General features: G+C 35.1%; 35 protein-coding genes, 2 tRNA genes and 1 pseudogene. 12 read left to right on the top strand and 26 right to left on the bottom strand.

Going from position 1 to position 51,619, the window contains the following annotated elements:
* A partial coding sequence (gene tpx, locus BN2628_RS14210; protein ID WP_055100437.1) for a thiol peroxidase occupies positions 1–500 on the bottom strand: 500 nt, incomplete at its 3' end.
* A 22-nt stretch (positions 501–522) separates the two neighbouring features.
* On the bottom strand, positions 523–1,704 hold the full coding sequence (locus tag BN2628_RS14205; protein WP_044228312.1) for a peroxiredoxin family protein: 1,182 nt from the start codon (positions 1,702–1,704) through the stop codon (positions 523–525).
* 84 nt (positions 1,705–1,788) lie between these two features.
* Here BN2628_RS14205 and BN2628_RS14200 point away from each other — a divergent pair, with 84 nt between their 5' ends.
* Positions 1,789–3,273 carry a DUF6056 family protein gene (locus BN2628_RS14200; protein WP_044228315.1) on the top strand — a complete coding sequence of 495 codons (1,485 nt, stop codon included), beginning with the start codon at positions 1,789–1,791 and terminating at the stop codon, positions 3,271–3,273.
* Between the two features lie 289 nt (positions 3,274–3,562).
* Here the strand turns inward: BN2628_RS14200 and metH are convergent, their stop codons facing one another.
* The 3 genes from metH to BN2628_RS14185 are packed head-to-tail and all read right to left on the bottom strand — an operon-like array spanning position 3,563 to position 8,155.
* Positions 3,563–7,258, bottom strand: coding sequence for a methionine synthase (gene metH, locus BN2628_RS14195; RefSeq protein ID WP_044228318.1), 3,696 nt, complete (start codon positions 7,256–7,258; stop codon positions 3,563–3,565).
* 30 nt (positions 7,259–7,288) lie between these two features.
* Entirely contained in the window at positions 7,289–7,846 is a 558-nt protein-coding gene (gene ruvC, locus BN2628_RS14190) for a crossover junction endodeoxyribonuclease RuvC (RefSeq protein WP_044228321.1), read from the bottom strand.
* A 3-nt stretch (positions 7,847–7,849) separates the two neighbouring features.
* Positions 7,850–8,155, bottom strand: a complete 306-nt coding sequence (locus BN2628_RS14185; protein ID WP_021929692.1) for a DUF4286 family protein — start codon at positions 8,153–8,155, stop codon at positions 7,850–7,852.
* Between the two features lie 115 nt (positions 8,156–8,270).
* Here BN2628_RS14185 and BN2628_RS14180 point away from each other — a divergent pair.
* From BN2628_RS14180 to BN2628_RS14165, 5 genes are all read left to right on the top strand, one after another.
* Positions 8,271–8,344, top strand: a tRNA-Ala gene (locus tag BN2628_RS14180).
* Positions 8,345–8,785: 441 nt separating this feature from the next.
* A complete protein-coding gene (locus tag BN2628_RS14175) occupies positions 8,786–10,024 on the top strand; it encodes a two-component regulator propeller domain-containing protein (RefSeq protein WP_082002258.1) in 1,239 nt (412 codons plus the stop codon).
* A gap of 20 nt (positions 10,025–10,044) precedes the next feature.
* Entirely contained in the window at positions 10,045–10,848 is an 804-nt protein-coding gene (locus BN2628_RS14170) for a ligand-binding sensor domain-containing protein (RefSeq protein ID WP_154668480.1), read from the top strand.
* 34 nt (positions 10,849–10,882) lie between these two features.
* Entirely contained in the window at positions 10,883–11,062 is a 180-nt protein-coding gene (locus tag BN2628_RS17830) for a two-component regulator propeller domain-containing protein (RefSeq protein ID WP_082002267.1), read from the top strand.
* Between the two features lie 136 nt (positions 11,063–11,198).
* A complete protein-coding gene (locus tag BN2628_RS14165; RefSeq protein ID WP_044228329.1) occupies positions 11,199–11,672 on the top strand; it encodes a hypothetical protein in 474 nt (157 codons plus the stop codon).
* A gap of 166 nt (positions 11,673–11,838) precedes the next feature.
* On the opposite strand, the gene BN2628_RS14160 is transcribed toward BN2628_RS14165, so the two are convergent.
* Positions 11,839–11,914 (bottom strand) — tRNA-His (locus BN2628_RS14160).
* Between the two features lie 195 nt (positions 11,915–12,109).
* Here BN2628_RS14160 and BN2628_RS14155 point away from each other — a divergent pair.
* Positions 12,110–12,769 carry an HAD family hydrolase gene (locus BN2628_RS14155; RefSeq protein ID WP_055097884.1) on the top strand — a complete coding sequence of 220 codons (660 nt, stop codon included), beginning with the start codon at positions 12,110–12,112 and terminating at the stop codon, positions 12,767–12,769.
* A gap of 22 nt (positions 12,770–12,791) precedes the next feature.
* On the opposite strand, the gene eis is transcribed toward BN2628_RS14155, so the two are convergent.
* The gene (eis, locus tag BN2628_RS14150) at positions 12,792–13,823 is read right to left on the bottom strand and encodes a GNAT family N-acetyltransferase (RefSeq protein ID WP_044228333.1); all 1,032 of its coding nucleotides are present in this window, start codon (positions 13,821–13,823) and stop codon (positions 12,792–12,794) included.
* A gap of 31 nt (positions 13,824–13,854) precedes the next feature.
* Positions 13,855–14,757, bottom strand: a complete 903-nt coding sequence (locus BN2628_RS14145; protein ID WP_044228335.1) for a DUF2156 domain-containing protein — start codon at positions 14,755–14,757, stop codon at positions 13,855–13,857.
* A gap of 314 nt (positions 14,758–15,071) precedes the next feature.
* Here BN2628_RS14145 and BN2628_RS14140 point away from each other — a divergent pair, with 314 nt between their 5' ends.
* Positions 15,072–16,835, top strand: coding sequence for a bifunctional metallophosphatase/5'-nucleotidase (locus tag BN2628_RS14140; RefSeq protein ID WP_044228340.1), 1,764 nt, complete (start codon positions 15,072–15,074; stop codon positions 16,833–16,835).
* Here BN2628_RS14140 and BN2628_RS14135 read toward each other — a convergent pair whose 3' ends face one another.
* The 12 genes and pseudogenes from BN2628_RS14135 to yihA form a co-directional block, all read right to left on the bottom strand.
* Positions 16,836–17,363, bottom strand: a complete 528-nt coding sequence (locus tag BN2628_RS14135) for a GNAT family N-acetyltransferase (protein ID WP_257606498.1) — start codon at positions 17,361–17,363, stop codon at positions 16,836–16,838.
* 458 nt (positions 17,364–17,821) lie between these two features.
* Positions 17,822–19,846 (bottom strand): CotH kinase family protein, encoded by a 2,025-nt coding sequence (locus tag BN2628_RS14130; RefSeq protein ID WP_082002259.1) that lies wholly within the window; start codon positions 19,844–19,846, stop codon positions 17,822–17,824.
* A gap of 151 nt (positions 19,847–19,997) precedes the next feature.
* Positions 19,998–21,990, bottom strand: a pseudogene (locus BN2628_RS14125) (transketolase family protein).
* Between the two features lie 227 nt (positions 21,991–22,217).
* Entirely contained in the window at positions 22,218–22,913 is a 696-nt protein-coding gene (locus tag BN2628_RS14120; protein WP_021929644.1) for an NUDIX hydrolase, read from the bottom strand.
* 85 nt (positions 22,914–22,998) lie between these two features.
* A complete protein-coding gene (gene galK, locus BN2628_RS14115) occupies positions 22,999–24,144 on the bottom strand; it encodes a galactokinase (RefSeq protein ID WP_044228351.1) in 1,146 nt (381 codons plus the stop codon).
* 38 nt (positions 24,145–24,182) lie between these two features.
* The gene (locus BN2628_RS14110; RefSeq protein WP_044228353.1) at positions 24,183–25,493 is read right to left on the bottom strand and encodes an MFS transporter; all 1,311 of its coding nucleotides are present in this window, start codon (positions 25,491–25,493) and stop codon (positions 24,183–24,185) included.
* 51 nt (positions 25,494–25,544) lie between these two features.
* Positions 25,545–26,624 carry an aldose epimerase family protein gene (locus BN2628_RS14105; RefSeq protein WP_055097879.1) on the bottom strand — a complete coding sequence of 360 codons (1,080 nt, stop codon included), beginning with the start codon at positions 26,622–26,624 and terminating at the stop codon, positions 25,545–25,547.
* A 190-nt stretch (positions 26,625–26,814) separates the two neighbouring features.
* Positions 26,815–27,795 carry a dihydroorotate dehydrogenase-like protein gene (locus BN2628_RS14100; protein ID WP_044228360.1) on the bottom strand — a complete coding sequence of 327 codons (981 nt, stop codon included), beginning with the start codon at positions 27,793–27,795 and terminating at the stop codon, positions 26,815–26,817.
* Positions 27,796–27,818: 23 nt separating this feature from the next.
* On the bottom strand, positions 27,819–28,490 hold the full coding sequence (locus BN2628_RS14095; protein WP_044228364.1) for a YggS family pyridoxal phosphate-dependent enzyme: 672 nt from the start codon (positions 28,488–28,490) through the stop codon (positions 27,819–27,821).
* A gap of 5 nt (positions 28,491–28,495) precedes the next feature.
* Entirely contained in the window at positions 28,496–28,984 is a 489-nt protein-coding gene (locus BN2628_RS14090; RefSeq protein ID WP_044228366.1) for a DUF4494 domain-containing protein, read from the bottom strand.
* Between the two features lie 291 nt (positions 28,985–29,275).
* Positions 29,276–29,743, bottom strand: coding sequence for a nucleoside deaminase (locus tag BN2628_RS14085; protein WP_044228573.1), 468 nt, complete (start codon positions 29,741–29,743; stop codon positions 29,276–29,278).
* Positions 29,744–29,884: 141 nt separating this feature from the next.
* Complete coding sequence (gene yihA, locus BN2628_RS14080; protein WP_044228368.1) at positions 29,885–30,493, bottom strand: ribosome biogenesis GTP-binding protein YihA/YsxC; 609 nt, start codon at positions 30,491–30,493, stop codon at positions 29,885–29,887.
* Positions 30,494–30,597: 104 nt separating this feature from the next.
* On the opposite strand from yihA, the gene BN2628_RS14075 reads away from it, so the two are divergent.
* The 3 genes from BN2628_RS14075 to BN2628_RS14065 are packed head-to-tail and all read left to right on the top strand — an operon-like array spanning position 30,598 to position 33,808.
* Positions 30,598–32,589, top strand: a complete 1,992-nt coding sequence (locus tag BN2628_RS14075) for a fructose-bisphosphatase class III (protein WP_044228372.1) — start codon at positions 30,598–30,600, stop codon at positions 32,587–32,589.
* Between the two features lie 13 nt (positions 32,590–32,602).
* The gene (recR, locus tag BN2628_RS14070) at positions 32,603–33,226 is read left to right on the top strand and encodes a recombination mediator RecR (RefSeq protein ID WP_044228374.1); all 624 of its coding nucleotides are present in this window, start codon (positions 32,603–32,605) and stop codon (positions 33,224–33,226) included.
* Positions 33,227–33,250: 24 nt separating this feature from the next.
* Positions 33,251–33,808 carry a GNAT family N-acetyltransferase gene (locus tag BN2628_RS14065; protein ID WP_044228377.1) on the top strand — a complete coding sequence of 186 codons (558 nt, stop codon included), beginning with the start codon at positions 33,251–33,253 and terminating at the stop codon, positions 33,806–33,808.
* Here BN2628_RS14065 and BN2628_RS14060 read toward each other — a convergent pair.
* From BN2628_RS14060 to BN2628_RS14035, 6 genes are all read right to left on the bottom strand, one after another.
* Positions 33,786–34,382 carry a YqgE/AlgH family protein gene (locus BN2628_RS14060; protein WP_044228380.1) on the bottom strand — a complete coding sequence of 199 codons (597 nt, stop codon included), beginning with the start codon at positions 34,380–34,382 and terminating at the stop codon, positions 33,786–33,788. The two genes, BN2628_RS14065 and BN2628_RS14060, sit on opposite strands and share 23 nt — an antisense overlap.
* A 215-nt stretch (positions 34,383–34,597) precedes the next feature.
* Complete coding sequence (locus tag BN2628_RS14055; protein ID WP_044228383.1) at positions 34,598–37,813, bottom strand: glycoside hydrolase family 2 TIM barrel-domain containing protein; 3,216 nt, start codon at positions 37,811–37,813, stop codon at positions 34,598–34,600.
* A gap of 46 nt (positions 37,814–37,859) precedes the next feature.
* Positions 37,860–41,495: a DOMON domain-containing protein gene (locus BN2628_RS14050; protein WP_055100433.1), complete on the bottom strand. Its 3,636-nt coding sequence runs from the start codon at positions 41,493–41,495 to the stop codon at positions 37,860–37,862.
* Between the two features lie 4 nt (positions 41,496–41,499).
* Positions 41,500–43,341, bottom strand: a complete 1,842-nt coding sequence (locus BN2628_RS14045; protein ID WP_044228576.1) for a hypothetical protein — start codon at positions 43,339–43,341, stop codon at positions 41,500–41,502.
* Positions 43,342–43,346: 5 nt separating this feature from the next.
* On the bottom strand, positions 43,347–45,164 hold the full coding sequence (locus BN2628_RS14040) for a glycoside hydrolase family 88/105 protein (RefSeq protein ID WP_044228386.1): 1,818 nt from the start codon (positions 45,162–45,164) through the stop codon (positions 43,347–43,349).
* 459 nt (positions 45,165–45,623) lie between these two features.
* Positions 45,624–47,012 carry a hypothetical protein gene (locus BN2628_RS14035; protein ID WP_044228389.1) on the bottom strand — a complete coding sequence of 463 codons (1,389 nt, stop codon included), beginning with the start codon at positions 47,010–47,012 and terminating at the stop codon, positions 45,624–45,626.
* A 722-nt stretch (positions 47,013–47,734) separates the two neighbouring features.
* Here BN2628_RS14035 and BN2628_RS17660 point away from each other — a divergent pair.
* Positions 47,735–51,619: fibronectin type III domain-containing protein (locus BN2628_RS17660; protein WP_055097842.1), on the top strand; the 3,885-nt coding region annotated here is incomplete at its 3' end.

Genomic DNA, 51,619 nt, shown 5'->3' with positions numbered 1-51,619 from the left:
TTCTTCAACACTTCTATTACCGCATCATAATCAGGTTCCTGAGCAATTTCTGGAACAAGTTCTTCATAAATGATATTGAAATCTTCATCAATAACAACAACCGCACGGGCCAACAACCCGGCCAACGGACCATTAATCATTTCAACACCATACAATTGAGAAAAATTGGTAGCACGAAAAGCTGAAGCAGGAATCACATTTTCTATTCCTTCCGTCGTACAAAATCGACTTTGAGCAAAAGGCAAATCTTTAGAAACTGCTATGACCAATGTATTATCCATTTTCGATGCTAATTCATTAAATTTACGCACTGACGTTGCGCAAACCGATGTATCAAGACTAGGAAAGATATTCAATACCAAGCGTTTTCCTTTTAAATCACAACAGTTCAATTCGCTCAAATCAGATTTTACCAAATTAAAACATGGAGCTTTACTCCCTACTTTAGGCAAATCCCCATTGGTAGAAACAGGACTTCCTTTGAATGTTATTTTTGCCATACTTTAAATTTTATTAATTATATTATTGCATTATTGCCGATTCCAACTCATCTCTCAATTCAGGTGAATACCCTATATATATATCAGTAACTATTCCCACCTTATTCACAACAAAAACTGTCGGATACCCTACGACTCCATATCTCATTGCAACAGATGCTGCATTTGACACAACGATACCTGGACCGTTTAATTTTTCTCGTAAATCCTCATCTACCAACGATTCCCTATATAACGTCACCCAACATATATCAGTATCTTTTAATTTTTTGGCAATAGCCAATACATCATTACAAAAGCTACCTTCCGTATCCACAAATGCTAATACTACAGATTTCCCTTTGCAATTTTCCAAATCAAATCGACCATTACCAGACGCTAAAGGTAATGAAAAAAAAGGAGATTCTTTACCTTTTAAACTTTCTGCCCGATAATTACTATTTCGATACAATTGCATTATCTCAGATTTCTCTCTTAACAATCGTTCTTCAGAAAAAAAATCAGAAGGAAAATCTATATTTATCTGATTATCAAAATAGTGTGTTACCACTGTTTGTGAACCTATATGACCTGGATTATTTTCAATTTCTTTATTTATCGGCAACCCAGTATCAATATCAAATGTTATAAATAAAGAACGCATTAATTCTCCACTCCCCCATTCTTCTATCGCTAATGCATCTACTCTCCTTCCATCAACAATCGTATCTGGATATTCTGTAATTTTTGCAGTTGGATTAGATTTAAAGGTTTCCAACCGGAAAGCAAGCTCTTGGGGTAATTCTCCTGGAAATAATCCTGAACGATGTACTCCCGAAATCAAATGATTTCCTGAAAGGCGAGAAGTAAAAGGTACTGCATTTTCATCGACATGATATTCACGAAGACGACCATTGCCAAAACTGAAATAATTCCCATCAAAATAAGTCATAAAACTCCCGGAAAGTGTCGGATGTGTATCAGACTCTACTTCTATAAAATAGTCATATGGACATAATGTATCGTTTTCAGATACCCGACTTGACATATAAAGACGATAATGTACATCTTCATCAGTCATAGGCAAAGTCACATAAAAATCGGCTATTCCCCGATAATTTTTAATTTTATACAAATTGTTAATTATTTTATCAGTTAAACTTCCGGCAGCAAGAGAAACCGGAATCAACAGATATAGCACTATAAAAAGTTTCTTAATACCCATTATCCATTTCTTTAGATATTTATTATAACAAATTAAGATTTAAAAAGTTCTTTACCTATATTTGTTTTTTACTAATTTTGCTTTATGGAAACAAGGCAATCGGAAATATCAATTCCCAATAATAACATATCAACAAAAATAATTACTATAATTTGCTGGTTTATAGTATTATGTGCTATCATACCTTTATTTATGATTGCTCCGTACAATTACCCAGCTGCAGATGATTACAGTTTCAGTATCAACACTCACCAAGCTTGGGAAAAAACTCATTCCTTGATCCCGGTTCTACAAGAAGCCTGTGAAATGGTTAAAGAAAAATATTACCACTGGCAAGGGACATATAGTGCTATTTTCCTTATGGCTTTACAACCCTCCCTTTTCGGGGTACATGCATACACCTGGGTACCTTTCATTATTATAACCTCCTTAATACTATCTTATTTATGGTTTTTAAAGATACTAATTATGGATATCTGCAATGGATCTCGATATATATATCTTACAGTCTGTGCATGTCTGCTTATACCTACTCTTTTGTTCCCTGTCAATGGAGTAGAAGCTTTTTATTGGTACAACGGCAGCATTTTTTATGGATTTTATTTTGCATGCTCCCTTATTCTTTTAGGATGCATTTTAAAATCTTCTCTTGCAAATCACAAATTAATTTATAATATTATATGTATATTCTTATCTCTTTTTATCGGTGGAGGTAATTTTTCGACAGGCCTGACTCTTCCTTTAATAATTATTACGGCCTCTATATTTGCATTCATTCATAAAAAGAAGATTCCTACTGCTGCATATCTATCTGTTCTATTCCTTACAATAGGATTATGTATCAACATTATAGCTCCAGGCAATGAAATAAGGCAAGCCAATTATACCGATACACCAAACCCTATTATTGCAATCATTAAATCTATCTTTACAGGGGGAAAAAATCTAATACACTGGATAAAAATTCCCGAACTTATTGTTTTCTTAATATTATCACCTTTTGTATATCAAACAGCAAAAAAATCATCCTTTCAATTCAAATACCCCCTTCTCATTTCCATTATCTCTTTCGGAATTTATTGTGCTATGTATACTCCTCCCTTCTTCGCTATGAACAATGAAGGGCCTGGTCGTCTGGTCAATATTATAAAATACAGTTTTTTCTGGTTATTGCTAATCAACTTGTTTTATTATTGTGGCTACTTCTGTCGTAGAACCACAACATTTTGCAATAGTATTTGGATAAACAAAATGAAAGTATTCATTAATAAATATCCAGTACTAGCATATCTGACAATTACAATTGCATTGGGTTCTACACTTTTCCGTTCTGCATCATCAACTCATAATGCAGTAGAAATTCTACAAAATGGAGATGCCAAACAATATGGTAAAGAGATGAAAGAACGTTATCTTCTCTATCAAAATTCTGATAAAGAAATCATAGTAAAACCATTATCTGTAAAACCTCCCTTATTATTTATTACCGATATTACCAACGATAAAAATCATTGGATAAATCAAAATATCGCACTCTACTTTAATAAAGAATATATAATTTCTCAATAAAAAACAAAAAACAATATCATAAGAACTGTTATCTTTATTACATAACCTTTCATTCTTTACACTTCCAAACTCAACATTCAGAATAACCATATTTGAACTCAAAAATGGAGAAACTCATCAATATGCCAAAGAAACAAAAACAGAGAAATATTATATTTAAACAATCAAGGAATATCTTCGTAGATGAACTTACAATAAAATCAAGAATCTGTCTATATTAAAAAAATAACCAAGCTACCTTTATAAAAACAAATAAAAGGCTCTTATAACTCTATCCTCAAAACAAAATTTATACAGACAACCATTTGTAAGATTCCTCAACAGTCATGTTACGCAACCGACAATACCAAGCACGTTGTTCATCATCAATTTTCCCTATCAAAAAATAAGTCGATTGAGGATGAGCAATCATCAATCCTGAGATTGTAGAATTTGGCCTCATCGCTCCATTTTCAGTCAAAGAAATTCCTACTCTTTCAAAATCTACAAGATCTTTCAAAACAAAACTCAACGACTGATCCGGAAGTGAAGGATAGCCCACTGCCGGACGTATACCCTGATAATGTTCTTGCAATAAATCCTTCATCGATAAATTTTCTTCAGGGACATATCCCCAATATTCTTTTCTTACTCGATAATGTAGCAATTCTGTAGCAGCCTCTGCCAATCGGTCTGACAAAGATTGCAACAACAAAGCATTATAATTATCATCAATTTCTTGATAATGTCTAATCATCCTTTCTATAACTTGTCCAGACGTGACAGCAAATGCCCCTACATAGTCCATACGCATCTTATCTTCCGGCATTACAAAATCTGCCAATGAATAGTAAGGTGTATCCACATCTTTTTTCTCTATTTGCTGACGCAAGCATGGAATCTCAATAAGCTCATTTCCTTTGTGCAAGACAATTGCATTTTCCCGAGAATTAGCAGCAAAAACGCCAAATATAGCTTCTATCTTTACATCTCCTAAAGCTTCTAATTTATCAAGCATATCATTGGCTTCCTTATATAATTGCATAGCCTCTATAGCTCTTGGTCTCTCTTCTTCAGAAAACGATGACAACCATGTAGTCTTACAATGGCTACACTCATCGATAGCAGTTATTGAAGCATATTTCCCTCCAATTTTCCAAGTATTGAAAAAATAAATCCAATTAATATATCTCCGTACTTCCGCAATAGAAAAGTGACACTGTGTCAACTCCCCAGGACCGAATGGCTCCACGGGAATATAACTATCCCAATCAATATAGATACGACGTTCCTGAGATTTACATAACGATACTAAACTGACTTTTTCCCCTATCGACTGCCGCAAAGCTTCTTGTTCTTCCCACAGTTTCTCTAAATAAACATTCCGTGTTGTCTCTCCTGCCAATTGTGCTGCAACCAAAGGGTCTTGCGATGCATCTTTCACATGTATTACTGGTCCGCTATAACATGGAGCTATTTTTACCGCTGTATGCAATTTTGATGTGGTTGCACCACTTATCATCAACGGTATCTTTAGTCCAGCTTTCTCCATCTCCTCGGCTACATGGCACATTTCCTCAAGAGAGGGCGTTATCAATCCGCTCAAACCAATATAATCGACATCTTCCTCTATGGCTTTACGTACAATTTCTTCAGTAGGAACCATCACCCCCATATCTATAATTTCATAATTATTACAAGCAAGTACAACTCCAGCAATATTTTTACCTATATCATGCACATCACCTTTTACTGTCGCTAACAAAAATTTTCCAGCTTTTAAAGATTCCGTGTTCTTTCCTTTTTCTGCTTTTATATATGGTTGCAATATTGCAACAGCTTTTTTCATTGTTCGAGCCGTCTTTACAACTTGAGGCAAAAACATTTTACCAGAACCAAACAACACACCAACTTTGTCCATTCCACTCATCAAAGGACCATCTATCACTTTCACAGCTTTGCCATATACTTTTATAGCTTCTGCAAGATCAGCCTCCAACCCTTCAGATACACCTTTGATTAAAGCATATTCGAGCCGCTCATCTAAAGACATACCGGTACGTATATCAACTTTTTCCTCCTTCTTCCCTTCGTATTCCCCTTTTAACTTATCAGCCAACTCAATCAAACGTTCCGTCGCATCAGGAGTACGATTCAATACCACATCTTCGATTACAGTCAATACATCTTGTGCAATATCACTATAAGTAACAGTCGCAGCCGGATTTACAATTCCCATGTCCAATCCTCGACCAATAGCATGATAAAGAAAAACTGCATGCATAGCCTCTCGGATATAATTATTTCCACGAAATGCAAAAGACAAATTGCTGATACCTCCGCTCACTCGTGCACCCGGAAGATTTTTCTTAATCCACTCTGTGGCTTCAATAAAATCTACTGCATAATTTACATGTTCTTCTATTCCTGTTGCTATTGCCAAAACATTAGGATCAAAGATTATATCTTGTGGATTAAATCCAGCCACATCTACTAACAAACGATAAGCCCTTTCACAAACTTCGATTTTTCGAGCAAACGTATCAGCTTGTCCCTTTTCATCAAAAGCCATAACAACGACAGCTGCCCCTAACCGCCTAACTTGGCGGGCATGGGAAAGGAATACCTCTTCTCCCTCTTTCAAACTTATAGAATTAACTATAGACTTCCCCTGGACACATTTCAGTCCAGCTTCTATAACGTCCCACTTGGAAGAATCTATCATTAAAGGGACTTTCGAAATTTCAGGCTCTGATGCTATCAAATTCAAAAATGTAATCATTTCAGACTTTGCATCAAGCATAGCATCATCCATATTAATATCTATAATCTGAGCACCATTCTCCACTTGGGTACGTGCTATTTCAAGAGCCTCATCATATTTTTTTTCATTTATCAAACGTAAAAACTTACGTGATCCGGCAACATTGCACCGTTCTCCCACGTTTATAAAATTGTTTTCAGGACGTACTTCTAATCGTTCCAACCCCGACAACCATAAACAATCAGGAGATTTTACCGGACGACGTACCTCTGCTCCTGCAAGTAATGTACTATACTGTGCAATATGAGCTGGTGTCGTGCCACAACAACCACCGATAATATTCACCAAACGTTCATCAATAAACTCTTTCACTTGAGCTGCCATCATTTCCGGAGTCTCATCATATTCCCCAAATCGATTAGGCAAGCCTGCATTAGGATAAGCACTTACATAATAAGGAGCTATAGATGAAATCTGCTTCAAAAAAGGTTTCATATCATGGGCTCCAAACGAACAATTCAACCCGACCGATAATAAATTAGCATGTTGCACTGACGTTATAAAAGCCTCTAATGTCTGTCCTGAGAGCGTACGTCCTCCCACATCAGATAATGTAACTGACAACATTACAGGAACCTGCGTATCTGTCTGTTCCATCGCCAATTCTGCAGCATAAATAGCAGCTTTAGCATTTAATGTATCAAATATAGTTTCTATCAATAATGCATCAACTCCTCCCAAAAGAAGTGCAGTCATCTGTTCTTTATAAGCTGCTACCAGTTCATCATATGTCAATGCCCTAAACGCTGGATTATTTACATCTGGAGACATCGAACAAGTTTTATTGGTAGGACCCACCGAACCAGCTACAAAACGCGGCTTTTCCGGTTGGGCTTGAGTATATTCATCTGCAATCTCTCGTGCCAGTCGCGCTGCAGCCCAATTTATATCATAAACATACTTCTGCATGCCATAATCTGCCATAGAAACAGAAGTCGCATTAAATGTATTGGTTTCTATAATATCTGCCCCGGCATCCAGATACTCTCGATGTATCTCTTTGATCACCCCAGGCCGAGTAAGACACAGCAAATCATTATTTCCCTTCAGTTGTCCGGGAGTATCCATAAAAAGATCTCCGCGATAATCTTGTTCTGTTAGCCCATAACGCTGTATCATAGTGCCCATTGCACCATCCAGAATCAAAATCCGATCATTCAGTAATTCTGTTATACTTTTCATTCTCTAATAAATACTGACCAAAATTTTTACCTACTTTTTCACCTTTGACGGATTTTTCGCCATAAAATCTTTCCAACTAGTATATGTCTTTTCTGTCTGCGGACGGTTTGTTTGAAAAAAATGACATAAAGCTGCCGCTAATCCATCTGTTGCATCCAACTGTGGTAGCATATTCTCTTCTGAAATATGCAACATCCGTTTCAACATATCTGCGACTTGTTCTTTTGATGCACTACCATTACCGGTAATAGACATCTTTATCTTCAAAGGAGCATATTCTGCGATAGGGACATCACGAGAAAGAGCTGCTGCCATCGCCACCCCTTGAGCTCGTCCTAACTTCAACATCGACTGCACATTTTTCCCAAAAAATGGAGCTTCTATGGCCATCTCGTCAGGATGATACTGGTCAATAAGTCCCTGCACTCGCTCAAATATACGATGTAAACGCATATAATGATTCTCAAACTTACTCAACTGCAATACCCCCATAGCCATCAATTGAGGCTTATTATCCAAAACCTGTAATATGCCGTATCCCATTACATTCGTTCCCGGATCGATTCCTATTATAATTCTCTCTTTCATCTATCAGTCTATCACCTCGAGTAGTGTATTAAAACCCACAACCCTATCTCCAAAACGAGATACCAAAGCCTCTGTCAATTCCACTCCCATCTCTTTATACCACAAAGATAAAGCCTCTGTATCCTGTACATGGAACTGAAGAGAAAGGCTACTACCATCCTCTTCTCCCGTGGTCATTACTCGACACAATTGGGGTTCACTAAGTTCCTCCCTTCGTAGAGCCATCGGAATATAATTCTCTTTTAACCAAGCTATAAAAGAGGCCTCCAGCTCATCATCCACATGATATGTTGTATTAAATATAATCATACTTACAATCCTTCTTACAAGGCACAATATGTACCATACGACAAATGTAAAAAAAACTTCTCGATTTCGTTGCCTTTTACAAAAATCATTATATCTTTGCACTGCAAAAATATAAGGGGCATTAGCTCATCTGGCTAGAGCGCAACACTGGCAGTGTTGAGGTGAGCGGTTCGAGTCCGCTATGCTCCACAAAATAAAAGGAGAAATTTAAACTTTCTCCTTTTTTATTTCCATAAAACACAGAATACCAATTACACTTTTACTTATTATCTAAAAAACAAACTAAAAAAATAGTTTCAGCTATTCTTTTTTAATAAAAAATGTTATCTTTGTATTAACTTATAATCACTTTTCAAATACCTAATATCATGAGAAAATAACATTACAAACTCATTATTAAGTATTGACATTCGTCCAGAACCAAACAGTTTCGTAATCGTTGATATTTATGATTTAAATGGAAATAAAATAGCGACTATCTACAATGGAAGAACAACAAATTCCCAGGTAAATCAACAAGAATGGAATTATGAAAATATACAACCTGGAATATATCTCTTGTTCGTTACATAGTGAATAATCGGATAAATATCAAAAAAATTATTATTAAATAATAAAATCAGACTAGCCATGAGAACTTCAATGGTCCCCCTAAAAATTATAATAGTTTTAGTTTCAATGCTATTTCTATTTCCTGAAATTATTATTTCACAACGAAAGGCCTGTCAATTACTCAACGATGGAGAATTCCTTTGGCTAAGTATCAACGATCAGTTAAACAAATACAACAAAAATACAGGAGAATTACTAACTTATAATGCCCCAGGAGGTTCTTTAGGTAAAGACAAATCTGGGAAAATATGGATTATGAAAAAATATGGAGAAATCTATACATTTGATGGACAAAATGCAACTCCATACACAATAAAAGGGCTCAACCGGAAGGAAAAACACAGCTGGGTAAACAACTCATTTCTTGTAGGAAAAAATAACGGCAAATGGATGGGATTACTCTTTGAAACCAATAACGCCTTCTTAATCCAATTTGACGATTTAGGTTTCAATAAATGGAACTTCAATACAGTCGGAAGCTCCGTTTCCATTCTTTCCATGTTAGAAGACAAAGAGGGCATCACCTGGTTTAGTGGATATAATGAAATATCACCTCCTTGGAGATGGACTTTTGGGCGTTTTACGAAAACTGGAGGGATAATAACTTACAAAGAATTGCAATGGCTATCCATTACCGCAATAGATGAAGATTCTGAGGGAAACCTATGGATGTCCACTAACTACAACCAAAATCTCCTCTTAATAAAATTTGACCGTCAACATTTTTCCTATATTAAAGACTCTGGACCTGGAAACCATTATAGTTTAGTAATAGATACTTATAATCACAAATGGTTGGGTAATATCGACGGTACATTAACAAGATATGATGGAAAGCAATTTACCACTTATAGTCATCCTGAACTGACACAGACAATCCGTGATTTGGTCCCAGATGAAAATGGGTACATTTGGATATTGGCCGATAACAAGTTGTTTTGCTATAATCCGTCAATAGATAATATCCAAAAAATAGACTTTCTGTTATCGGGGGAAGAATATTTTACTACAAATTCAGAACATAAAATATACCCAAATCCCTCAACCCATCAAATCACAATAACTGGAGAAAATATACTTCAAGTTAAAGCTTATGACATGTCCGGTCAATTTTTAGGAAAACATATCGAAAACTTTGGAAAAAAATCTGTTACAATAGAACTATCTACATTAGGTATTACAACAAAAGGATATTATGTTCTCTGCATAGAAGAGAATACTTCAATTTACCATCATAAAATTCAAGTGAAAAAATAAGAAATTATAAAATAAATAAAATGAAAAGAAAAAGAATACTCCAACTCCTAATAACATTGATAAGTATGCACTTCTCAACATATCTTTCATCGCAATCAATTATTGTAGATGACCTATTGGATGATGGTGAATACTTATGGATTTCTTCCTCTACAGGACTTATTAAATATCAAAAACAAAATACAGCTACTATATTATATACAGAACAGGATAACGGTATACCTCCAGTATTGACCAATTTGTCTAAAGATGAAGAAGGAAATATATGGGGTATTTCGCCATTTCATGGAATTATCAAATTTAATGGAAAACAATGTTCGTTTTACAACAAAGATAATTCAGAATTACGTGATAACACGGTGTGCAACCATCTATATATCGGGAAAAATGGGGACATATGGGCCGGCCTCATAGGAGGGACTGACTTAGTTCAATTTGACGGGACAATCTGGAAACGATATAACTTGACTTCTACTTATATATATGCCTTTCTTAATACAATTTACATAGATAAAGACCAAACTTTATGGCTTGGTGGCTTTTGTGAAGAAAAAGATGTTAAAGGCACTTGGTCCTTAGCAAAATTGCCCTTATCAAACATAACAAAAGGAATCACTCCTGTAAATATTTCTAGCATCGGCATAAAGGATATAGAAATAGATAAACAAGGGATTTTTTGGATTATTTGTGAAAATTCATTTTCACTCGAAAGTTACAATCCGACAAATGGTGAATCTCTCGTATTTAAATTACCAGAGTCTGATTACCCAAATGTAGATTCTAACAATCAGATTATAATGTTTTCTGACATTGCTATAGAGTAAGTATAATAATAAATGGCTATGTACATATCAAAAAATTTATAAATATGACGGGAACAATTTTATTACTTATACACATAGCAAAATAGATGGATCAGTTCATTGCTTATCTTCCGATTCAAATGGAGACATATGGATAGGAACAGACTCCGGCTTATTTAAATACATTGCTGCCCAAGATAAAATTGAACCTGTTGAATTGAATCTAAACAAATAAGAATCATTTATTACAATAAACAAAAAGCATCAGATTTAAAATAAGATATATTTATTCCTTTAAAACTAAAAAAGCATAGAAAGTTTTTGCTATATTTGAGATAAATAATGATATAGATTTTTAATTCCATATAATTATGAAAAGATTAATTTTTATCACATTTATCTGCTTTGCTTCTTTAGGACTTACTAATGCACAAAAGAATGCAATAGGATTGCGGTTAGGTGCTGGTGCAGAATTGCTCTATCAAAGAGATTTAAGTGCAAAAAACTTTCTTCAATTTACTCTTGCTATACCTGACTATAACGGATTGTCTGTAACAGGCATCTATAATTGGCGCTGTTGTCAATGGAATTGGACTCCCAAAACTTGCGAATGGTATCTGAACGCGGGAGTCGGAGGAGCACTTGGTATTTATGATTTTGACGACTCAGGTGTATTAATTGGCATCGCGGGTTCATGTGCTTTCGGATGTCAATTTAAAAAAGTACCTATTTCCCTCGATATAAATTATCGTCCAGTTATCGGGGTTGTTACCAGTGGGCATAGTGAAGGCTTTTTTGACCCAGGATTCTGGAACTTTGGAATAGCCGCAGCTTACCATTTTTAAAATAAAACATCAGATTTTCCTATTTATACCCTATCTTTTATCTTTAAGGATAGGGTATTTATTATATTTGGAATCTATCCGTCTTCAAAATCAACTGACGCGATATAGGAATTTAATCAATAAAAAAGAGATTCACTCCAAGTAAATCTCTTTTAAAGGAAAGGGGGGGTGAAAGATGGGGCTCGAACCCACGACCTTCGGAACCACAATCCGACGTTCTAACCAACTGAACTACATTCACCATTTTTCAATTGCGATGCAAAGATATATTCATTTTTTGAATTATGCAATATGTTGCCATACTTTTTTGATTCTAAATAAAGGCTAAAAAAATAATCCATTAATTATATGATATTTACATGAAATTTATTTTATATACCTCTCAATAGAGGTAAAAAGAGAATTTAAAATAACTTTGCATTTTCAGATAAAAACTTATGAAAAAGCTATATTTATTTTTTGACTTAGACGGGACATTAACTGACCCAATGATAGGCATTACCCACTCTGTCCAATACGCTCTTGCATCATTTGGCATTGAAGAAAATGATCTTCATCAGTTGTGTACTTTTATCGGTCCTCCTCTAAAAGATTCTTTCCGTGAATTTTATGGCTTTTCTAATGAACAAGCAGAAATAGCATTAATAAAATATAGAGAATATTTTTCAAAAAGAGGTATTTTCGAAAATCAAGTATACGATGGCATACCTGCACTCTTAGCACAACAAAAAAAGTCCGGACGCAAATTGATGCTGGCAACCTCAAAACCTGAAATTTTTGCACGTCAAATATTAGACTATTTTAATCTGTCTCATTACTTTTCATTTATAGGAGGAGCCACCTTGGATGGAAAACGTTCGACTAAAACAGATGTGATACGATACGTCTTGAAATCCAACAAAATTGATAATCCTTCAGATGTAATCATGATTGGTGACCGCAAACATGATATAGAAGGCGCTCAAGCAAACAATATACAATCTATAGGTGTATTATACAGATATGGGTCTGAAAAAGAACTATATGAGGCAGGAGCCAATATTATCGTAGCTTCTGTCACACATCTTCAGAACATCCTAAATACTGTAATATGCTGATTTACTAATAAAAAGATTCAACTCATTCCAGCATCAAGCTCATATAGGGAATTAATCCCGAGTTTATCTCACCAGACTGACCGAATAACAAGTTAGCTAAATCAAATACATTTATCTCTTTGACAGAGTTATATGATAAAGCAGGTTGGTGTATACAAATACCATTATTTACCGTAAATAAACCATTATTTTCAGAAACAAACGCATCTTTTATTCGATAACAAAAAGATGCCTTCGGATGTGACGATGCATAAAAAGACAATAAGCTATATACATCTATAATACGCAACATCCCCATTACATACGATACGCTTGAATCCTTTGTTACAGGCGAAAAACAGTGTATCTCCATATTTGGGAAAATACCCCCCACAGTACATAATAGCTCAAGTTTTGCTTCTTCATCATCATAAATCCATTCCTTTACTATAACTCGTCCCGACCAAGGAACAGCAAACGCCATTCCTCGAATATCATTGTTCAAACCAGAAATGGATACAACCTTTCCTCCTGCCAATCTAAAATCCTCTAAAATCACTTTGAAATCATCAAACGAATGCTGTACACAGCAAGCTCTCTCCCTCATGTGAGTAGAAAAATAAGTAAACAGCTCATCTACCGTATGCTCTTCATATACAGGCAGAAATGCTGGTAAATCTGTATATATATCCTCTATTCTACGAAAAACTGAAACATATCCCATTCGCTGATAATATTCGTATAGCCAGTCTTCTGCAGGTATTAGAATAGAAAGTGGTATTTTTCTATTACGCATCACTTGAAAAGATTCTGACAGTAAAGTTTTCATCAACCCCCTCCCTCTATACTCGAGTCGTGTAGAAGCCCCAGAAATATAAGATGTCCGAACTTCTTTCCCCCAACATGTCATTGTATATGGTAACATTTGTAACGCAGATAAGACCAAGCCTCCTTCTACTTTTACCAATGTATTTTCATCACTATATTTAGTCGAAAAATACAGATTCATAAAATCTTCCGAATCATCAAAACAATTCTGCCATAAATCTCGGACCTTTTCTTTTATCGCATTCATTAACAATTTTATACATTAAATTTATATACACTCAGTCCTGTTTACACCGTATAGCTGCATTTTTTTCGAGCAAAATAGTCGGGTGGTATGATAACTTGGCTTTACGAAGCCCTGGAATACCCAAATCTTCTTCTCGATTTACATATAAATAATTATCAGGAATATGTCGAGCAAACTCCTGATTAATAACAGCATATATTCCATCTATTTCCGTATTCGCTTTCTCTACATGTACTCCAAATGTATCCGATGTTATAGGTGCACCAAATGTAAATGCTTCAATCTCATTGCCAATCCAAATAGCGCCTCCTAATATGCCTAACTCATCCATATGTTCAAGTGCAAATGTCATTGAACGACGTTCGTTCAGCAAATCCTCATTTTCGGCACAATCGTTATCTATGCACCATTTTGCTTCTAATTCCAAACATTGTGCAATCATATCCTGAGTTATCGAAGTATAACGATAATTATCATACTCCTGTCTGAATCTATTTATATGATTTCTCTTAGACTGGTACTTCTTCCCTACCAATCCAACGAGATTTTCTCTCAAATAAATATAATCATAATAATCTCTTTCCTGTATAAAACGAAATTCCCCGGGAAAAAGCTTCTCCAAATATAAAACAGCATCTGATGTAACTCCAAGTAAACACAAAGTATGCCCCATATCCTTTGCATCTTTTTCTAATAGTTTTATCGCTTCGGATAAATCTCCTTTTCCTAAAGGTAACATATAAGCCGGACGATTATCTTCCAACCAAAATCTTATCAGCAACATATTATTTATCATAACATATTCACTACCATACAAAAATTGCCAACTACACATATTAGCAAAGGAAAAATCACAATTGCGATACACTCCTTTCAGCGTAAAAGAAGTTATTATATCTCTGTCTTCTAATGAAATAGGTTTAAATTTTAGCATATATTATTTATGTAGTTTTGGGTTATAAAAGTAAAGCAAAATTAAATACTTCAAAAATAAATATTCTGCATAATCATAAATTTTCAATAATTTATAATCCAATCATATATATAAAATATTTATATTTGTACGAGCTTATTTTAAATTATTATTGTATGAAACTGCAATTTAAGTTTGATTTATTCTCTTCTAAACACTATTATATTAATTTGCCATTAGAGAAAAATAAAAATAGCCTATATAGTTTAAAAATATTTTCATAAGCTCAAATAAGTTTTGACTGATATCGCTTACTATTAAAAACTTCTATAACTATGAAAAAGTTCAAAATTATATTCTCAATTATATTCTTTTCTTTCTGTATCCACTTACTTTCTGCTAAAGGAATAAAACTTAAAATAATCGAAACCAGTGACATTCATGGGAATTATTTTCCATATGATTTTTTAAATGATACTCCGGGAAAAGGTAGTCTTGCCAGAATAGAAACTTATATACAGCAGCAAAGGGACATATATGGAAAAAACTTGTTACTTTTCGATGCCGGAGACTTTTTACAGGGACAACCCACCTCATATTACTACAACTTTATAGATACAGTATCTCCACATCTGGGTGCTCGTATTCTCAATTATATGGATTATGATGCTGCCGTACCCGGTAATCATGATATAGAAACAGGACACTCGGTATATGATCGCTACTTTGCACAATGTAAATTTCCATACTTAGGAGCCAATATAATCAATACCTCAACCGGGAATCCTTATTTAAAACCTTACCACATATTTGTTCGTGAAGGAATCAAAATTGCCGTATTAGGATTGCTTACTCCAAGAATACCCTACTGGGTTCCCCAAGACTTATGGTCGGGGCTACAATTCGATGACATGCAAGAATCTGCTCGCAAATGGTTACCCATAATAAAAGAAAAAGAAAAAGCGGATATTATTATCGGTCTTTTTCATTCCGGTGAAAAGCCTAAATCCGGAAACGTAAAATTCGAGGAAAACGCATCATTTCTTATCGCACGAGACATACCCGGATTTGATATTATTTTATTAGGACATGACCATAATGCACTATGTCGTACTATAACCAATAAAAACGGAGAAAAAGTACTATTGCTAAATCCTGGGAGTCAAGGGTTAAACATAGCACGTGCCGAAATTATCATTGAAAAGAAACGGAATACTCTAATCTCGAAGTCTATTAGCGGAGCTTTAGTAAATACATCCAACTGCGATATTGATAGTGCATTTATGGCTCAATTCATTACAGCATATGATACTATACAAAAATTTTCAAATTCTCCAGTTGGAACCCTAACCCAAACTATCAGCACAAGAGATTCTTATTTCGGGCCATCAGCTTTCTGTGACTTCATAAACCAATTACAACTAAAAATATCCGGAGCCGATATTTCATTTACAGCACCATTATTTTTTGATACTGAAATAAAAGCCGGAAAAATTTTTCTCCGTGACATGTTCAAGCTCTACAAATATGAAAACAGATTACACACCATATTACTTACCGGAAAAGAGATTAAAGGTTATTTAGAGCATTCCTACTCTCTATGGACCAATCAAATGCAATCCCCTGAAGATGATTTATTACTATTTGACAATCAATATACTGGAATAAATAAAAAATTATTATACAACAGTTATAACTTCGACTCTGCCATGGGAATCAAATACACAGTCGATGTTACCAAGCCTTACGGAAATAAAATTAATATTATCAGTATGAGCGATGGTTCCTCATTCGACCTTGATAAAACATATAAAGTTGCCATAAATTCATATCGGGCCAATGGAGACGATGGTATGCTTATAAAAGGAGCAGGAATATCCAAAGAAAAAATTAAAGACCGAATTGTCAAAACTTCTGATAATGATCTTCGTTTTGATATAATGCAATATATCCATCAAAAAGGAACTATTGCTCCTGAATGCAAAAACGAATGGAAATTTATTCCTGAAGAATGGGTAGCACCAGCAATAGAACGCAACCGTAATGATTTATTCGGAAATTTATCTATTACAAACAGACCATCAATAAACGTCCATTAATCAAGGTATACAAATACTCTTTAAATAAGACACAAAATCATTATACATTATAGCAGTCAGTAAAGAAGGATAGGACATTACGATCAAACTATGTCCCGAAAAATATTTCCTATAAGGAGGATGTATATGAATATACGGATTGGAAACAAACCCGACTCTCTCATAAAAATATTTTCTCCGTACAGATATCTCATCTTTTGGAGGATCAATTTCTAAAATAACAGTTTTAGAACTATCTCTTATCAATAATTTTAAAGCCTCTGACCCGTAATTTTTTCCTCGTAATTGAGATTTTATAGCAAAATGTTCTATATAAATAGATGTACAAGTTTCCCAATATAATAAAATACCAACAAATTTTTCGCCCTCATATATAGAACAAAAATGGTAATCAGATTTTTCTAATATCTGCATTTGATTCCTAAAATAACGTTGTTCATATATAGGGAAACTAACGCGATATAAATCCATAGCTTCAGAAAAAGAAGCGCTAGAAGAATCTTTTATACGAACAAAATTCAGCTCCATACTATTATAGGTTTACTATCCAACCTAAACCTTATTTAGCAATATATTATTCATGATAACACACATTCGCTACCATAAAAAATGCCAACCGTACATATCTGTAAAAGAAAAAATTACAATTACGATACTTCCTGTTTAAATACAAGAGAAATAATAATCCCTTTACCTTTTAAAGGAATAAGTTGAAAATCTATTTTTTATAATTTCCAATTATAAAAGTAAATTAAAAATAGATATTCTCCAAAATATACTTTCTATATAAATACAAAGCATTCACAATATAAATTCCTTAAACAACTTCTATATTCATCACAAATGGAAATATATTCCTACTTACCTTGCTTATTTATAAAACTACTACAATCTCAAAAAAGTCTAAAGCTATATTTCTCATTATTATACTTATTTGTCAGAACCTGTTTTTTTCGATTGAAAAAAGAATGTTATACATCCCTCAATTATCGAATTAAAAGTTTTACAGAACGCTTCTTATCTTTTTCTACCCATTTAAGGATATAAACCCCTTTTCTCAAATGAGACAAATCGACAAAATCCGTCATTGCAAATTGCAACATAAGCCTGCCATTCTCTGCATATATTTCAGCACTGCCGTCCAACCGGACAGCATCTTTAAATTCGAAATGAAGTTGTTTTGTTCTCGAATTATACAACACGACATATTGCATTTCACATCGAGTAGATTTTATAGATGTTACTACCTTTTTTTCATCTTTCTCTATATGCCATTGACGAGTATCCTTCGTCCCATTTTCCTCATTGTTAGTCCAACTCAATACGCTATTTCCATTATTCACTCCCCCACCTTCATTATTCATCGCCAATTGTGTTTGCCTATTGACAATTACATAGCTGTTTTCTGTGTTTATCGGTATAAAGCTCCACTGCTGACGAAATTGGGTGCTGGAAGACTTTTTTTGTTCTAACTGCGAACCTATTCTATAACCAGTCTCATCTTCCTCGGCATTATCATATAAAGCCAAACCACTAGCCCGGTTAATCAATTGATAATAATCCCCTACTGGAAGAATTTCCCACTGTTGAGATTCTCGCTCCTGAGCTGGAGACCATGTACATATCTTCCCAATACTCCCATCCAAAACATCAACAGCATTGCCGCTTCCCTTATTCAATATACGATAATAATAATTCGTATCCAAGACAAAATCTGGTGTTGGATCTTTTATATTGCGCTCCGCCTCTTCAAAAACTCTAGTCAAATAATTACAATGAGTATGTAAAAAAGATTTCAAATAATCAACTCCTTCCTGATAAGTACTAAAAAGAACTATCTCATTATAATCTCGACGATTGATAGGCCATTTCTGAAAATTCAAAGTTTGAGAACGGTCTATTACTGCTGCGATACTATCTATATAATTCATAACATGATTTTCTATTCCACGCTCCACATATTCCTTCCACGTCCTGTTAATCAACCGAACAAACCAAGGGTCTTTCCACATTTGCAAAATCCACTTTTGAGTCAAATCCGAGCCAAATCCTCTCTCGGACATCAAGCTCTCGGAAACATCTCCTACACGATTACAATTATTAAACGCAATATCATAATCCCATAGTGGTCCCCAATAAAATTTCGGATCATCTTTTTTCTTATACATGTACGTACTCCAAAAACCATCTACATTCCCAGTTAATTCTGTCGAAATATACCAACTGGCCAAAGTCAACGAGTCTACATAAGGCCGATATCCATTTTCTGGGTCTGCGAAATCCGCAGAAAATAAAGCATCTTCAAAAAGTTGCATATGGTTCTTTATATATTCCAATTGCCGAGAAACAATCACTTCCTCATCCGGAGATTTTACCGTTACCAATACTCCTCGACTGGTTCTATAATATACAGGCTCAGATGTTGCAAATCCGTCTACTTCCAAAAAATAACCACCTGTAATATTCGCATCCTCTGCAGGAATTTCTTCTTGCTCGTCAATATCTACACGTTTTTTACGCACCTCCATCTGGTCGGACAACTGATAATTACCCAAATAGGTTCCGTTCAACACCAAATCGACAAATTGAGCTCCAGCAGTAAATGGTTGCCCCGCAAAACTCCCAATACAGGCTGCTACAGCATTTCGAATCAATGTTTTATCTGCAAAATTGGCCAATAAAGTCCAACTTTTCGCATTAGCTCGATCCGGTCCCATAAAAATTTGTTTTTTTTCAAATTTGATTCGATAAGGTTTCTTTTCCAAACCCCATGTCGAATTTCCCCGACCTCTTATCCCCAATTCGGTATATATTTTCACACCAGTCTCATCTACATAATAAAGTGTTGCATCTATATAATCTTCTTTACTTACTATAGGCTTATTATCGACCGTATTAATATAAATAGTCGGCAGGTTTGTCATCTGTGCATAATTCTGACCTACAGCCTCTCGAATAAACAAAATTGCGATAAAACAGAAGATTGTTATAAAGTGTAGCCTATTTTTCATGAAGTATAGATTTTAGATTTTTAGTTCTGTAAATATAATATCCAACAAAGAAACATCCAAACATTTTTTTGAATAAATCCCCATATTATACAAAAAGAGTTTCGGATGCAAATTCCCGAAACTCTTCCTTCCATTCTATAAATTGTATTTCTTACTTATTCAATAACATCTTTACTTGATGCAGCACATTTTCTGTCGTAAAACCAAACTTCTCGTCCAAAACTTTATATGGAGCAGAATTCCCAAAATGGTCCAATCCCCATACAACTCCATTTTTCCCCACTAAACGATACATAGAAGAAGGTAGCCCAGCAGTAAGTCCGAATACCGGTAAATGAGAAGGTATTACACTCTCTTGATATTCTTTACTTTGATTGAAAAACAGCCCTTCAGATGGAGCTGATACTATCTGAATTTTTATTCCATTTTCTCTCAACAATGGAGCTGTAGCTACCAATGTAGAAACTTCTGATCCATTTGCAACTAATACGACATCAGGATTCTCATCTTTCATTATGATATATGCTCCTTTTGCAGCCTGCAGAGCTTCTTGATAACGGTCACCCGAGATAGCTGGTAAGTCCTTAACATTTTGACGCGAAAGAATCAATGCTGTCGGTGTATATATATTTTCCATAGCCAACTTCCAAGCGACAGTTGTCTCAGCACTATCAGCCGGACGAAGTACTAATACACTATTTCGTCCATGATGATTCTTTAACTGCTCCAACAAACGTATTTGGGCCTCTTGTTCCACCGGTTGATGAGTCGGACCATCTTCTCCCACTCTAAAAGCATCATGAGTCCAAACATATTTTACCGGAACTTCCATCAAGGCAGCCAATCGTACTGCCGGTTTCATATAATCGGAAAATACAAAGAATGTTCCACAAGCTGGAATAATACCGCCATGAAGAGCCATTCCATTCATTATTGCAGCCATAGTCAATTCACTAACTCCAGCTTGCAAAAAGGCTCCGGTAAAATCTCCATTTATAAAAGCATGAGTTTTTTTCAAAAAGCCATCAGTCTTATCAGAATTTGCAAGATCGGCCGAAGAAACAATCATATTCCCTATTTGTTCTCCAAATACACCTAACACATCTGATGAAGCAACACGAGTAGCAACATCAGGTTTATGAACAATAGACTTATAATCTATATCGGGAACTTTTCCTGAAAAATATTGATGTAACAAAATAGCTTTCTCTGGATTCTCTTTTTCCCAAGCAAATTGTTCAGCTTTACGCTTAGCAACAATTTTCTCTAATTCAATTCTACGCTCAGCATACAACTTCTGCACTTCAGGAAATATGGCAAACGGTTCTTCCGGATTCCCTCCTAAATGCTCAATAGTTTTTGATATCGAAGCCCCCGCAGCAGTCAATGGCTGCCCATGAGTAGAACACTTACGCTCATAAGACTGACTATCCTCTGAGACTGCACCCTTACCCATTATTGTTTTACCAATAATAAGAGTCGGACGGTTCTTTTCTTGCTGTGCTTCCAATAAGGCTCCTCGTATTTCTTCAGCATTATTACCATCAATCTCCAGTACATTCCAATTCCAAGCTCTATATTTGGCCGCAGTGTCTTCATGTGTCACAGCATCAGTATCGGTAGATAGCTGTATATCATTACTATCATAAAACATGATTAAATTGCTCAACCCCAAAAATCCTGCAATACGACCTGCACCTTGAGAAATCTCCTCTTGAATTCCTCCATCTGATATAAACGCATAAGTCNTCGGCTATTGCAGCCCCAACAGCCATTGTATGTCCTTGTCCCAACGGCCCGGAAGTATTTTCAATTCCATGAACCAAATCAACTTCAGGATGCCCCGGAGTAGAACTTCCCCACTGGCGGAATTGCTTCAATTCCTCAAGGGTATATTTCCCGGCAAGAGTCAGTACTCCATACAACATCGGAGACATATGACCAGGATCTAAAAAGAAACGATCTCTATTTATCCAGCTCCCATCACTCGGGTCATATACCATAAATTCGGCAAAAAGAGTATTCACAAAATCAGCTCCTCCCATAGCTCCTCCAGGATGCCCTGATTTTGCTTTTTCAACCATAGATGCCGCCAGTATACGAATATTATCGGCAGCTTTGTTCAGAATTTTCGTATCATTCATGGGAATATTGTATTATTTTTTTACAAAGATAATGATTATTATTCATAAACAATTTCAAAAAAGCATGGCATATCCATAATCTCGATATTTATCTTAAAAACCATGTTACAAAGAAACAGATTATATCACCACACACCATACAATAATGTAATATGATAAAAGATTAGAAATATCAACAAACTTCTTAAAAATCAATTAATTCAAAATAATTACAACATCATTATCATCTATATCGAAAAACTGGACCCTCGACGTAACATTTCTTCATATTTTTCCTTATTAAATACAAAATAATAAGCACCTCTTTTTGAGTTAATCTTATCCTTCTCATCAAGACGTTCCAAAATATTCATTGATAATATCTTTTTTCTGAAATTTCTCTTATCTAACTTTTCGGCATAGATAGACTCATAAAGAGTTTGTAACTGAGTCAAAGTAAATCTTTCGGGCAAAAGATTGAACCCAATAGGAAAAAGCGCTGCCTGCTGACGAAGCTGAGTTATTGCATCATCAACCATTTGTTTATGGTCAAAAATAAGCTCTTCTGCTCTATCCAAATTAACCCATTGAGAATCACTAGCTGAAATAATACTATTTTTATAATCGTCGATACTGATAAGCGCATAATATACAACCGATATCACCCGTTCTCCCGGATCTCTATCCAAATTCCCATACGCACCTACTTGATCCATATAAACATTGTCTAATCCTGTCAGTGCAGATACAACCCGATTAGCAGCTTCATCAATAGTCTCATCCTCGTACACAAAACCTCCCAATAAAGACAATCCTCCGACATTCGGTTCTATTTTTCGACGAAATGTCAATAATTTAATATCATTTCCTATAAAGCCTAAAATTACGCAATCAACAGAAACCAAAAAGCGGGCCTGTCCTTTGTAAAAATTCTGTGGAGTCATTTTATAAAAGAGTATAAAAGTTAAAAAAAGAGTGCCTATAGCATATAAAATTGCTCATTAGGACACTCTTTTAAATATGAATAGATTATAATTTACGAGAACCATCACCTATCTTAACGGGATAAACTTTAGGTTCCTTTCCAAATTTATGCGTAAACTCTTTTACCGCTGTATCAACAAATGTATCATATTTATCTTCAGGTACCAGATTGATAGTGCAACCTCCAAAGCCACCACCCATTACACGAGAACCGATAACGCCACATTTCTTGGCAATATCATTCAAGAAATCAAGCTCCTCACAGCTTACTTCGTACAATTTGCTCATACCTTCATGGGTACCATACATTTTTTCTCCAACAATCTTGTAATCGCCCTTTTTCAAAGCTTCACAAGCGTCAAGTAGCCTCTGTATCTCTTCGATAACATACTCAGCACGCATATAATCTTCCGCTGTTACCTCACCTTTCACCTCTGCCAACATAGCCATATCTGCATCCCGTAGTAATTCTACTTCAGGATGTCTCTTCTGTATAGCTTTTACAACAGCCTCACAAGATTCACGACGTTTGTTATAAGCAGAGGAAGCTAATTCATGTTTTACTACAGAATCGACAAGTACAACTTTATACCCCTTCGGATTAAAAGGCACATATTCATATTCCAATGAACGACAGTCCAGACGAATCAAATGCCCCTCTTTCCCAAATACCGATGCAAACTGGTCCATAATACCACACTTCACACCAATATAATTATGTTCTGTAGCTTGACCTATTTTCGCCAAATCAAATTTATCAATACCCAATTTAAAGATATCGTTCAATGCAAAAGCATATGTACTCTCTAATGCTGCCGAGGAAGACAAGCCGGCTCCCAATGGCACATCTCCAGAAAATGCAGTATCAAACCCTTTCACTTGACCGCCACGCTTCATAATTTCACGAATAACCCCAAAAATATAACGTGCCCAACTTTGTTCTGGTGCATCATCTTCTTGCATACCGAATTCAGCATACTCATTCAAATCAACAGCAAAAGCACGAACCTTATCCGTTCCATTTATTTTGATACAAGCTAACATACCTTTATCAATGGCTCCTGGAAGTACAAATCCTCCATTATAATCAGTATGTTCACCAATCAAATTAACACGTCCCGGTGAAAAATAAAAATCTCCGGTTTCTCCAAATAATTCTACAAACTTATCTGTTACTAATTTCTTATTCATATCATTTCTTATTTTTCGTTAAAAAACTAATGAGCAAATTATTCAACAGGGATATCTTTATTTACATTTTTACAACCGACAAGGGCATAGAACAACAGGTATGCAAATAAAGCAATAACCAACCAATAACTAGTAAGATACCCAATACCTCCAGCTAAATCAACAATACCGTTTTGCACCAAAGGTAAAATACCACCGCCACAAACCAGAATCATAAAAATACCAGATGCTTGCTCAGTATATTTTCCTAAACCTTCGACAGCCAAATTGAATATACCCCCCCACATAATAGAGGTACACAAGCCACAAAGAGCAAGTAACATAGCATTGACCGGAATATTGACAATACCAAATAAACCTTCTGGGCTATTTTTGAAAGCTGGCATGTTAACCATAGTCTCAGGAGATGCGAAAATTGCCGACATAACCAAAATCAAACCTAATATAGAAGCTGTACCTAACATCACTCTGGCAGAAACTTTACTACCAATAGCAGCACCAATCAAACGCCCTACTAACATCAATAACCAATAAGTAGCTGTTACAGAACCAGCTATAGCTTCAGCACCCTCAACACCTCGTAATTGCAATACATCAAGGTCTGGATTCTGTAACCATTTATTCAATACATTAGGAATACCTACCTCAACACCTACATACACAAAAATACCGATAGCTCCCAATATAAAATGACGGAAAGATAACGGACTGTATTTCGAATTTTCAATGCTGGCTACTTCACTTTTCTCTTTTTCAGGAATCTTTGTCAACAAAATAACAATAAATGCAAATGCAAAAATTGCTAATGCTGCATACATCAAAGGAAATACATGGCTTATCTGTGCTTTAGCAATAGAAGGAAGCAAAACTCCTGTCAGAATAATAACCGCAGTACCGGCTAATGAATTAAACGAGCCACCCAACTGAATGAGCTGATTTCCCGTATTACCACCACCACCAAGCAAATTAAGCATTGGGTTTACAACAGTGTTAAGCAAACACATTGAAAATCCTGCGACAAACGCACCTAAAAGATAAATACCAAAACTACCGGCAAAACCAGAAATGGTTTGAATACCCACCCCGACAAAGCCTACTGCAATAGCGACAAGGGCAGTTTTCTTATATCCTTGATTCTGCAGCATTTTCCCAGCAGGATATCCCATTACTGCATACGCAATAAAATTAGCAAATACACCCAAAGTTCCCATCCAGTTGGCTACGCCAAACTGGTACTTTAAAACGTCACCCATAGGTGAAGCTAAATTAGTTACGAAAGAAATCATACCGAACAAGAAAATCATCGCAATAATGGCAATAATATTTCCGCTCTTCTTTTTTTGTGTCATGATACAAAAATTTTTAAGTTTATAAATCAGATTATTATTCTCTTCATCAAATTATTTCTCTATTCCAAATTTATAGATACAGGTTTGTGTGTATTTTTCCCCTGGACGTAAAACTGTTGAAGGGAAATGCGGGTTGTTAGGAGAATCGGGAAAATGCTGGGTCTCAAAACAAATCGCAGTACGTTCCGTATACTTTCTACTTGCCTTTCCTTCAAATCCATTTAACCAATTTCCCGTGTATAATTGTACCCCCGGTTCTGTCGTATATACTTCCATACAGATACCGGTTTTCGGAGACACAGCTTTTGCAGCATAAGTCAATTCTCCCGGCCATCTTTTTGCTAAAACATAATTATGGTCATATCCCCGACCAAATATTAACTGCTCAAATTGCTCATCGATACGTTCACCAACAACATGTGGAGTCATAAAATCCATGGGTGTATTCTCCACTTTCGCAATCTCTCCTGTTGGTACAGATTTATCATCCATCGGAGTATAAAAAGGTGCATTTATAGTTACAACATGATTTGTAACCTCTCCTCCACCATCTCCATTCAAATTAAAAAACGAATGATGAGTAAGATTCACTACCGTTGCTTGGTTTGTAGTAGCCATATATTCTATTTTCATAGCATTATCATCGGTCAATGAATACCTTACATGTATCGTCAATGCCCCAGGAAAACCTTCTTCTCCATCAGGAGACACATATGTCAAGTCAAGGCTTTGTGCATCTTNCCACACTACATTATTATATCCTACTAATCCTCCATGCAAAGAACAATCTGGGTTATTTGACCGTATTTTATACGATTTTCCGTCCAAAACAAATTCGCCTCTCTTTATACGATTTCCATAACGACCAATTAATGCTCCTAAATATTTCTCCGGACTATTCTGATAATCAGTTATATTAGAATGACCTAAAACAACATCAACAAGTTTTCCCGATGTATCGGGCACAGAAATTGAAACTACGATACCTCCAAAATTTGTAATACATAGCTCTGCCCCCCTTTTATTTTTCAGGACATATAAACGGACATCTTTTCCATTAATTACTGTATTAAAATCTGATGGATTCAACCCAGAAGCTGTTGCCTCAAACGATATACCTGCGTTTACCATGATATCTCAGTATTAAAAATAAGTTAACAATATTGGGTGTAAAAATAACGCTTATTGTTTTAAAAACACTTATAAAAGACATGTTTTAGAACATAAAATTGAACATTTTTACTTCATTTATACTTTAATTATAAAAATATGAAAATAAAATGTATCACATTTTCAATATTCTAAAATTGGGAAAACGAACTCAATCCCGATTAGAGAAATATTTCATAAATTGGACTCGTTCATAATAAGACTGGTCCGGAACATTTTTGAAATTAAGTATCCCTTTGAATGCGTCAATAGAACTAAAACCATGTTCTGTCATCCATTCTTCTAACACAGTTAACATCTGAGATATAATACCATTTCCATGCTGATATAAAATGCTACAAATCTCGACAGCCGATGCTCCGGCTAAAATAGCCTTAATCATAGTTTCCGGCTCATGTATACCCGTAGAAGCGGCCAAATTAAGATTAGGCACTTTTCCTGATACAATCCCTATCCATCGAATAGTATTACTAAAATCTGAAGAACAACTAAACACTGTCCCAGATGTAAATTGCATTTTATGAATATCAATATCCGGCTGATAAAATCGATTGAATAATACTACTCCGTCAGCCTGATTGGCTTTAAGCTGATTTACTACACCAACAATATTACTGAATCGCTGCCCTAATTTCAAAGTTACCGGAATCTTAACTTTACTTTTTACCTCTTTCAAAATATCGATATGTAACTGCTCATATTCTCCCGGTTTTTCCTCAATATCCGTAGATATTTTCAAGATATTAATTTCAATGGCATCGGCACCCGCAATTTCGATACGCTGAGCAAAATCGGCCCAACTTCCTTTTTCATAACAATTTATACTGGCAATAATAGGAATAGAAGTATATTTCTTCGCATCAGATATTAAATCAATATAACTTTTTATATCATTTGATTTCACATATTCCCGAACATAATCATATGCTTCAGGATAGGATTCTGCCTCTTTCAATAAATGTTCCGATTGCATCAGAATCTGTTCTTCAAAAAGAGACTTCAAAACTACAGCTCCAGCACCAGCTCTTTCAAGTTCTTTAATTTTATCTACTGTGTTCGTCAAACCCGAACTTCCGATAATAATAGGATTTCGCAAGGTTAAACCTGCATACTTCGTCTGTAATGTCTGCATATCAAAATCAAATTGTATGTTTTTCAGTATATTCTTGGTCCGAAAATATAGCTACCGACACGAATCATCGAACTTCCAGCTTTTATTGCAATCGGATAGTCCTCAGACATTCCCATCGAAATCTCCTTAAAATATTCTATATTGGGAAAATAACTCATTTTTATCCGGTCAAAAAATTGCTTTAAAGTTTCAAATTCTTCACGTACCTCTGTTTCATCATCAGTAAAAGTTGCCATTCCCATTACTCCACAAATACGAATATAATCAAATTTTTTCCATTCTCCTCCTCTCAAAAATTCATCACATTCATCTATGGAAAAACCGTATTTGGTTTCTTCCCGAGCAATATGGATTTGTAATAAACAATCGACAACCCGTCCGACTTTTACAGCAGCATTATTAACTTCTGCCAATAACCTGGGAGAATCAATACTATGAATAAGCGAGATAAAAGGGACAATCATTTTTACCTTATTTCTCTGCAAATGTCCAATAAAATGCCATTCAATATCATCCGGTAAAGCTGGATATTTTTGCAATAACTCCTGAACTTTATTTTCACCGAAAATTCTTTGACCTGCATCATAAGCTTCCTGAACAGCTTCTACGGTATGATATTTAGATACAGCTACCAAACGAACGCCATCAGGTAATGACCCTTTTATCTTTTTTATATTTTCAGCTATTTGACTCATACATATTATTCTTGCGGCGCTAAATCAGAATTTTCCGAGGGTTTTACAGGAGAACCTTCAGCTGCTGCATAAGGATAAATATCCATGATAGGGGTTTCGGTTACAGAAGCAACCTCAAAATCAGCCATAGTGCCCTTCATTCCCTCCAACAAATTTTCTAATGCCCTTTGCAAATCTGAAGCTTGGGCCAACATATAGCTGGCTGTTCTCTTTTCTGCTCCACTTTTCTCATCAAGCGTTATAAAATTCACTTTACATTTATACCATTTATCTCCGGTCTCATCCATAAAAAGTTCACTAATATTTGCTCTCTTTATGTTTGCCACCGAAAAATCTCCCGAAATAAATGGAGTCATTTCTTTTATTATCCTTGCTTCAGCTTCAGTAAACGATAAAGCGTCCACCAAATAAGGCTCAGAAACTTTTTTCTGCATGCCATTCTCCATCATTTTATCGTACTTAACCTTGCATTCAAACCAATTACTCATCTTTATTCTTTATTTCATTTTACTATATAGGATTCTCCAGAACAGCTTAAACATTCATTTATAAGTATATAATAAAAAAATTTATTCATAAACTTATATTATACGACTTTAAGTTAAAACAAAGGTATCTATTTTTTTTTAGTTTAGCATAAAACTCGAAACCTTATAGTAATAAAAATACTAAAATAGAATATATCCAATTACTCCACAATGCATTTTAGGGACATATATAAAAACAAGTATAATCAACGCATAACTATCAATTATACCTGCCTTCTAAAGTTTATCTTCAAGTAATCAATATTCTATTTTATCTACCTTCTTATCCCACATTTCAAACGCTTTAATTGCCTCTGTCCTCAACAAAGACTCCGACGGCAAATGCCGTTCTGATGGCTTCAGCTCCAACTCATCATAGATAAATGAATCATCGAAACCAATATTTTTTGCATCTACCTTATTATTAGCATAATATATCTTATCCAACCGAGACCAATAAATAGCCCCCAAACACATAGGGCAAGGCTCACATGAAGTATAAATCTCACACCCACTCAAATTAAACGTACCTAACTTTCTTGCAGCTTCACGAATCGCACTGACTTCGGCATGCGCTGTCGGGTCATTTGATGCAGTCACCCGGTTAGCACCTCGGGCTATAATTTCATTGTCTTTCACTATGACAGCACCAAAAGGTCCTCCCCCATTTTTCACATTCTCAATAGAGATAGCGATCGCTTCTCTCATAAAATCATCTTTTTTCATCATAGTAGTATACATTTAGATAAAAGAAACTAAACCGATTTACTCATTACAAAAAACTGCAAAATACCCATCTTGTTTAGAGTTTACTTAAATTTTATCTATATATAACGTTATATCTTGTAAACAAATAGTTATTAAAAATCAAAACGCTTCCTTCAATTTCTTATTTATCATTTCTATATAATCAAGTAATTCAGTACGTCCTACTTTCTTTTCCGAAGAAGTTGCAAATATTGGAGGTAATTCCTCCCAAGTTTCCATCATTCGTTCCTTATATACTGTTATATTTTCCTTCAATCGAACCGGGCCTAATTTATCTATTTTAGTAAATACCATACAAAAAGGGACTCCATTTTCTCCCAGCCATTGCATAAATTCCATATCTATTTTCTGAGGTTCATGACGGCAATCTATCAAAACAAACAAACAAGTCATTTGCTCACGGTTCATAATATAAGCATCAATTATCTTTCTTATCTTCTCACGACCTTCTTTTCCTCGTTGAGCATAACCATAACCCGGCAAATCAACCAAATACCACTCTTTATTAATTATAAAATGATTTATCAACTGTGTCTTCCCCGGCATGGACGATGTATCAGCCAATCCTTTATGATTGGTCAACATATTAATAAGCGATGATTTCCCAACATTAGAACGACCAATAAAAGCATATTCAGGCAATCCTGTATCAGGACACTTATTAACATCTGTATTGCTTATTACAAATTGTGCATTTTTAATTTCCATATCGTTTTCATAGTTGTTTCATGCAAATATAAAGGATTAACACCACATAATCCTGACATTTCAAAAAAAAAGGTTATTTTTGAAGATTGAAATGACTTATAACTATGACTAAATCAAATACAATATCAACCGAGGAAATCCTATCCGACTTACGATATTTGCAGCTGCTATCCAATAACTTTCCAACCATCTCGGATGCATGTACCGAAATAATCAATTTGGAAGCTATTCTTAATTTGCCCAAAGGCACAGAACATTTCCTCACTGATATACACGGTGAATATGAGGCATTTTTGCATGTACTTAAGAATGCATCAGGGACTGTACGACGCAAAGTAGATGAGATCTTCGGCCAAACTTTACGTGAAAATGAAAAAAAAGAACTCTGTACATTGATATATTATCCTGAACAAAAACTTGAACTTGTAAAATCGGAAGAGAATGACTTGGATGACTGGTACTTGATTACATTACATCAACTCATAAAAGTTTGTCAAAATGTCTCTTCCAAGTATACAAGGTCAAAAGTTAGAAAAGCCTTACCAACAGAATTTTCCTATATTTTGCAGGAATTGTTACATGAGTCCCAAATAGATCCCAATAAACAAGCTTATTTTAATGTCATTATTTCCACAATCATAACAACCGGACGGGCCGATCATTTTATCATTGCCATGTGCAATTTAATACAAAGACTGACTATCGATACATTACACGTCGTTGGCGATATCTATGACCGAGGACCTGGAGCACACATTATCATGGATACTCTATGTAACTACCACAACTTCGATATACAATGGGGTAACCACGATATTTTATGGATGGGAGCTGCTGCTGGTAATACAGCATGCATGGCCAACGTACTCCGTATTGCACTAAGATATGCTAATTTAGGTACAATCGAAGATGGATATGGTATCAATTTGCTACCTTTAGCAACTTTCGCAATGGAGAGATATAAAGATGATCCCTGTAACGTTTTCATGCCTAAGATAAACGATGCCACAGTGCATAATGAAAAAACGATTCGGCTCATTGCTCAAATGCATAAAGCAATAACCATAATCCAGTTTAAACTTGAAGCACAAATCATTTTGAATCATCCCGAATTCAAAATGGCTGACCGTTTATTATTAAATAAGATAAATTATGAAAAAGGGACTATATTGTTAGAAGGGAAAGAATATCCATTAAAAGACGTATCCTTTCCGACAATAGATCCTCAAAACCCATTTTCTTTGACTGAAGACGAAGAAGATCTTATTTGCAAACTTCGGCACTCATTTGTCAATAGTGAAAAATTGCGCAAACATATAAGATGTCTATACGCTCACGGTGGTATATATCTCGTACGAAATTCCAATTTATTATTTCATGCCTCCATTCCCCTAAATGCCGATGGTACATTTAAAGAGGTAGAAATCAGAGGGAAAAAATATAAAGGAAAATCTCTCCTTGACAAAGTAGACCAACTGATACGAACCGCTTATTTCGATGATGAAGACTCTATCGACCGCAATTATGCTTTGGATTATACCTGGTACTTATGGTGTGGAGAAGATTCGCCCTCATTCGACAAAGATAAAATGACAACATTTGAACGTTATTTTATTGAAGACAAATCTCTGTCTAAAGAAAAAAAAGGATACTATTATGAGCTCCGGAATGAAGAATCTGTATGTGATATGATTCTGAATGAATTCGGCATCAATGATAAACACTCCCATATCATCAATGGACATATTCCTGTAAAAACAATAAAAGGAGAGAAACCCGTAAAAGCAGGGGGAAAGCTTCTTGTCATCGATGGAGGTTTTTCCAAAGCATATCAATCTGAAACCGGAATAGCCGGATACACTCTTATTTATCATTCCAGAGGATTACAACTGGCTCAACATGAGCCATTCCAGTCTACACAAAAGGCAATCAAAGAAGGGATAGACATCATATCTACCAGCTTCATTCTTGAATTCAGTTCCCAACGAATGATGGTAAGAGATACAGATATAGGAAAAGAGCTAATAACTCAAATACAAGACTTAAAAAAATTATTAGTTGCATATCGCAACGGTTACATCAAAGAAAAATCGTAAATTAAAAACTAAAATGAGCCAGCCTTTCTCTTCTGCTTTACTTGAAAATGCTGTAAATGAATTTGCCAAACTTCCCGGTATTGGACGAAAAACAGCATTGCGTCTAGTATTGCACTTGTTACGTCAAGAAGAAGAATCTGTAGAAACATTCGGAAATACAATAATACAACTCCGTAAAGAAATAAAATACTGTCAGATATGTCATAATATATCAGATAGTGATATATGTGCTCTGTGTAATGATGCAACTCGAGATGACAGTACAATTTGTGTTGTCGAAAATATCAAAGAAGTAATGGTTGTTGAAAATACCAGACAATTTAGAGGCAGATACCATGTTCTTGGAGGTGTAATATCTCCTATGGACGGAGTAGGTCCCTCTGATCTTGAAATAGATTCTTTAGTAGCCCGAGTAGCTGCCGGAGGAATAAAAGAAGTTATCCTTGCACTAAGTGCAACTATGGAAGGAGACACTACTAATTTTTATATATTTCGGAAATTGGTCCCTTATGATATAAAAATATCTATCATCGCTCGAGGAGTTTCCGTTGGTGATGAATTGGAATATACTGATGAGGTAACTTTAGGGCGTTCTATTGTAAATCGGCTTCCTTTCAATGAAACATTTAAAAGTTAACAATTGATAAAGCATTAAACATCAATGAAATACCTTTCCGGAACAAATATTCACTTAAGAGCTTTGGAGCCAGAGGACCTCGATATTCTTTACCACAGTGAAAATGATTCTTCTCTCTGGCAATATGGCAGCACATTAGTGCCCTATTCCCGATTTACTTTACGTGAATATTTACAAAACGGACAAAATGATATATATCAAACCCGCCAACTCAGACTCATGATTACATGTAACAAAGATAAAAAAACTGTTGGGACAATAGACCTTTTTGACTTTGATCCTCACCACCGCAGGGCTGCAATCGGAATTCTTATTTTTCCTGGGGAGCAAAATAAAGGATTCGGGACTGAAGCACTTAATCTTCTTTCTGAATATACTTTTGAATTTCTTCATTTGCACCAGCTATATGCCCATATTCCCCAAAACAACACATACAGCCTCAAACTATTTTCCCATTGTGGATTTACTCAATGCGGATATCTACATGAATGGATTCAAAAAAATGCATTCCAATATGAGGATGTCATTCTAATGCAAAAAATTGAACCCCAAATCTCAATTAATTCAAATAAGGGAGCTTAGGATAATTGAGCCATGTCCGATATTCATCCCCCAAACCTTCAACAGCCATCCGCCAAAACAAATCCCCCTCTTGAGAGATACATTGCTCAACAAAATAATTATTGTTTACAGCCCATACACGCTCTTCTATTTCTTCTGAAAGCTGACCGGAAGACCAGCCACTATAACCAATAAAAAATTTAATGTTATGCTCTATATTATTACCACTTCTCAAATAAGAAACTATAACATCAAAGTCACCTCCGATATAAAGACCTTTTCCAACTTCTATTGCATTAGGAACCAAATGCCCTAATGTATGTAAATAATATAATCTGTCTCCCGACATAGGCCCCCCGCAAAAGACTGGTATTTCAGTTAATTCTTCCAATCCTTCAACCAGACGATTTAAAACAAGTCCCGAGGGCTTATTCAAAACGAGTCCCATTGTACCTTCAGCATTATGCTCAATCAGAAATATAACCGAACGTTGAAAGTACGAATCCGTCAATAACGGTTCAGACACCAACAAACATCCCCGCGCAGGCTTTATACTGCTACAAGGTGTCCTAAATAATCCGGACTCTAACTTCATTTTTTATTTTGTATTGATTATGAAAATAAAAATACAAAATCGTTTTGATATTTACAATAGTTCCTATATTTTTTTCATTTTCTCATTTTTTTTATTTAAACAAATAAATATCAATATAACACTCACTAAAATACAAAGAGGAAGACAAAATCTTCCTCTCATATATCTAAAAGGCTATTTTTAAAATCTGAGCTTTCTATCTGGGTTATATTTTTTCAATCATTAATTACAGGACAAAGACTAAAGCTGAAAGACATTGGTTTTGCAAAAAGAATATATTTTTCTAATGGAGGAGGGCCACAACTCCGATTTCCTATAGGATACGTCTTATAATCTATATTCCATGTAATATCGTCCATATGCTTCAACTGACTCTCATTCTCAGCCTCCGATAAGTTTTCAAGAGAATAGTGCATGGCACTCGATTGGATATAAGGCATACCTTCCGCAATAAGTCCCGTACCGCTATTATCCGACAATGATACCCAAGAACAACGATATTTATTGCCATTTTCCTGTGGATATACATGATGAGTAAATTGTTCATCTACAGTTCCCCGATACAAACCTAGACGAGCTCCAGAATGTCTGTCATTATAAGAATCAAAAGGTCCATATCCATACCATGAAAAATTATCATATCCGGATTTTACAGTCATTGTATATCCTACACGTGCAAAACTTATAATGCTCTTATGAGGCTGTAAATCTGTACTGATTACCACTTTCCCAGATGAATAAATTGTATATTTTGTCGAATAATCAATATAAGCCTCATTCCCTACTTCTTGAGCACGATATTTAGTCAAAATAACAATCGAATCTCCATTAATATTTTTCTGATTAAATGATTTCAACTTATGTTGGAGGCTATCCAATCCAGCTCGAACCCACTGACGGGATATTTCATTCCCTTCCGGTTTATATCCACCATCATTATGGGTTGGAGCACGCCAAAAACTGAGCCGGGGACCTTTCTCCAAAAACTCTTTCCCTGCAACAATCCAACTCCGAATCCATCCGGTTCTTGAATCAAATACAATATCTATATTAGCATTATAAATTCTTATTCCATTTTTATTTTTTTCGACAGACAATTTATCCCCCTCTGAAACTGTATTAATTGATACCATTTTTGCCTTTTGTAAGGTAAATTGTTCCCAAGCTATTTCAAACCCCTTGGATGCCCATAAAGTATTTTCTTTAAGACTAGCATTAACTTCTAATATAACTTCCCCTTTCAACCCAGAATAATCTGCATCAATTCGGACTTTAGACACAGTCCCCGGAGCAGCATTGACACCTGTCAATACCCCTCTTTTTACGACTTTTCCATTATCCATCAATTTCCACGAAAAATCAAAAGAAGAAAGCGATAAATAATTATATTCATTTTTAATAGCCAACACTCCATTGTTATACTCAAAATTGATATGTTGATATATCTTCTTACACTCGTACAATGCCGGTTTTACTGTTCTATCTGCAAATACCAAACCATTTGTACCATTCATCGAAGAAAAATATTCTTTACCCGTCACGCTATCTTTCCGAATGACACTTTGATCTACCCAATCCCAAATATATCCACCGATTAAACGAGGATATTTTTTAACTGCATCCCAATATTCGCGATGATTCCCCAAAGCATTCCCTTTGGCATGCGCATATTCACACATTAACACAGGACGGACTTCTGACTTTTGTGTTGCCAACTTTATAATTCCTTCTACTGAAGGGTACATTGTACTCACAACATCAACAGCCGGAGGCTCCGGCGGATTCACTGCCGGACGATTCGTTTTCATAAAATCAAGACCATAACCATATTGCCTAGAACCACCATTATGCATATATGCCTCAAAATGAATCATCCGAGTAGGGTCATAATCCTTAACCCATGATGCACGAGCTGCATTATTGTATCCCACACCAGATTCATTTCCCAATGACCAAAAAATAATTGATGGATGATTCTTGTCTCTTTTCACCATTCCGGAAACACGATCCAATTGAGCAAAAAGCCACATTTCATTATTTGATAATTCTGCATCTGTACCACAAGTTTCAACATTTGCCTCATCCATAACATATATTCCATATTCATCACAAAGGTCATAGAATACCGGATCTGCTGGATAATGAGATGTTCTCACTGAATTAAACCCAAACTGCTTCATTAACGTAACATCTTGTACCATCCTCTCATAAGGAACTGTTTTTCCAAACCAAGCATCATGATCATGTCTATTCACACCATACAGATATTCCCGCTTCCCATTTATATATAACTCACTGTTTATAAATTCTATTTTACGAAAACCTATACGAGAACTTCTTGATTCTACCGTATTCCCTTTATTATCCTTCAAAGTTAAAACCAGAGTATATAAATGGGGTGTTTCAGAAGACCACAACAACGGAGCTTTCACTTCTGTTTCTAAATATTTTGCTAATGAGAAATTTTTCTGATATTTTTCCGATATAATTTTCTCTACAGGCATTGACAAATCTACCCCATGGGCAAGCACCCGTTCTTTGGAATACAACCTAACCTCAAGTGCCCAATTTGATATATCAACAGGCTTTTTTCTCGCGATAAAAGGGCGTACTCGTAATTTAGCATCCTTATAATTTTTGTCCAAATCCGTTATTACCGCAAAATCTTGAATAAACACATCTGGACATGATTCAATATAAACATCTCTACATATGCCATGAAAACGCCAATGGTCCTGATCCTCTAAATAAGAACCATCGCTCCATCTCAAAACCTGAACAGCTATCTGATTTTCCCCGTCTTTTAAATAAGAAGTAATATCAAAAACTGCAGGCAATGTACCTCCATCTTCATTATATCCAACTTTTACTCCATTTATATATAAGTAAAAAGCTCCTCTTACACCTGAAAAATGAATTAAAATATTCTGTCCAGTCCACGATAAGGGCACATTAAAAGTTTTTCTATATAAAGCGATATGATTATCTTTACGAGGAACAAAGGGTGGATTGACCGGACGGAATTCATATCCTTGACCACAATACACTTGTTCTCCATATCCTTGCATCTCCCAAGTCGAAGGAACAGGAATATTATCCCACGAAGTATCATCCAGCCCCTCACTCATAAAATCAGATGGAAGTTTTTCCCAATCAGTTATAAACTTAAATTTCCAAAGTCCATTTAATGATAAATAGCGTGGTGAAGAAGACCTATTCACTTCCAATGCCTCGTTTTCTGTCGGAAATGATATAGACGTAGCTGCATATGGTTCTCTATTTATACTGTTTATCAGAGGATTCTCAAACTCCTCTTGCCCGAATTTAACAGGAGATGTATCATATACATCACTTCCACTAACTGGAGGAATCTGTGAAAAGGCACAAAAAGATAAGCCTAATAATATTCCTGTAAATACACATTTTTTCATATCTTTATATAACTAATTCAAAAATGGAATAAACCCTATCAAAATCTTACTTCTCAACTCCAAATTCTATTTCATTAGCCCAATGTTCCTTCCAATCGGGGTGAAATGCCCGAGAATTTTTCTTTGACACACTTCTTCCACGAGCGATTTCCATACATGCTGCCCCCGCCCCATCATCATTAATTCGAGCAGAAAATTTTATATTCTCTCCTTTATCTATAGCTTTTTTTACCTCCGGAATTTCAGACCAAGGAATGGCACATTCATAATATAGAGTACTACCTTCACGCACAATTTCCAGCTTGCCATTTTTTACAGCTCCATCATAAATCGATTTTGGCTGACGAGGATAAAAATGCTTCCGAGGCATACCCGGAGTTAACAATCTCCAAATTTCAGTTCCACCTCCATATTCTGGAGCCACTTTATTTAATGCATATTCATAATCAGTACACTTATAACCGATATAACGAGGCATTGTTCCTTTTGAACACGCATCCATGCCATCCTTACCTATCGGTATAACATTAAAAGCTATCAGAATATTGTCCGTGGCAACCCCTGTGGTTCCATCAGGTAACACAGGTTTTTTCCGATAAGTAAAACGACGCACCCCCTCAGGCCATACCAAAGGTACCAAATCATCCAAGGAAACTATGTTACAAATTATATCCTGAGGAAGCAAAACCTTTGTTCCAACCAGATAATACCCCTTTTCTCCATATTTCCCGATCCAATTCCCGACTGTATCAAAATCTTTACCAATAAGCACTGCTGAAGCTCCACTTTTCCCTGTATTAATGATATTATCGGATGAATCGAAAAAGACTCCTGCCAATTTAGCAGTATACCACCACCCATATGCAGAAAAACGTATCCTAATATTTCCTGACAGGTCCAATATTAAATAAGTTCCATCCCAAAGCTTATCAATTTTTGTCGTCAACAATTCTTTCCCACTATCCTTGTCATAAACAGTGACTGATACCCCATTTTGGTTTACATTCGGAAGATAAAATGATGTTCGAGTATATTTATCTTTTGGAAGACTGATATCCATCCCTATGGACTGAGTCGTAGAAACATTTTCTATATAATTCATCACTCGTCCTTTTTCATCAGGCAATTGTAATGCTCCTTGAACTGATTCTGAAACATCTGCTGTGACCATCGTAGATTTCATTGCATATATTGTCTGCATATATGCTGTATCTGGATAAAAATATTGATTATCATCACGAGTTTCAAATCTTAACGTACCTTCATTGGGCGTTTTATCAGCCACCTTAGCTGCAAAATAAAAATAATCATCATCATATGCCATATACGTCTGGGCCAAACCCTCTGCGTTCTGATCAAATTTCTGATAAGGATGCCAAGCAGCCTCCGCCAACGAAATACTCGCTTTTGACGAACCCACAATCGTTTGAGGTATGATTTCTCTCCAATCATCTAACTGTCCATCTACCGTGATACTTCTCTTGGATATAAAATTTACATGCATATCTTCCCAATGTACGGCAAATCCATCTTTACCTGCATCAAAATAAACCTCTAAAGGATATTTATTTTCTGCATTTGCATGTCCCTCCTGTATTTTTACTTTAATTATCTTCGTTTCATTAGCTTTAAACGAAATAGCTTTCGGATAAGCTAGCGTTAGACCTTCTATAGATACATTTAAATCCCCTTTTACCGGACGATTCAATATATTAGTCAATATTAGTTCCATTTCTGAATTTTTAGAAATTGTCTGTGTAAAATCCTTTGCAACAATTTCTAACGGTTCATAGCCTTCAATTCTTGAATTAGAAATTGATTTTATTAACCTTTCAAAAGACCCTTTTTTACCGTTGACACGCATATAGTATCCTTGGTAGTTTAAAGGAATCTCATAAATCCCATTTTTTGGAGATATCCTATTCCCATAAAAATCATATAACAAAAATGTAGGATCTGCCTTCACTATCATTTTACCGTCAGTAATCGGATAATATGTATCTAATTCTTCCTTAATAACTTTATATTCCTCACTATCATGCGATAATGTTTTAAGTTTTTCACGCCTCTGTATTCTTTTTCTAGCTTCTGTCAGACTACGGACATTCCGAAATAAAACATTCTCTGCACCAAAGGCTTCTCCCAAATCTCCGGCAATAGTAACTGTACCATCTTCTCTATTACCATTATATCCATCAAATACCATAACCCACGGTAAACCATTTTTAAAAAGTAATTCTTTAAATTCTCTTTCTCCTATAAGATTCTGGACTGCTCCCATCGCAGCAGCGGCAGACCAGGTGTTATGTAATTTAGAAATTGTTTCTGTACCTTTCTCTGTACGGATAGTCACTGTACGAGCCGAACGATTGGGATCTCCCGAGTACATATACCCGCCAAAAATACCCATCGAACGATCGTATCCTGCAGAACGATTAGTTGCAACCACCAATCCTATCCGGTCATCCGTGTTTCCAACCCAACTTTCTGTATCCCATATTTTAACTCTTCCTTTATGCTCTTTTCTGCTATTCCATTCAGGATATAAAACTGGAGCTTCCATTCCTTGATAATGAATAGACAAAAAATCAAATATAGGTAATATATCCATGGTCCCATCAGCAAAAAATTTATCCAAAGCGTTAGAATTTGAATCTCCCCCCCCAACAAGAACATCTATATTTTCTTTTCGGGCATCAATAACTCCTTCTGCCATTTTTTGATATATTTCTCGATAACGTATCATATCGGCCTGCCAACCAGAAATAGACATTCCCTCCCACGGTTCATTCCACAAGCAAACGGCAGTAACCGGCCCCTTGGGCCAACCAAATCTCAAGCACAATTCCTTCACGTATTTCTTAAAATCATCATCCATATCCGGCATCCAAACCAAATCTTGCTTTGTCCTCAAAAAATGTCCATTTCCATCAAGATGTGGCCGTGTTGTACCCAAAGGTAAAGAAGAGGCCATACGACCTTCCCCAAACATCAACATAACCGTAATATTATTGTCCATATATTTTTTCATTTCTCCTGCTAAATCTTGCATAAATTTTTGATAATCAGGAGATGTTGTGGATATATATGGAATGCCATGACGTATAGATTGTACTCCTACCCGACTAAGGAAATCAACACCCAAATCATCCAAAGATTGCTTTGGATACTGCATCTTTACAGGAGACGGCTTCATGCTATAAGCAAAGCTCGTTCCTAACCTTCTACCTTTTTTCCCTAAATCAAATACAATTGCATACCCACCATAGTCTTTGATATCATCTACCGATACAGAAACATTTGTATAACCATTAGGTGTAATTGAAATATGAACAGGAATAATTTTTTCATAGTCAAGTTTTATCATTTGTGGTAACCAAATATTATTGGGTATGCCTTTTGTTCCATATCTAATAATATGGATTTTTGCATCAGTATCTATAGGTTCTTGAGTATTGTTGACCACTTGAAATTTAAAATTAATATCATCTTCTGGCCAAAATACATTAGCTGGAGCAGATGATTCAATTAACGTAACATCAAAATTATAAAAACGAAGATTATTTTTAACCCCCATCACCTCCTCATATCCGACCCAATCTTGGGGAGCTTTCATTTGAGGAAAAACTGAAAATATAGAAAATATTAATAAACTCGAAAGTATAATTATTCCCTGTTTCATATCATTAGTATTTAATTTCATAATCATTTTTTATTCTAAATTCTTCATCAGGCTTTTTTAAAGCTTTAACTTGCATTTCTTCAGTAGAAACAGTAAGATACTTTTCATCAACCTCTGTCCGAATTTCTCGTTTTTTCAAAATCGAATCCGAAAAAGATAGGTATAGTGAAACGACTGCTTCTTCCATTTTTGAAAAATCAAACTTTCGTTTTTCTCCGGAATAAATTACATAATCTGCCCATATCCGATCTTTATCACCACCTACAATCCACTGTCCTTTTAACTCATCCCACCTCACATAAGGAAGTTTTATAAAACAAGATATATCCCGAGACTTCATCAAAACAGAATTCTGTTTTCCGTCAATAATTGAAAATTCAGTATGAGATATATTACCTCCTATTTCAAACCTTAATCTCAAATCTTTAGCTAAAATAGTTGAATCCTTTATCCTATCTATACTTGGATGCTTATCTCCTCCATTATATGCAATATTAAAAATAGATAATACTGTTGCAGAATCTTGTACGCATTTAATATTTACAGCAGAAAAATCATAATCGTCGTGTAAAAAACGGACCTGCATATAAGTTGGATCTTCCTGAGTACCCCAATGAACAATTAAAGGACGACACTGATTCCACATATATCCCTGATTTACAGATGCTATAGCAAAATGAGGATGTGCATACATTTTTCCTATTATATCTGTAGCTAAAATTCTTACACCATCATATACCTTTTGATTGACAGGTTGCAACTTTCCAATTAAAAAAGTATCTATTTCAATTCGAGGAAGCATCTGTTTTGTAAAAAGAGAAATTAAATCATCCGGTATTTTGTGAGGAGCAATTACATTAGGAATTCTCGGATACTCGCCTGGCAAATTTACAATACCATTTGATGCATTATAAAACAATCGTTTAAGATCCGGTGTCAGTAAACTACTATAAGCCCTCAAATTAGGACCGCACCATTGCCCAGAGGGTTGATGGAAATGGCGAGCAGCCATACGCCAACACATACTATACAATTTATCTACCATCTCCTTGTCCTCCGGATTTATAATTGTCCGTTTCATTCTCAACAATTCATTCATGGCAACAATTGTATATGTGGGACTATTATATTCAGTAAACCCCTTGTTATCAATCGTATAATCATAAAAATAGCGAAGTTTACCTCGAGCATAAGTACTAAGGTCAGGCAAATCCATCAAATCACCGACAATATAACAAACATAAATTCCCATTATACACATATTGGTATAATCTCCCTTTACATTACGTTTCATACTTGCTCGAGCAGCAAGTACCAACGCCTTCTCGATTCTATTTTGCAAATCACAACTGATATAATCTCTAAAATTAATCCATATATCAATCAAAGGAACTGCCATAAAATCAGCCCAGTTATAGTCTACAGGAGCTACCCGTCCATTTAAAGGATCTTCAGGATAATATGGCCAAACACCACAATAAGCCTTAGCAGTATCAGTTTCCTGCATAGGGAGTACAGTCTCTATAATGTCTATAGCTCGGCTTATATTATCTTTTTCTCGAGTATACATCAGTTCCACAGCATACTCTATCGATGCACGTGTTTCATGAACCACTACACCACTATCTAAATCACTATGATAATGGCGACCACTCGTAACAGTCCATGTCATCTTTTTCTCTTTATCATAGGATTTTTCTTTTTCAGCTAAATCTTTTTTTAAGAAATTTACTTCCTCTTCTTCTAAAACAACGGGAATAAGTTGTGTATTTCTCTTTTTTTCAGAACAACTACAAACAAAAAATAACTGTGTTATTACTAAGATTAAGGTTATAATATTTTTCATATTGGTCATTTATTTGCATCTATCATTTTCTGAACCTCTATTCCTGCAAATATCACAGCAAAAGAGCCATGTGTATCATCATCATAAAACGGTCGGTTTACATAATATTCCACATCTTCAGTACACATAGTTCCTACACAAATCTTATGAACGGTACCATCATCTTCAACTTCCGATGCTACAGCATTCCACCCTTTCTGCACAACAGGAATATACTTCTTTTTATCTAACCAACCATATCTAACGCCACGAGCCATCGCCATAGTAAAAATCGCTGTACCTGACACCTCTTCTGGAGAATCTTTTCTCTCAATCACATTATGCCAAAAGCCCGATTCATCCTGATATTTTACCAACGTTTCCATAAAAGTAACATATTGCTTCAATATCTGCCTATACTTGGGATGTTTTTTAGGAAGATACATCAACACATCCGACATTGCCCATGCTGCCCAACCGTTAGCTCTGGACCAGTGAGGAAGTTTTATTTCTGGACGAGAGGTATAGTTAGCATGCATATACAACTTTGCCTCCTTGTCCCAGACATGTTTAGTAAAATCCAGCACCTGATTTGCAGCATCATCAAAAAAAGCCTTTTGTAACTCTGGAGATGTTACATACAACCCAGCCTGTATTAAGAAAGGAACCCCCATAAACATATCATCCACCCATACAGTAAATTCTTCTGGAGTATTACGAGTATAATTAGTCATACCTTCACTTCTTATCTGCTCATGCTGTGCATAATGTATCATTTTGTTTATATACATCTCATAAATCTTTCTGTTCTTAAAATCCTGCTCTTTTCGTAAACGATAAATAATAGGCAAAGATGGTGCTAATGTAAAATCAAGTAACTTTGAATCAATGACAAGAGCATTAGCCGAATTATAAGCTTTCAAATCATTTACTTGATAATCAACAAAAGGAAGCCCCTCCATTTGATAATCACAAAAGTTTACAGCCCATTGATTATACCGTTGATTATTGGTCAACTCTGATAACTGTTGCATAGCCCACGCAACACCCCCATTGTGATAATTCCATTGATAAGTAGTACCCCAAGGAGCAGGGTCAATCATATCTCCCAACACTTCTATCTTAGGTATCGTCCACGTTACCAGTCCATCAAGTCCTTGGTACATATGTCCAAATACGAATTCTTTTTCCGGTTCGTTGATAATATCAATATTCGCACCAAAAGGTCCCACAACCAACCAATTAGTCAATTTTGGAATATTACCATCAATATTCTTCACGTTTTCCAATCCAATGTTCGGATATTCCGGTACAACAGATAATACAGCATCTTTTTCACTAGGAGGCTGTATAAACACACACCACTCACCTCCAAATGTTTCCGATTTTATCAAAATATCATTATTTCCTTTTTTTAGGAATAAATCAAAAGAAAAGGACATTTCCAAACTTCGTTCTTCCCTCACTATTTTTATATCTCGTTGCCCGAGTTTTTCATACACCAAAGTTCCATTACACCAAATTTTGCAAGCATCGTTATGTTCTATTTCAACTCGTATTGTCGTGTCTCTTGGAAAAGACATTTGTGTAAATGCATATGCTACAGCATGGTCTTTCTTTCCAAATGTTCTTCCAAAATCAATAAATTTCAAATAATTAAACTTATTGTTTTCTGGGAATAAAACCAACTTATATGCAAAGGGTGTATTTCGTATCAATTTATCTCCAATTCTCTGAACAGTCGTGACTGGAGACTCCTTCAATTGTTGAGACATCACATTTACAGAAAACAGAATACTCAAAACAATACAATAAAAATAGATCGGTGCTTTGTTTTTCTTCATGAATATAATTATCTTTAATGATTATCGTGGCTAACAGAATGTTAATACTTCTCTTGTGCAAAATTAATTTTCAGGAATCCAGCAAAAGAGTTAAAACCCCGATAAAGTAGATATAAAATACAAACAAAACACAAACAAAGCTTTACTAAAAGACTATTAAATAACATATTAGTTTAACAATCAATCAAAATCCTAAATCCATAATATTCCATATTCACCCTCCTTCAATAAAGAATTCCTCTCCCAAACTTTCAAAGATACAATCACTCTAATATAATCTTAAATCTTTATCTTCATAAAAAGGTAAAATTCCACTGAAAAAAGATTTAATGTTTTTCCCTCATCATTCAAAATATTTCGAAACTAAAAAAACTTCCTAAGAAAAAGACAATAAAAACAAAAAAGGGAGAATTGGATACCAATTCTCCCTTTATAGATATATTCTCCGTAATTTCTATTTCAATAAAGTTTTTCATCAAAATTTTCCTCATATACAACTTCACCATTCGGCTTACATACTTTTACATAATCGACAGCTCCACATCCTTTAAATCGTAAAATAATCTCATTTGCAACCCCTAACGAATTATTATAATTCATATTAAGAATTTCCGCTCCATCAACATAAAAAGTAGTATGTTTATTGATAACTTTAATAGTCATTACATGCCATTCGGATGGATTAAAATTAAAACGTTCCAAACTATGCCGTTCACCTTTAATTTCACTCTCTCCACTGATAAACTTCATATATGCATGACAATTCTCGTTCATCGTAAAACCATGCATTCCCTTATCCGATCCCATATACATCATCACATCAGCACAAGGTATGGCATGCTCCTCTGCCGAATTTCGCATCCTTGCTTCTAAAATAAAATTATCTCCATCTATTATACTTTTCTGATAAAATATATAACTGACAAATAAATGGTTCGATTGGCCAAGTCCCGGTATGCTGTCGAAAGGTAAACTTATGTATCCGTTTTCATTAAAAGCCTGACTTACAGGCAAAGTTTTTAATATTCCTTTTCGTTCTTCTTTGACAGATACAGACCAACCAGCTTTCCGGCTCTCAACAAGAATCCTCCTTATCTCTTTATCTTTATATTTTAAATAACAGGCTCCTTCACCTTCATAAATATATGTCGCATTTACGGTATTTATGGCTTTATTCAATTTCTTTTCTAAAATATCACCTGTCGCCTCTTCATATACAATCGTTATATCATCAAAAATTGATGATGGAATATTGTATGAAAATGTTACTGTCAATGGGCACAAACCCTTTACTTGCGAAGCAGAAAACTCAACTTTCGAGATAAGATAATCAATATACATATCTTTCAATTTATATGTATAAAATAGATAACCTCCGATAATAATAATTAAAGAAATAGACAAATAGAAATAACGTTTATTTAACTTTTTGGTATGTTCTGATTCTCTATTTTTAAAATCCAATTCTTCATTTTTATCCTCGTTCTTTACTTCTCTTTCTTGAGTCCGTATCTCATCAATATCTTCAGATTTCTGATTTTCCCGGTCATCCAATCGGACACCAGCCTCCTCTTTGGTCTTTTTCATTACAAAGTCTGTATAACCTTTATAACCTAAAAAAAGACAAAGGGCTTCTTTTGTCGCTAACTGAGGATTCCCTGTTCGTTGTTGGAAAAAGCGTTTCAGAGTATTAGCATTCACATCTATCTTAGTGACTTCAAAAATCATGCTTTCCAACGTCTTAAATTGGTTGAGACTCCAATCATCAGAATGTCCCCACGATTTTAAGAGAATATTATATTCTTCTATAATATCTTTTATATAGCCTCTCCCTGCAGTTTCTTTCATTGTTCTTTTAAGTCAACTAATTTCATTCAGAATAACATATTACAAGTCTTTAACATCTAAAACAGGAAATCTCATATAGAGACACAGCAACGTTTTCCGATAATATATATCCAAAAATATTCAGATTCTTTGTTATCTGTATACTTTATATCACAGAGCAAATTTTTTCTGATCGCACAAATTAATCTGATACATCAACCACCTCCATTATTCTTCACGATAATTTAGACATAATTTTCAGAACTATTTATTCAATCTTTTCACCATTACTCCATTTACACATACAGATAAAGCAAAAAACAATTATTATTAAAAAGCACTTTATGCAAAGATAAAACTTTTTTTTGATACCATATAAATATACAATAACAATAAATATAACATTACAGTCGAGAAACCGAAATAAACTCCCCCGACGATTTTCCAACTCGGAAACTCCATATTTTATACGATTATAATATAAATTTCATAGCATATAGACTTCTTTATCTTTTATTTTCTCATATTTTGAGAAACCAATAATATACCTACTTTACCTAATATATTGACAATATACTATATCATACAATGATATAAAAATCAACAAATTACCATATACATATAGTATGTTGTCCAATTTTTGGTCATATTTTGTCTATACTTTATTTTCATTTTATTTACAACAAGAACTTCTTTGTCTCATATATTTGTAACAATAATCTACAAAGAAGTTAAAAAACATCATGAACACAACAAAGCATTTCTTCCTCATCGTAACACTTTGTCTAATCTCTATTTCTATTAGTGCTACAAATGATATAATTTTTCTCAAAAATAATAAAGCAACAATCACTATTGACGACCACATCAAACACCCATTATATTGGTGGCCAAAGACTTTATTAACATATGAAATATACTCCAAAAATAAAATTTCTAAAAATGAATTAATACTAACCGACCAGTTTACGCACGAACAAATACCAATCCAAATAACAAATATAAAACCTAATCAATCTGGAGGAGAAAAAGCTTTCCTACATTTTATATCAGATTTACCGTCAGGCAAAAAATATTCATTTCTTTTAGAGAAAGGAATTCCTCAAAAAAAAGAGAACATTACTATCCAGAAAAAAGATAAATACTATCACGTCACTACAAATAAATTTTCAATACTCATCCCTTCTTCTCAATCAGGAGAAAAAGTCTCCGGACCCATTTCAAGCATATCTAAAAACTGTAAAATATGGTTCGGAAAATCTTACTTCAATACAAATCAACAGAAAGAAATAAAACTCGAAACTAAAATTACAACCTCCGGCCCCTTATTTGTAGAATTCGAACTTCATTATACATTTCCTTTGGGTGAAAAATACACTGTACTGGTAAAATGTATACACGACTATGATTTTATAGAAATAAAAGAAGATATGAAAAATTTTTCCGACATGGACAAATATGCATGGAGTATCGAATGGAACAATTTTTCTCCCACCCATCGTCAAGCCCCCAACCACCCTTATGGGCATCCTAATGAAAACTCAAGCGGATTTACAAGATACAATTGGGAAAAGATTGATCTTACAATGTTAAATTCTCATCATGGAATAACAAAATCTACATCCAATGACGGAAAAATACCATTCGAAGTAGGAATATTCGGCAACTGGCCTGCCGAAAACAACGTTACTTCTTCTGTATTCTGGGATGAAAATAGCAATCAATCTATCGGCTTATTCGTAAAAGATATAGAAGGATGGAATAGCTACAAATATCCAATATGGATAGATACACAGGAATTAAGTATAAAATTTTATTACAAAGATTCTCTATTAAAGTGGACTTATCCTCTAATCAACGGCAGTCGAACTTCTGCCTTAAGCTTCTATTCCCATCAGAAAGACATTGACTATATGAACAATCTGGAAAGACTTACTCATCCCCAAGTAAATGCTGATGGAACAAGCTACAAAATATCAATGGGACAACAATCATATAATTCATTCTTACAAAACAGATATAGTACATTAGACCTGAATAAGGTTAAAAATTGGTGCCTAACATATCCCGATTCCTTACCTATTCCAAAAATCATTTTTGAAAATGATAAAAGAATGACAACAAAAGAATTTGAGCAAAAATTCTTTTATGGACATTTTTCAAATGAACTTGCCATGAGTGGACCTTGTCAAAACAATGGATATGGGCCTACCTCTTCACGACTCTTTTATGATGAATACGTATGTATGATGAATGCCCTCATGCCTCAAATGAGTAAAGAGCAAAGAGCACGTATGACAGCTATGTTCCTCGTACATGCATATATCGCCGCAGGGGAAGAATATATGCCCATGAAACACATGCTCAGTGGACATCCTAATTTCTTAAGTGATGTAAAATCTGTCCCAGCATTTGCCTCATTTCTGTTTCCTAAACATCCCAAAGCTCAAGAATGGGCCGATATGTTTGAAAAATACATTGACCTGAATATGCAATATCATGTGCGTCCTGCTGTCAACAGTTGGGATGCAATAGGGGGAAGATGGACTGAAAATATAGGCACATATCTTTGGGCCAATTTAAGGCCTTCTCTTCGAGCCAACTTTCTCATGCAGCATTATCTAGACGGGAAAAAACGAATGGCAAATAAAAGGACAGCCATGTTAGGTTCATTTGTCTTAAATTCTCTATCAGCCCCATTTAACGGAGAGTCTCTGGACTTTTATAAAAATGAAAATGGTCAACTGGAAGGAATGCTTTACTGGGGTGTAGTCACTCCAGATATAGCACCGTCAAGAATATTTCCTCCGCAAGGAGCACATTCTGTAAGAAGACAACCACCTTGCGGGTATTGGCTATTAGGTAAAGAATTAGAAAACTATGCTCCATTGCTTTCCGAAAATATACGTTATATTTCTCGTCCAGAAGATCAGGATGCAGAAATTTATAGTAGAGAAACAAATTCTTTCAGACTCATGTATCCACTCGATTCGGAAGATTCCGGAACTCCTCCTCTGTTGGAAAGTACGAAAATTAACGGATATGGAATTATTTTAAGGGCTGCAGTCGGAACAGAGGATGAATTATCCATCCATTTGGGACAAATAGACAATGGGCCCAATTATCGTTGGGGCATTGTAGGAGAAGGAGGTTGTGGTACTATTTATTTTTATGCTAACGGGAAATCATATAGCAACAATGATAAAGAAGATATCGGTGATCGGCGTTTACAAGATACTGATATGTCCACAGGATTTGGTGTATTCAAAGATGGTCGATTCAAAGCCATTGGTCGAAATGAACTATCACGTCCCATGTATAATTTAGGTATCGGCCAGTTTGCTGAAATCACGGCATCTACAGACAGTAAATATTCATGGCCCGAATACCAAAGCAGAAGTATCATGCTGGTAGGTAGTGACTATTTTATCATTTATGATGACGTATATAACCAAAACATAGCCAGTCGCTTTAGTTGGTACACCCATTTAAATGACGATTTTCCTGAATTAGAAAATATAAAAGGTGGGGGACCAGGATACGTTTATTGGGATAGAAAACCAGATCTTATAACTCACACCGGAAACAGAACGAAAGGGCTCTGGTTTGACGGCACAGGAGATTTTATGACATTTGTCTCCCATAAAAAAGGGTTCAAAAGTAAAACGACTCCTTATGGTTGTATTATCACTTCGCCTGAAAAAAATAACGATTATATATTCCGTAATGATACACCTATAAAAGTTGACGAAAACAATATGGTATTTTCAGGAACTTCAGGCTTCATACGAAATAACGGCACACATCAGGAAATGGCAATTTTCCACGGGACAAAAATTGGGAACAGTGAATTCGAAATAAGGCCACACAATACAGATGCAGGACTCAGCGCTATTTATTTCTGTAAAGAAAAAATAAAAGGAGAATTCTATGCAATGGAAGATACAGAAGTTACCTTTAAATGGGACTTGATACCTATTTCCATATCCTTTTACATAGACGGCATAAGACAAAAGATTTACATCAAAGATAATCAAGTAACTGTAAATTTTCCTAAAGGAAAGCATATTTGGAATTTAACGACAGGACTTCCTGATTTAATACGTCCTGAAATAAAATATACCTCAAATGATAAAGGATTTGTCAAACTTTCTGTAATTCCAGTTAATGGTGCACAAAAATACCGGTATGAATATAGCACCGACCAAGGCAAGACATGGCAGACATACAAAGAACAAAAGGGAAACTCCATCATCATAAAACCCATAAAAAAAGAGTCCAAAGGGTATGTTCGCGTTTTTGCTTTAAATAAAGAAAACATAAGCCTCCCTTCTGTCATATATCCTGCATATTTTACTACAAAGCCTCCCCACTTCCCTGACGGATTGAAATTAAAAAAAGAGAACAATGGATATATTTTAGATTGGGGCAAAGTATTAGGATGTAACGAATACAGACTATACAAAAGGTCTCAAAACGGAAAATTTGAATTGATTTATAAAGGAAACGAAAACCAATTTATTGACAAGAACATCAATAGTGACATAATTTATCAATATGCCATTTCCGCAATTAATGGAAACGGTGAAAGTAAACTGTCTAATCCCGTTACATCAGATCCTAAAAGT

Source organism: Gabonia massiliensis, from assembly GCF_001403595.1.
Classification (GTDB): Bacteria; Bacteroidota; Bacteroidia; order Bacteroidales; family Coprobacteraceae; genus Coprobacter; species Coprobacter secundus.
This window is presented reverse-complemented; position numbering and strand designations above follow the sequence as displayed.

Coding starts and splice junctions, on each gene's coding strand:
- BN2628_RS14175 (WP_082002258.1), top strand. CDS start 8,786: ATGAGAACTTCAATGGTCCCCCTAAAAATTATAATAGTTTTAGTTTCA.
- BN2628_RS14200 (WP_044228315.1), top strand. CDS start 1,789: ATGGAAACAAGGCAATCGGAAATATCAATTCCCAATAATAACATATCA.
- BN2628_RS14045 (WP_044228576.1), bottom strand. CDS start 43,341: ATGAAAAATATTATAACCTTAATCTTAGTAATAACACAGTTATTTTTT.
- recR (WP_044228374.1), top strand. CDS start 32,603: ATGAGCCAGCCTTTCTCTTCTGCTTTACTTGAAAATGCTGTAAATGAA.
- metH (WP_044228318.1), bottom strand. CDS start 7,258: ATGAAAAGTATAACAGAATTACTGAATGATCGGATTTTGATTCTGGAT.
- eis (WP_044228333.1), bottom strand. CDS start 13,823: ATGAATGCGATAAAAGAAAAGGTCCGAGATTTATGGCAGAATTGTTTT.
- BN2628_RS14065 (WP_044228377.1), top strand. CDS start 33,251: ATGAAATACCTTTCCGGAACAAATATTCACTTAAGAGCTTTGGAGCCA.
- BN2628_RS14050 (WP_055100433.1), bottom strand. CDS start 41,495: ATGAAACAGGGAATAATTATACTTTCGAGTTTATTAATATTTTCTATA.
- BN2628_RS14170 (WP_154668480.1), top strand. CDS start 10,045: ATGAAAAGAAAAAGAATACTCCAACTCCTAATAACATTGATAAGTATG.
- BN2628_RS14100 (WP_044228360.1), bottom strand. CDS start 27,795: ATGCAGACATTACAGACGAAGTATGCAGGTTTAACCTTGCGAAATCCT.
- BN2628_RS14165 (WP_044228329.1), top strand. CDS start 11,199: ATGAAAAGATTAATTTTTATCACATTTATCTGCTTTGCTTCTTTAGGA.
- BN2628_RS14140 (WP_044228340.1), top strand. CDS start 15,072: ATGAAAAAGTTCAAAATTATATTCTCAATTATATTCTTTTCTTTCTGT.
- BN2628_RS14055 (WP_044228383.1), bottom strand. CDS start 37,813: ATGAAAAAATGTGTATTTACAGGAATATTATTAGGCTTATCTTTTTGT.
- BN2628_RS14145 (WP_044228335.1), bottom strand. CDS start 14,757: ATGCTAAAATTTAAACCTATTTCATTAGAAGACAGAGATATAATAACT.
- BN2628_RS14035 (WP_044228389.1), bottom strand. CDS start 47,012: ATGAAAGAAACTGCAGGGAGAGGCTATATAAAAGATATTATAGAAGAA.
- BN2628_RS14085 (WP_044228573.1), bottom strand. CDS start 29,743: ATGAAAAAAGATGATTTTATGAGAGAAGCGATCGCTATCTCTATTGAG.
- BN2628_RS14110 (WP_044228353.1), bottom strand. CDS start 25,493: ATGACACAAAAAAAGAAGAGCGGAAATATTATTGCCATTATTGCGATG.
- BN2628_RS14120 (WP_021929644.1), bottom strand. CDS start 22,913: ATGACTCCACAGAATTTTTACAAAGGACAGGCCCGCTTTTTGGTTTCT.
- BN2628_RS14095 (WP_044228364.1), bottom strand. CDS start 28,490: ATGAGTCAAATAGCTGAAAATATAAAAAAGATAAAAGGGTCATTACCT.
- BN2628_RS14075 (WP_044228372.1), top strand. CDS start 30,598: ATGACTAAATCAAATACAATATCAACCGAGGAAATCCTATCCGACTTA.
- yihA (WP_044228368.1), bottom strand. CDS start 30,493: ATGGAAATTAAAAATGCACAATTTGTAATAAGCAATACAGATGTTAAT.
- BN2628_RS14040 (WP_044228386.1), bottom strand. CDS start 45,164: ATGAAGAAAAACAAAGCACCGATCTATTTTTATTGTATTGTTTTGAGT.
- BN2628_RS14155 (WP_055097884.1), top strand. CDS start 12,110: ATGAAAAAGCTATATTTATTTTTTGACTTAGACGGGACATTAACTGAC.
- ruvC (WP_044228321.1), bottom strand. CDS start 7,846: ATGAAAGAGAGAATTATAATAGGAATCGATCCGGGAACGAATGTAATG.
- BN2628_RS14135 (WP_257606498.1), bottom strand. CDS start 17,363: ATGGAGCTGAATTTTGTTCGTATAAAAGATTCTTCTAGCGCTTCTTTT.
- BN2628_RS14060 (WP_044228380.1), bottom strand. CDS start 34,382: ATGAAGTTAGAGTCCGGATTATTTAGGACACCTTGTAGCAGTATAAAG.
- BN2628_RS14185 (WP_021929692.1), bottom strand. CDS start 8,155: ATGATTATATTTAATACAACATATCATGTGGATGATGAGCTGGAGGCC.
- BN2628_RS14130 (WP_082002259.1), bottom strand. CDS start 19,846: ATGAAAAATAGGCTACACTTTATAACAATCTTCTGTTTTATCGCAATT.
- galK (WP_044228351.1), bottom strand. CDS start 24,144: ATGAATAAGAAATTAGTAACAGATAAGTTTGTAGAATTATTTGGAGAA.
- BN2628_RS14205 (WP_044228312.1), bottom strand. CDS start 1,704: ATGGGTATTAAGAAACTTTTTATAGTGCTATATCTGTTGATTCCGGTT.